Source organism: Frateuria sp. sgz306004 (genome assembly GCF_057750885.1).
The window spans coordinates 680,007-737,410 of the sequence record NZ_JBYLFE010000001.1 but is presented as its reverse complement, the minus strand read 5'-3'; the positions used below and the strand labels follow the sequence as shown (position 1 = coordinate 737,410).

General features: G+C 64.2%; 48 protein-coding genes (1 of these 48 only partly in view). 24 read left to right on the top strand and 24 right to left on the bottom strand.

What is annotated here, in order from left to right:
• Window positions 1-450: 450 nt before the first annotated feature.
• Window positions 451-2,088 carry a DUF6119 family protein gene (locus AC3G2C_RS03455; RefSeq protein ID WP_488383196.1) on the bottom strand — a complete coding sequence of 546 codons (1,638 nt, stop codon included), beginning with the start codon at window positions 2,086-2,088 and terminating at the stop codon, window positions 451-453.
• Window positions 2,089-2,124: 36 nt separating this feature from the next.
• Window positions 2,125-2,271: a hypothetical protein gene (locus AC3G2C_RS03450; protein WP_488383195.1), complete on the bottom strand. Its 147-nt coding sequence runs from the start codon at window positions 2,269-2,271 to the stop codon at window positions 2,125-2,127.
• Between the two features lie 518 nt (window positions 2,272-2,789).
• Between AC3G2C_RS03450 and AC3G2C_RS03445 the strand changes: the two genes are divergently transcribed.
• On the top strand, window positions 2,790-3,122 hold the full coding sequence (locus AC3G2C_RS03445) for a hypothetical protein (protein WP_488383194.1): 333 nt from the start codon (window positions 2,790-2,792) through the stop codon (window positions 3,120-3,122).
• Between the two features lie 154 nt (window positions 3,123-3,276).
• The gene (locus AC3G2C_RS03440) at window positions 3,277-3,555 is read left to right on the top strand and encodes a helix-turn-helix transcriptional regulator (protein WP_488383193.1); all 279 of its coding nucleotides are present in this window, start codon (window positions 3,277-3,279) and stop codon (window positions 3,553-3,555) included.
• A 580-nt stretch (window positions 3,556-4,135) separates the two neighbouring features.
• On the opposite strand, the gene AC3G2C_RS03435 is transcribed toward AC3G2C_RS03440, so the two are convergent.
• Window positions 4,136-4,846 (bottom strand): rRNA pseudouridine synthase, encoded by a 711-nt coding sequence (locus AC3G2C_RS03435; protein WP_488383192.1) that lies wholly within the window; start codon window positions 4,844-4,846, stop codon window positions 4,136-4,138.
• A gap of 228 nt (window positions 4,847-5,074) precedes the next feature.
• Between AC3G2C_RS03435 and AC3G2C_RS03430 the strand changes: the two genes are divergently transcribed.
• Window positions 5,075-5,482: a hypothetical protein gene (locus AC3G2C_RS03430; RefSeq protein ID WP_488383191.1), complete on the top strand. Its 408-nt coding sequence runs from the start codon at window positions 5,075-5,077 to the stop codon at window positions 5,480-5,482.
• A gap of 238 nt (window positions 5,483-5,720) precedes the next feature.
• On the opposite strand, the gene AC3G2C_RS03425 is transcribed toward AC3G2C_RS03430, so the two are convergent.
• Window positions 5,721-6,419: a hypothetical protein gene (locus AC3G2C_RS03425; protein WP_488383190.1), complete on the bottom strand. Its 699-nt coding sequence runs from the start codon at window positions 6,417-6,419 to the stop codon at window positions 5,721-5,723.
• 217 nt (window positions 6,420-6,636) lie between these two features.
• Here AC3G2C_RS03425 and AC3G2C_RS03420 point away from each other — a divergent pair, with 217 nt between their 5' ends.
• A complete protein-coding gene (locus AC3G2C_RS03420) occupies window positions 6,637-6,825 on the top strand; it encodes a DUF1737 domain-containing protein (protein ID WP_488383189.1) in 189 nt (62 codons plus the stop codon).
• Window positions 6,826-7,041: 216 nt separating this feature from the next.
• Here AC3G2C_RS03420 and AC3G2C_RS03415 read toward each other — a convergent pair whose 3' ends face one another.
• The 10 genes from AC3G2C_RS03415 to AC3G2C_RS03370 form a co-directional block, all read right to left on the bottom strand.
• A complete protein-coding gene (locus AC3G2C_RS03415; protein ID WP_488383188.1) occupies window positions 7,042-7,224 on the bottom strand; it encodes a cellulose biosynthesis BcsR family protein in 183 nt (60 codons plus the stop codon).
• Window positions 7,224-8,801: a cellulose biosynthesis protein BcsG gene (gene bcsG, locus AC3G2C_RS03410; protein ID WP_488383187.1), complete on the bottom strand. Its 1,578-nt coding sequence runs from the start codon at window positions 8,799-8,801 to the stop codon at window positions 7,224-7,226. Before bcsG ends, AC3G2C_RS03415 begins: the two co-directional genes overlap by 1 nt.
• An 11-nt stretch (window positions 8,802-8,812) precedes the next feature.
• On the bottom strand, window positions 8,813-11,374 hold the full coding sequence (bcsA, locus tag AC3G2C_RS03405) for a UDP-forming cellulose synthase catalytic subunit (RefSeq protein WP_488383186.1): 2,562 nt from the start codon (window positions 11,372-11,374) through the stop codon (window positions 8,813-8,815).
• Window positions 11,371-12,174, bottom strand: coding sequence for a cellulose biosynthesis protein BcsQ (gene bcsQ, locus AC3G2C_RS03400; RefSeq protein ID WP_488383185.1), 804 nt, complete (start codon window positions 12,172-12,174; stop codon window positions 11,371-11,373). Before bcsQ ends, bcsA begins: the two co-directional genes overlap by 4 nt.
• Window positions 12,171-12,374: a hypothetical protein gene (locus AC3G2C_RS03395; RefSeq protein ID WP_488383184.1), complete on the bottom strand. Its 204-nt coding sequence runs from the start codon at window positions 12,372-12,374 to the stop codon at window positions 12,171-12,173. Before AC3G2C_RS03395 ends, bcsQ begins: the two co-directional genes overlap by 4 nt.
• Before the next feature lie 5 nt (window positions 12,375-12,379).
• The gene (gene bcsE / locus AC3G2C_RS03390) at window positions 12,380-14,149 is read right to left on the bottom strand and encodes a cellulose biosynthesis protein BcsE (RefSeq protein ID WP_488383183.1); all 1,770 of its coding nucleotides are present in this window, start codon (window positions 14,147-14,149) and stop codon (window positions 12,380-12,382) included.
• A gap of 30 nt (window positions 14,150-14,179) precedes the next feature.
• The gene (locus AC3G2C_RS03385; RefSeq protein WP_488383182.1) at window positions 14,180-17,986 is read right to left on the bottom strand and encodes a cellulose biosynthesis protein BcsC; all 3,807 of its coding nucleotides are present in this window, start codon (window positions 17,984-17,986) and stop codon (window positions 14,180-14,182) included.
• The gene (gene bcsZ / locus AC3G2C_RS03380) at window positions 17,968-19,131 is read right to left on the bottom strand and encodes a cellulose synthase complex periplasmic endoglucanase BcsZ (RefSeq protein WP_488383181.1); all 1,164 of its coding nucleotides are present in this window, start codon (window positions 19,129-19,131) and stop codon (window positions 17,968-17,970) included. The genes AC3G2C_RS03385 and bcsZ overlap by 19 nt, the downstream gene beginning before the upstream one ends.
• 18 nt (window positions 19,132-19,149) lie before the next feature.
• Window positions 19,150-21,438: a cellulose biosynthesis cyclic di-GMP-binding regulatory protein BcsB gene (gene bcsB, locus AC3G2C_RS03375; RefSeq protein ID WP_488383180.1), complete on the bottom strand. Its 2,289-nt coding sequence runs from the start codon at window positions 21,436-21,438 to the stop codon at window positions 19,150-19,152.
• A 517-nt stretch (window positions 21,439-21,955) separates the two neighbouring features.
• Window positions 21,956-22,741, bottom strand: a complete 786-nt coding sequence (locus AC3G2C_RS03370) for an SDR family NAD(P)-dependent oxidoreductase (RefSeq protein WP_488383179.1) — start codon at window positions 22,739-22,741, stop codon at window positions 21,956-21,958.
• Window positions 22,742-23,168: 427 nt separating this feature from the next.
• Between AC3G2C_RS03370 and AC3G2C_RS03365 the strand changes: the two genes are divergently transcribed.
• The 5 genes from AC3G2C_RS03365 (at window position 23,169) to AC3G2C_RS03345 (ending at window position 26,370) form a co-directional block, all read left to right on the top strand.
• A complete protein-coding gene (locus AC3G2C_RS03365) occupies window positions 23,169-23,492 on the top strand; it encodes a hypothetical protein (protein ID WP_488383178.1) in 324 nt (107 codons plus the stop codon).
• A gap of 4 nt (window positions 23,493-23,496) precedes the next feature.
• The gene (locus AC3G2C_RS03360) at window positions 23,497-23,883 is read left to right on the top strand and encodes a GntR family transcriptional regulator (protein ID WP_488383177.1); all 387 of its coding nucleotides are present in this window, start codon (window positions 23,497-23,499) and stop codon (window positions 23,881-23,883) included.
• Complete coding sequence (locus AC3G2C_RS03355) at window positions 23,880-24,737, top strand: ABC transporter ATP-binding protein (RefSeq protein ID WP_488383176.1); 858 nt, start codon at window positions 23,880-23,882, stop codon at window positions 24,735-24,737. The genes AC3G2C_RS03360 and AC3G2C_RS03355 overlap by 4 nt, the downstream gene beginning before the upstream one ends.
• Complete coding sequence (locus AC3G2C_RS03350) at window positions 24,734-25,702, top strand: hypothetical protein (RefSeq protein WP_488383175.1); 969 nt, start codon at window positions 24,734-24,736, stop codon at window positions 25,700-25,702. The genes AC3G2C_RS03355 and AC3G2C_RS03350 overlap by 4 nt, the downstream gene beginning before the upstream one ends.
• Window positions 25,703-25,806: 104 nt before the next feature.
• The gene (locus tag AC3G2C_RS03345) at window positions 25,807-26,370 is read left to right on the top strand and encodes a DUF2884 family protein (protein WP_488383174.1); all 564 of its coding nucleotides are present in this window, start codon (window positions 25,807-25,809) and stop codon (window positions 26,368-26,370) included.
• Window positions 26,371-26,393: 23 nt separating this feature from the next.
• Here the strand turns inward: AC3G2C_RS03345 and AC3G2C_RS03340 are convergent, their stop codons facing one another.
• A complete protein-coding gene (locus AC3G2C_RS03340) occupies window positions 26,394-27,791 on the bottom strand; it encodes a class II fumarate hydratase (RefSeq protein ID WP_488383173.1) in 1,398 nt (465 codons plus the stop codon).
• Between the two features lie 592 nt (window positions 27,792-28,383).
• On the opposite strand from AC3G2C_RS03340, the gene purB reads away from it, so the two are divergent.
• Both purB and AC3G2C_RS03330 read left to right on the top strand, forming a co-directional pair.
• Window positions 28,384-29,751, top strand: coding sequence for an adenylosuccinate lyase (gene purB, locus AC3G2C_RS03335; protein WP_488383172.1), 1,368 nt, complete (start codon window positions 28,384-28,386; stop codon window positions 29,749-29,751).
• A gap of 75 nt (window positions 29,752-29,826) precedes the next feature.
• On the top strand, window positions 29,827-30,177 hold the full coding sequence (locus AC3G2C_RS03330) for a gamma-glutamylcyclotransferase family protein (protein ID WP_488383171.1): 351 nt from the start codon (window positions 29,827-29,829) through the stop codon (window positions 30,175-30,177).
• 76 nt (window positions 30,178-30,253) lie between these two features.
• Here the strand turns inward: AC3G2C_RS03330 and gstA are convergent, their stop codons facing one another.
• Window positions 30,254-30,871, bottom strand: coding sequence for a glutathione transferase GstA (gene gstA / locus AC3G2C_RS03325; protein WP_488383170.1), 618 nt, complete (start codon window positions 30,869-30,871; stop codon window positions 30,254-30,256).
• A gap of 147 nt (window positions 30,872-31,018) precedes the next feature.
• Here gstA and AC3G2C_RS03320 point away from each other — a divergent pair, with 147 nt between their 5' ends.
• The gene (locus AC3G2C_RS03320) at window positions 31,019-31,393 is read left to right on the top strand and encodes a winged helix-turn-helix transcriptional regulator (RefSeq protein WP_488383169.1); all 375 of its coding nucleotides are present in this window, start codon (window positions 31,019-31,021) and stop codon (window positions 31,391-31,393) included.
• A 105-nt stretch (window positions 31,394-31,498) separates the two neighbouring features.
• On the opposite strand, the gene cysK is transcribed toward AC3G2C_RS03320, so the two are convergent.
• Together cysK and cysG are read right to left on the bottom strand one after the other, a co-directional pair.
• Window positions 31,499-32,440, bottom strand: coding sequence for a cysteine synthase A (cysK, locus tag AC3G2C_RS03315; protein WP_488383168.1), 942 nt, complete (start codon window positions 32,438-32,440; stop codon window positions 31,499-31,501).
• Window positions 32,441-32,513: 73 nt separating this feature from the next.
• On the bottom strand, window positions 32,514-33,947 hold the full coding sequence (gene cysG / locus AC3G2C_RS03310) for a siroheme synthase CysG (protein WP_488383167.1): 1,434 nt from the start codon (window positions 33,945-33,947) through the stop codon (window positions 32,514-32,516).
• Between the two features lie 343 nt (window positions 33,948-34,290).
• Here cysG and AC3G2C_RS03305 point away from each other — a divergent pair, with 343 nt between their 5' ends.
• On the top strand, window positions 34,291-35,310 hold the full coding sequence (locus AC3G2C_RS03305) for a LysR substrate-binding domain-containing protein (protein ID WP_488383166.1): 1,020 nt from the start codon (window positions 34,291-34,293) through the stop codon (window positions 35,308-35,310).
• 40 nt (window positions 35,311-35,350) lie between these two features.
• Here the strand turns inward: AC3G2C_RS03305 and AC3G2C_RS03300 are convergent, their stop codons facing one another.
• The 4 genes from AC3G2C_RS03300 to AC3G2C_RS03285 form a co-directional block, all read right to left on the bottom strand.
• Complete coding sequence (locus AC3G2C_RS03300) at window positions 35,351-37,114, bottom strand: bifunctional sulfate adenylyltransferase/adenylylsulfate kinase (protein WP_488383165.1); 1,764 nt, start codon at window positions 37,112-37,114, stop codon at window positions 35,351-35,353.
• A 70-nt stretch (window positions 37,115-37,184) separates the two neighbouring features.
• Window positions 37,185-37,907, bottom strand: coding sequence for a phosphoadenylyl-sulfate reductase (locus tag AC3G2C_RS03295; protein ID WP_488383164.1), 723 nt, complete (start codon window positions 37,905-37,907; stop codon window positions 37,185-37,187).
• A 20-nt stretch (window positions 37,908-37,927) separates the two neighbouring features.
• Window positions 37,928-39,598: an assimilatory sulfite reductase (NADPH) hemoprotein subunit gene (gene cysI, locus AC3G2C_RS03290; RefSeq protein WP_488383163.1), complete on the bottom strand. Its 1,671-nt coding sequence runs from the start codon at window positions 39,596-39,598 to the stop codon at window positions 37,928-37,930.
• Between the two features lies 1 nt (window position 39,599).
• On the bottom strand, window positions 39,600-41,393 hold the full coding sequence (locus AC3G2C_RS03285; protein WP_488383162.1) for an assimilatory sulfite reductase (NADPH) flavoprotein subunit: 1,794 nt from the start codon (window positions 41,391-41,393) through the stop codon (window positions 39,600-39,602).
• Window positions 41,394-41,551: 158 nt separating this feature from the next.
• Between AC3G2C_RS03285 and AC3G2C_RS03280 the strand changes: the two genes are divergently transcribed.
• The 9 genes from AC3G2C_RS03280 (at window position 41,552) to pilH (ending at window position 52,673) form a co-directional block, all read left to right on the top strand.
• On the top strand, window positions 41,552-42,301 hold the full coding sequence (locus AC3G2C_RS03280; RefSeq protein ID WP_488383161.1) for a sulfite exporter TauE/SafE family protein: 750 nt from the start codon (window positions 41,552-41,554) through the stop codon (window positions 42,299-42,301).
• A gap of 45 nt (window positions 42,302-42,346) precedes the next feature.
• Window positions 42,347-43,543, top strand: a complete 1,197-nt coding sequence (locus tag AC3G2C_RS03275) for a JmjC domain-containing protein (RefSeq protein WP_488383160.1) — start codon at window positions 42,347-42,349, stop codon at window positions 43,541-43,543.
• Complete coding sequence (locus AC3G2C_RS03270; protein WP_488383159.1) at window positions 43,540-44,487, top strand: GNAT family N-acetyltransferase; 948 nt, start codon at window positions 43,540-43,542, stop codon at window positions 44,485-44,487. Before AC3G2C_RS03275 ends, AC3G2C_RS03270 begins: the two co-directional genes overlap by 4 nt.
• A gap of 259 nt (window positions 44,488-44,746) precedes the next feature.
• Window positions 44,747-47,587, top strand: coding sequence for a 2-oxoglutarate dehydrogenase E1 component (locus tag AC3G2C_RS03265; protein ID WP_488383158.1), 2,841 nt, complete (start codon window positions 44,747-44,749; stop codon window positions 47,585-47,587).
• Between the two features lie 82 nt (window positions 47,588-47,669).
• Window positions 47,670-48,872, top strand: a complete 1,203-nt coding sequence (odhB, locus tag AC3G2C_RS03260) for a 2-oxoglutarate dehydrogenase complex dihydrolipoyllysine-residue succinyltransferase (RefSeq protein WP_488383157.1) — start codon at window positions 47,670-47,672, stop codon at window positions 48,870-48,872.
• A 147-nt stretch (window positions 48,873-49,019) separates the two neighbouring features.
• Window positions 49,020-50,444: a dihydrolipoyl dehydrogenase gene (lpdA, locus tag AC3G2C_RS03255; RefSeq protein ID WP_488383156.1), complete on the top strand. Its 1,425-nt coding sequence runs from the start codon at window positions 49,020-49,022 to the stop codon at window positions 50,442-50,444.
• Between the two features lie 155 nt (window positions 50,445-50,599).
• On the top strand, window positions 50,600-51,196 hold the full coding sequence (locus tag AC3G2C_RS03250) for an LOG family protein (protein ID WP_488383155.1): 597 nt from the start codon (window positions 50,600-50,602) through the stop codon (window positions 51,194-51,196).
• 35 nt (window positions 51,197-51,231) lie between these two features.
• Window positions 51,232-52,239 (top strand): YhdH/YhfP family quinone oxidoreductase, encoded by a 1,008-nt coding sequence (locus AC3G2C_RS03245; RefSeq protein ID WP_488383154.1) that lies wholly within the window; start codon window positions 51,232-51,234, stop codon window positions 52,237-52,239.
• A 68-nt stretch (window positions 52,240-52,307) separates the two neighbouring features.
• Complete coding sequence (gene pilH / locus AC3G2C_RS03240; protein ID WP_488383153.1) at window positions 52,308-52,673, top strand: twitching motility response regulator PilH; 366 nt, start codon at window positions 52,308-52,310, stop codon at window positions 52,671-52,673.
• 94 nt (window positions 52,674-52,767) lie between these two features.
• Here pilH and AC3G2C_RS03235 read toward each other — a convergent pair whose 3' ends face one another.
• On the bottom strand, window positions 52,768-53,676 hold the full coding sequence (locus tag AC3G2C_RS03235) for a DnaJ C-terminal domain-containing protein (RefSeq protein WP_488383152.1): 909 nt from the start codon (window positions 53,674-53,676) through the stop codon (window positions 52,768-52,770).
• A 311-nt stretch (window positions 53,677-53,987) separates the two neighbouring features.
• Between AC3G2C_RS03235 and AC3G2C_RS03230 the strand changes: the two genes are divergently transcribed.
• Together AC3G2C_RS03230 and AC3G2C_RS03225 are read left to right on the top strand one after the other, a co-directional pair.
• Entirely contained in the window at window positions 53,988-54,467 is a 480-nt protein-coding gene (locus tag AC3G2C_RS03230; RefSeq protein ID WP_488383151.1) for a redoxin family protein, read from the top strand.
• Window positions 54,467-54,937, top strand: a complete 471-nt coding sequence (locus AC3G2C_RS03225) for an NUDIX hydrolase (RefSeq protein WP_488383150.1) — start codon at window positions 54,467-54,469, stop codon at window positions 54,935-54,937. The genes AC3G2C_RS03230 and AC3G2C_RS03225 overlap by 1 nt, the downstream gene beginning before the upstream one ends.
• Window positions 54,938-55,006: 69 nt before the next feature.
• Here the strand turns inward: AC3G2C_RS03225 and gyrA are convergent, their stop codons facing one another.
• Window positions 55,007-57,404, bottom strand: partial view of a DNA gyrase subunit A gene (gyrA, locus tag AC3G2C_RS03220; protein ID WP_488383149.1) — the 3' portion only. It continues 200 nt past the right edge of the window; only the last 2,398 of its 2,598 coding nucleotides appear in the window; the start codon falls outside the window, past its right edge — the gene reads right to left on this strand; it ends in the stop codon at window positions 55,007-55,009.

Here is a 57,404-nt window from a genome sequence, read left to right as displayed (position 1 = left end):
CACCATGCGTACGGCGCGCTCGCGGACCTCAGGTGAGAACTTGTTCGACTTGTTCATGGCTCCATCTTCTCAAGAGTTGGAGCCTCCTCAAAACCCGGGGCGATTCATTCACCCGGCAACGCGTTAGTTGCAGCGCAAGCACTCGGGTGCGCAGACGGCGCGTAGAAGAATGGCAGCTCATCGCTAGAGGAACCAAGAAGTACACCAGAGCAGGGTAGATACCCCAAATAGGGAACTTGGTTCTTTCGATAGCATTCGGCGGCAAACAACTGAGTAAGCAGTATCTCACCAGGGACAAGATTAAGGCCTGCAGGTTGCACTTGAGCAAAGGCGTCTTTCCGGAGGATAAGTACCGCCCTGCTCGCGGAGACAGAACTACCTTCAGGAGTCCGCACCTTCAATTACAGGCAACTAACACCCTCTTTGGAATTAAAGGTTATCACGCCAGCTTTAGACATCTCCTCGCCTTCGAACACCTCTCTCGGGAAGCTTTGTCTTCATCTTGAACACTGGGTCAACGGAAATTTTGGCTATGCAAATATTCTTGTAGCCGATGGATTCCAATCGTCGGTATACGTTCTTCAACGCCACACGAGCAAAGAAAGGAATATGCAGCTTAGGCTCATCTGTCGGGCTGATGATGCCGAACACTATGGTGTAGGCGCCCACATCTCTCGGGAGTTCTCCAGAGTCATCTAGTTCAAACTTCTTCGGCAGATGCTTATTGACTAGGCTGACGTAGTCGACGTGCTCTTTGAGCAGCTCTCCCGACACGAGCCCCTGATTGAACAGATGGCCAAGCAGATTTGAGCCACCATAGTGCTTGATGTGCAGCATCTCCATTCCTGCTCCATAGGCGTCGCAGAATTCAACCTTGTCATGAACTCCTCCAACCTTAATCTGTATAAGGTCCATCAGCGCCCAGTAATCCTGATGATTCCCACAGAGCTCAGCGTTATATTCAGCTTCCTTCGCATGCAGGTAACTCGGCAGAGGCAGACTGAAGACAGGCATATTGTCAAAGAACTCGTTGACGTTCTCAACAAAGTCCTTCTTGATCTCGAACCACTGCCCACTTGAGAGAAGGTAGGTCTTACCTTCATGCTCGACCTCACAATGAATACACTTGTAGACCGTCCAATGCTTGACCTCCATATGCTCGGAATTCACAGCGTAGATGTGGCGCCTTTTCAACAGCTCGATTGATAAAACAACATCCTCAACCGTGTTGAAAAAGCCAAGCAAGTGCATATCGGTTTGGTACCCACTTGCCTTGCCCTGGCTGTACCGGAAACCTTCGACCACGTCCCAATCAAGAACGTCGGGGGCCGCCAGCCAACAATCACTACCCCTTCCATTCTGCCTCCTGACGACGGTGAGCTTTTCAAGCAGTAGCTCGTCGAGCGCACTGGCAACGCGGCCCTTCTTCCTAACTTGATGGATCTGATCGATCCATGAGAAGTGATTCTTGTAAGCATCCGATTCATAAGCCCGAAGATAAGCCGCCAGGGCCTTGCGAATGGTCCCAAGATTAATATCACGGCTAACGGTTAGTGCATCAGAACCGGACATTCGGCGCCCTAACAGACCAGTGTTCTTAGGGTACCCGACGATGCCTTTAATGAGGTCGCGCTCGATATCGACCCCAAAGTCAGAGGCACCACTTGTTAGACCGACTTGAACGCGACTGTTTTGATCGACCGCATCAAAAGTACGTTTGTCGATGCTTCGCAACGCATTGGCTTCAAGTGAATTAAGTGTCGCCAACAGTCCAAAGCGCTCTTCAATCACGTCTTGATTTAGAATGAATCGACCTTGCCCAAATGTAATCGCGAAATAACGGCCTTTTGCCTTAACGATGAGGACAGCTCCGGTCGACTTCACTGACCCCAAACTTCTTATGTCATCGACATAGTCTTTGAAGATGGCAGCCCAGGGCGGGGATCTTTCGGGTTTGGGCGCTACGTATAGGTCACCGATATGGCGAACCCCATCATCAATGGATAAATGCCTGGCTCCACCAAGTCCGATCGCTTCGTAGTGGCTCCTCACATCAGCTCGAAGCAGGTGAATAGTCAAATTCGGCACGTATCTCTCCCTGAGATTTTCGCGTGAACGCACTTGCTAGTTTCGCTTCATCACACTCAAATACGATTCATCGACATCAATCATTGCATTGATCGAAGCAAGCGCACCCATTCCGAAGTGATGCACTTCTTCCTGCAAAGCATCCATCAAGATTGCGACATCATCATCTTCTATAAACGACATGAATGGGAGTGATCGAATCGTAGTCGTGAGGATCTTGTCGTAACACGGCCTTATTGGTCATCTTTGACGAATGTTCGCCAGAAATCTCATATGGTGATCACCAGAAGCGATCAGATCATCCATGATCAAACTCGCCCTCCACCTTGGTCCAATAGCCTTGGCCCGGCGCTCCCACTGCTGGACATTTCTCAGATGGAGGCGAGCGTCGCCTCGAATGTTCCAAATTGGCTGCCTAAGTTCATTCGCCTCCCTGGCATTGATCAATAGGCAATGCCTAGTAATTCAACGGGGCGCTGACAGCGCATGCCGCCGCGCTTGCGCGCCGGGGCCGCATGACTAAACGCGCTATCGCCTGACAAGGTTGGCGGCGGGGCTCTGCTACTTTTTGTCTCGTTGCGCGCGAGGTGTCTGAATCCGTCTTTCGCGCAACGCATGACCCTTGGGTCATGAAGCGCGGGCCGTGAGTGCTGAGAACACCCACGACCCGCTAACCATCAACAACTAAGAGAGAGTTGATCATGGCTATCCACGATCATACGGCACGCGCACGCCCGTCTTTCCCACCAGAGGATACGCACGCGACCTCCGCCGACACGCTGGCTCCCCCAGCTGAGGCAGCGGACGCAGAGCAGCGGTTGTTAACGCTGATCGGTATTGCCCGCTCCGCAGACGCCTTGTTGGGTCTGCTGATGGATAGCGAGGAGGCTTTCCTCGCCCCGCCGCGCCGAGGTTACCGCCCGTTACGCAAGCTAGCCCTAACCCCGTTGGAATCCGCAGGGTTATCGACAGCCGTGCATTACCTGCACACCTACGCGCGCTTGTTGGGCCAAAAACCCGCCGCCAGCACCTGACCCGTCCGTTGATCGCCCCCGCGGCGCACCGGGCGTGTTACCGGTGTGCCGCACCTTGGCGATCACTTACGACAAAACCGGGCAGTTGCCTACATCTATCGCTGCGCTCGCGCCGGCGTGTTTGAGCGTGCACGCACATCAACCAAGGACAGTGATGAGTCGGATTCCCCTCTCACCGCGCATGTACGTCAGCCGTGTGCTGGCCGTGCGCTCACCCGCGCAGGTGCTGCTGCACGATTACATGCTGCCGGATGACCTCACCTTTGCGCAGACAGCGCGGCGCATCGGCATCACCAGCGCACAGCTAAAGGATTGGATGATGAATGGCAAGCCGATGACGGTGGACTTGGCGAAGATGTTTGCGCGCGCGTTCGACACCACGGCGTTGTATTGGATGGTGCTGGAAGCGCGGTGCGTGTTGGAGGAGGGGTGACGGCTTAGGTGGCGCGCTCATATCGCCATGATCGCCGCTATTCGCTTCGGTCGGCGCGCTGAAGGCAAAGGCGCTGGATTCCTGCCTTCGCAGGAATGACGAGCAAGTTGCCACTTGATCAGACGGTCCCTAGATCCAAGCCCCCGCTAGGGGACGATCAGAACCAGGGGATCATCCAAGCCGACATTCCTGCGAACCCCAAAAGGGGGCAAGTGCAAGAAGCGCCTCTCAACAGCCGAGGCGCTCGTCATCCCGTGCCTTTACGTTCAAGTATCGACAGGCGATGGATCACCGGCCCTTTGTCTGTTGAAAAGTGCCTCCTGCTCTCGCCCCCTTTTGGGGTTCGCAGGAATGACCAGCAACATGTCGTTTTATCAGACCTTCCCCAAGTGCGATGGCGCTGGATGATCAGCCCTTCGGCGGTTGAAAAGCGCCTCCTGCCCTCGCCGGCATGACGGTGCGGGGTTACAGGCGCTTTCTCATTCGGGAGGCGGCGCAGCGCCGACTTTGTTTGTCTAGCTCAGCGGGGTGGCGAATGGCCGGTGCGGCACAACGTTAGGCGCAGCCTATGCCTGCGGCGTCAGAATCGATCGTTGGTGGAGAGGTAGCGCCATTGGCCGGGTTGCAGGCGGGACATGGGGATGCGGCCGATGCGTAGGCGTTTGATGGCGAGCACGCTGAGGCCTACGGCGTTGCACATGCGTTCGACGCGGTCGGGTGCAATGCGTTTGAGGGCGAAGCGCAGGTGGTTTTCGTTTTGCCAGCTCACTTTGATGGGCGGCAGCGCGTAGTTGTCAAAGCTAAGCCCGTGGTTGAGCAAGGCGAGGCCGTTGGGGGCGAGTTTGCCGGTTACTTCCACCACCACTTCTTGTTCGATGCGGTCGAAGTCGTCTTCCAGGCGGCGCTTTACGCGCCAATCCTGGGTGAACACCATGAGGCCGCTGGCTTTGTCGGGCAGCGGCAGCGGTGATTCCAGGCGGGCGAAGTGGCGCTTGAGCAGGCGCACGCCAGAGGCGTCATCGTCGGCGTGGCTTTCGGGGCGAATCAGTGCGCGGGCCTGCTCTACGGTAAGGCCCGCGGGCTTGTGCAGCACGATGGTGGCGGGCTCGGCGGGTTCCAGCTTGGCGTTGGGGTCGATCTCAATGTGCTGTTGCAGCACTTTGAATTGCGGCTCTTCAACCACCTGCCCGTCTACGCGTACCCAGCCGCCTTCGATATACATGTCGGCCTCGCGTCGCGAGCACTGGACCAGGGCGGCGACACGTTTGGCAAGGCGTTCGGGTTCGGTCATGAGTATTGCCAGGGAGTCAGGCGCAACATTATAGGCGCTACCATGGCGGCCAGCGCGTATGGGCTGCGGCTGCAGGTGGCGCCGTGCCGGCGGTGGGTAATACGGGTTGGCCGGCTTTACGGCCCTACCCTGACGGCTTTCGCTACCACGCGCCGCTTGAAGGGCTGCGCTCAAACACCCACCTTGGGCCTGCCGCAACCCCGGCTGCACCGTGCGAGAGAGAAGCGAATGGAACTGAAGTCGGATGTCTGGGAGCGCGTTATCGAGCTCGCCAACCTGCTCGTCAACGAGGACCAGACCGACAAGTTCTGGGCCAACTACAACCTGCTCAAGGATTATGCCGAGGCGCAGAGCCAGGGCGGTTACAACCACCCGATTCTGTGGGAGACCCTGGCGGACTTTACCCCGGACGATGCCGCGTCCATTCCGCTGTACCTGAAAGCGCTGGATGCCGCGTCACCGGCGGATGCGGGGGAATATCGCGCCACGATCCAGTTTGCCCTGGCGGAGCGCTACAAGCTCACAGGCCAGGCGGAGCTGGCACGTGATTGTGCGATTGCCGCCGATGATGAGGCGCGCGCGTTGAAGGATCACGAATTGAGGCGGCGCATTAACGCGTTTTTGCGTGAGGAGTAGCGGGTCATTGCTTGGGCGGAGTCCTGCGTTAGGGAAACGCTGATTTTGATCGTCATCCCAGCGAATGCTGGACAAGAAGTCGATTAATCAGACCTTCCTTAGCAGGAATGACGAGCAAGGTGTCGTCAGATCAGCCTGTGCCTAGAAGACGTGCAGCGGAGCCGCCCAAGCCGGGGTTGTCAAAATGCCACTCCCGCATTGGCGCAAGTGGCGATGACCTTCGGGGATACACCCCGCCTTACGCCACCGCCCCCAACACTGGCTGGCCACTGACCTCCGCTTGCGGCTCCCCCTCGGGCGCGGGTTCCGCCGATGCGGTTTCGGCCTTTTCGCGCCACAACAGAATCTGGCTCCATAGGCGATCGCCGCCCACCACGCCATCCGCGCGACGCGGGTCGGCGCCGAGCAGGCGGGCGGTGCGGCCTATTTCGGTTTCCATGGGGTATTTGGCGTCTTTGCCGGTAATGGAGCGCAGGATGGCGTATTCGGAGTGCTCCAACTCGCTCACGGTGTGCTGGGTGGTGGCGTAGCGCGTGAGGATGGCGGCGGCTTCGCCCATGGCGACATAGGCGCTTGCCAGGGCTTCTTCGATATCTCGGCCACGGCGTAGGTCCACTTTGCGCCCGCCGGGCAAGCTGGCAACGCCATGGACAATGGGCACTACGCAGGTCATTTCCGCCAGGTGACGCAGCACCGATTCGTCGCTGGGGTTGGCGGCGGCCAGCGGAATGTCGGCGCTGGTGTCGCTGCGACGGGCGTTGAGTATGTACACGCGCAGGTGTTGCCGGCATAGCTCGATGAATTCCGCGGCCTCGGCGCTGGCCGGGCTGAACAGCGGATCGCGCATGAGTTTGCGGCGCCAACTTTGGTCGGCCATGGTGGCGCCGATGGACAGGCCACCGAGCATGGCCAGGACAAACATGAGGGCCATCAACACGTGTTCACTCCTGTCTGTCCCCGGTGCGTGGCAAAACGCGGGCCTGATAAGGGGCACGCCCTTACGTTGTCGGCCTGCACACGCAGAACCTGAGCCCTGTGAGACTGTTCACGCTCTCCGCGTGGCCCGCGCGGGCGCGGAGGGTTGCGGCAGCCCCGCGTTCGCGCCCATGCTGCCAAGCCCGCCTTGGCCGCAAGGCGACACGCCCGGAGCACCCATGAGCGACTCACCCCCGAACGACCTGCCCCGCTATCGCCTGCTTACCGGCAAGGACGACGCCACGTTCTGCCACCGTGTTTCGGAGGCGCTGGCGCTGGGCTACGCGCTTTACGGCTCGCCGGCCGCCACGTTCAATGGCGAGCATGTGGTGGTGGCCCAGGCCGTGCTCTGGCCGCAGCGCAAGTAGCGAGTTCTAAGGAAGGTTTGATTAATCGACTTTTTGTTCGTCATTCCTGCGGACCCCAAAAAGGGGGCAAGAGCAGGAGGTGCTTTCTAACAGCCGAAGGGCTGGTCATCCAGCGCCTTTACGTTCAAAGATTTACAGACTCTGGATGACCAGCCCTTCGGCTGTTGAAAGGCGCTTCCAGCATTCGCTGGGATGACGATCAAAATCAGAGCATCCCTAGGTTTTTGTTTCGCCGATGTCTTGCAGGTTGAGCACGGCCACCAGCAATGGCCAGCGCGCCATGGCGTTGAGCAGTTGCTCCTTGGCCTGACTGTCGTAGTAGCGGCTGGGGTCGATGCCTTCCACGTATTGGGCGTAGGTATCGATGTCGCTGGGCATGAGCTTGGAGGGGCCGGCCATTATTTGCTCTCCATCCAGACGCCATCGGGCGTGCGAATAACGTAGCCATCGGGCGTGCTCATGGTGATGGTGCTTTCGTTCTCGCCCACCATGCGGGTTTGCGGCAGGTCGGTGGCGTATTGCTCCAACGGCTGCGCCTGTGCGCTGAACGGGCTGTGCACCACCATGCCCGAGAGCAATTGGGCCAGTGCGAGGTAGCTCGTGGGCGCGTTCACTACCACGCTGTGCCCTGCCCGGTCTTTGCCGGCCGGCAGGCCGATCAGCTTGACGCCCACCGGCACGTGGATGATGCGCGGCGTGGGTATCTCGCGCAGGCCGGCGATTTGCCCGGCGTCGCCGCGCAAGGCGGCGCCATGCTCGGGCACGAACACCAGCACGGCTTTGCGGCCGGAGTGCTGCACCAGCTCGATGAGGCGGTCGATATCGTCCAACAACGTTTTCAGGCGCGTCGGGTACGACTGCAGGCTGGAAAGGTTGCTGCCCGGCAAGCGGTTGCCGTCATGCAGGGAAACGGAGTTGTAGTACAGCGCCACCGGGCCGCCTCCATTGGCGGTGCGCGCCTGGTACCACTTGGCGAGTGCGTCGTAGTCGCTGACCAGCGGCGAGCCATCGAAAGCACGCAAGGCGGTGGGCAGGCCGTCGATGGATTGCGGCTGCACACCGGGCACGCCGATCTCACGCTGTACCACGCCACGGAAATCATCGAAGTGGCCGTCGTGATTCATCAGGAACTGCACGTTGTAGCCGGCGGCGGCCAGGTCGGCGAACACATGGCATTCGGCGGGGTCGCTGCTGTAGAGCGCTTCGTGCGCCTCTTGCCCGCAGGACGCGCGCAACAGGCGAATGGCGGCCGGTCCACTGTAGCTCGCGGCGCTGCTGAAATTCTTGAAGATGTAGTCGAAGCGGCTGAGCAACGGGCTGTCGGTGGCGTTGGCGACCTCCAGGTCGTCCCAGGACAGCGAGCAGATATGCACCACGATAATGTCGAACTGCGCGGCGGGGTCGGCATCCATCGGAAAGAACGGCACGCGGCGTTCCTTCTCGCTGTTGTGAAAGGCCGCCAGTTGCTGGTCGTAGCTGCCGGTGGTGCTGTCTGCACCGGCGTTGGCCACGCTGGCGCCGCGCTGTGCGCCATAGCCCGATGGCGCCGCCGATTTGGCGATAAGGGTACCCACGCCCTGCCACAACGGCAGCACGATCAAGGCCAGCAACACAAAGCTGGTTACGCGCACCCAGCGATTCACCACCGCGTATATGGCGATGGCGATCAGTGGCACGTACACCATGGCGGGCGTGAATACACGCCGTGCCAGTTCCATCATGTAGCTGGGACTAAAGGCCGCCAGGCCGGGCAACTGACGCATGAGGTAGGCAAACGGCGGCAACTTGGATTCGTGATAAAGCAGCGCCACGCCTGCCACCGCAGCCACCACCTGGCGCAGCACGCGCAGCCAGCGTGGCTTGAGCGGCACGATGAGGCCCAGCGCGAAGAGCAGGTTGAGCCACCACGACCACTGAATCTCGCCCTGCCAGGCCAGAAAGAGCTTGGCGATGAAGTAAAGGTTCCAGAGTCCCATGAAGTATCCCGTCAACCCGATTGGCGCGGCCGGCGCAGGGCCACGGCCTCCACCGCGTCAAGGCAGGCGTCGAACAGACGCAGCACGCCTTGGCAGCCCATCTCCACCACCTCGACAAAGCTTTGCAATGGCTTGTCTGGCACCAGTTGCTCCTCCCAGCGCAACCATGCATCGGCGCGACCGAAGGTGCAGCGGATCAGTTGTTCCTCTTTTTCGTATGACCATTCCTCGAACTTCAAGCCCAGGCGCACGCCGCTGAAGCGCGCCACCACGGCCGGGAAATAGAACTCCGCAGCACCGCGCGACAGGCTCACGCCCAGCGCCTCGCCCGGCTTGAACGCGAGCCCTTCGGGCAACACGATGCCCAAGCCGCCGGTGGAGTAGTTTTCGGTGTAGCAGGCAATGGTTTTGCCGTTGGGCAGGATCAACGTGGCCGGCACGCTCAGCGGCACGTGGTGCGAAACGCGCACTTGCTTGGCCTCTTTCGCTACACCCACGGCCGCCCCCAGCATGGCGACGTTGAACAAGCCCCACACCATGTTCATGAGCACGGTGGTCGGCTCGTCGCGCTGCGTGGTGAACAGCCGCACGATGCCGGCCAGCAGCCCCAGCAGGTTGATGCCCAGCAACCACACATAGGGTTTGGAGGTGGACCAGTCGAGGTATTCGTGCTCGATCAGGCCGCCTTTGACGGTGACGTTGAACTTGCCCTTCTTGGGGTTGATAAAGGCCACGGTGGTGGGCAGCACGGTGTACCAGGCGAGCACCGACTCGTAGACCTCGGCCCAGAACGAGTGGCGGTATTGGCCCTGGATGCGCGAATTGGCCAGGCCCGACACGAACAGGTACGGCAGCACATAAGCCATCACCGCGATGGCGTCCGCCGCGAATACGTGCAGACCGAAGAACAGGTAGGCGCACGGCATGAGGATGAAGATCAGCCGTGGAAAACCATAGAAAAAGTGCAGCATGGCGTTGCTGTAGCAAATGCGCTGAAAGAAGCTCAGCCCCTTGCCCAGCCATGGGTTGTCGGTGCGAAAGATCTGCGCCATGCCGCGTGCCCAACGGATGCGCTGGCCGATGTGGCCGGACAGGCTTTCCGTCGCCAAGCCCGCCGCCTGCACGATGCGCAGGTAAGCAGAGCGGTAGCCGCGACGATGCATCTTGAGCGAGGTGTGCGCGTCTTCGGTGACGGTTTCCACGGCGATGCCGCCCACTTCCAGCAGTGGCGCGCGTTTGATGACGGCGCACGAGCCGCAGAAGAAGGTGGCGTTCCAAAAATCGTTGCCGTCCTGCACGAGGCCGTAAAACAGGCTGCCCTCGTTGGGTATGCGCAGGAAGGTGTCGAAGTTGCGTTCGAAGGGGTCGGGCGAAAAAAAATGGTGTGGCGTTTGCACCAGCGCGCACTTGGGGTCAGCGAGAAACTCGCCCATGGTGGTTTGCAAGAACGAGCGCGTGGGAATGTGGTCGCAATCGAAAATGGCGATGTAGTCGCCACTGGTCAGTGTGAGCGCGTGGTTGATGTTGCCCGCCTTGGCAAAGCGGTGTTCTTCGCGCGTGAGGTAACCCACGCCCACCTCGGCGGCGAACTGGTTGAACTCCTCGCGGCTGCCGTCGTCAAGAATGTAGACGCGGAGTTTGTCGCGCGGCCAATCCATGCTCTTCGCCGCCAACACGGCGGGGCTCACTACGGACAATGGCTCGTTATAGGTGGGAATGTAGATATCCACCGTGGGCCACTCGTCGGGGTTGTCCGGTAGCGGCTTGGGGTGGCGATTAAGCGGCCAGGCGGTTTGTATGTAGCCGAAGAACAACACGATCCAGGTGTAGATTTCGGCCGAGAACAGCAGGTAACCGAACACCGCCTCGATGGAGGTGGCGAAATGCAGTGTCTGCGTGGTGCGCCACCAGATGTAGCGCCCGGTCATGAGGATGGATAGCGACACCATCAACATGGTGGGCCAACGTCCGGGGATGCGCCGCGCAATGAACATCACCACGCACACCAGAATGAACAACTGGAACTGGCTGGCCAGCGGCAGCGGCGTGGTCCAGAACGCCAGCGCGACAACCGCCGCGAGCAACAGCACCACCGTCTTTAGGTGCGGGACGCGATCCACCTTGGCCGACCAGCCATCCACGCGCTGGCTCAAGCGCGTCCAAGGCACGTTGGGCAACCACGCGCTTAGGACCTGGCTGGTGCGTCCAGCCACGCCATACACCGGTTTGAACCAGCGACTGAGGCGCCCCACCAGGATGGAGCGGCGCTGTCGCCCGCGTTGATGGCGCACGTGGCGCAGATCAGCCGCCAGCCGCGCACGACGACGCGGCGGGCGAAAGAACACCCGGCTCAGCCACGTGCCCCACCCGGCTTTTTCGGTAACGCCCAGCTCCGCCCGCATGTAGCGCGCGACGGCGTTGTAACTCTGCACCGACCAATCGCGCTGTCCCGGGCGCGGCTGACGGAAGGCGAGCCGCAATGCCCACAGGCTGCCACCGGCGTTTTCATCTACACCGATGTGGTGCGCAGTGACGCGCTTCAGCGTGGCCCAGGCGCGGCCGAACACACTCATGGCGCGCCCCCGGTCGCGGCGGTGGCTGGGCGCGTGGCCTGCCGGGTCCAATGCGACAACCACGTTGCCAGGCCCTGCAGATCATGTGCGGCCTGCGAATGGGGTGCGGCCACCGAAAAACTCTCGTTGCGCGCCAGTGCCTCGGGAATGCCGCTGTCGGCATGGATGCGGTAGCTGGACAACTCCGCACCCAGCACTTGCCGCAGCAGGGAGAGGATGTCGGTGTGCAACTGCATGGCCGGCGATACGGCATTGGCCACATACAGGCTCGGCTTGCGCTGTGCCATTAGCCCAGCGCGCAGGCGCGGCAGCGTGGCGCAGGCTGCCGGCGTGGGTGGCAGCACCACCAGGGCAAGATCGGCGGCGGCGATGGCTTGCTCGGCATGCACCGAGGGCCAGGTGGCGCTGTCGATCAAGGCCATGCCGTGGGCCGGCAGCTCCACTTGTGCGATAAGGTCGCGCAGGCGTTGAGGCTGCTGGTGCAGGGTGTCGTCGATCTTCGCCTGATCGCCGGCCGAAAGCGTACCCAGGTCATGGGTGCCACCCCAGGGCAACCACAGCGTGCCGTCGTCGCTTTGCAGGGCGGCATCGTCGCGTGCTGCGGCGCCGTCCAGCAGATACGACGCCAAGCCGGCGCGCGCGGGTTCGCGCAGGCCGCAATACAGGGCGAGCACGTTGCGCGGATCGCACTCCAGGGCCAGCACCGGGTGCTTGCGCGCGGTGAGCAACCCGGCCAGGGCCGCTGTTAATGTGGTGCGCCCTGCGCCGCCCACGGGCGAAATGATGGCGATGGTTTTCATGCGCCGCTCCCGCCGCCTCCCTGTTGCCGTTTGCCGAGTATCACGAGCGGCTGCAGTTGCGGTGGCAGCTTGACCGTGCGACGACGCCACAACGAACGCAGGCGCGGTAACCAACTGGCCATGTTCAGGCGCCAGGCCAGCCACCACAGCGGCGCCGCCAGCATCAGCCCCCACACGAAGTAACCGAAGAACGGATGCATGGCGCCTACCCCCCGACCTTGAGCGGAAGCGCGGTGCGGCGCGGTGGCGGCCGCACGGCCACGTTATCGACGGCGCCAGCGCGCATATCGGCGAGATCCAGCTGAGGCAGCAGCTCGGCCTGAGCCGACTCGGCAAGCACCGATTCGGGCTCGCTCTCGACGAGCTTGGCGGCAGGCACAACGGCCTGGGCGGGCTGCACCAGGCTGGAATAATCCGCCGGCGGCATTTCGGAGATTTCCTCCTCCAGCGTTTCCAGCATGCCGAGGATGGATTCGCGATCACCGCAACGCAGCTCGCCGCGGAACAGCTCCGACAATGGGCGCTCGAACACTTTGCCGATGGCGATGCTTGCGTCGTCTACATGGCAGGCGAAGAAGAACAGGTACAGGCTATCCCCGCTGGCGGTGCATACGTCACCGGCGCGACGCATGTGGCAGGCCTTGACGGCATCCAACCCGGCCACATCCGGCTCCAGCATCAGCCGCAACAACACGTTGGGCAGGCGAATCGGCCGGCTGCGTTCCATGGCGTCTCGCACCAGCGAGATAAAGCGCTGCGCCGGCAGATAGCCACTGGTGGTGTCGCTCATGGCGGCGGAAAGCGCGGCGCGGTAGTCGTCCGGCACGGGGCGCGAGAACAACTGACCCTGCACGCCATCCACCATGATCTCAACCTGCGCGAGTGAGGTGTTGCGCGGAATGATGGCGTTGGCGCCCAGGCTGAGCAGCATCAGTTCGTAGCGAATGGAAATGTTGTCCTCGCGTATGAGGATTTTCAGCGCCTTGCCGCAGGTGCGCCGCAGGTAGTTCACCTGCTTGGCCAGCTTGGCCAGGTTGACGGTGATGCCGTAATGCAGCATCACCGTGGCTGCGACGGCGTGGCTGGCGGTGGCCACGAGGGAGTCGTTGTCCTGCACGATCTGCCAGTGTTTGGGCACGGAGCGTTCGTGCTGCACGGCGTCGCGCGCTACCAATACAGTGGTTTCGTCGGGTGCCAGCAGGCCCATCCCTTCGGGGCGATCTTTCAGCGTGTCGAGCACGGCGACCAGGCGATGGTCTTCCGGCGAGAAGCGCAACGGAATCGATTCGCTCGCGGCCATGGCGTTATGGCTGTCGCGCCAAAAAGCGACCTCCCAGCGGTATTCGCCTTGCACTTGCACCAACTGCGCAGCGCCGCCAAAGCGCATCTGGAAATCGGTGAGCGGTAGAAAGCCGCCGCCCTCTTCCACCAGCGGGGGAAGCATGACCAGCAAGATGCTGTGGCGGGTTTGTTCGCACCACCCTGCCAAGGCCGCGCCCTGGCGAATGAGCGCTTGGCGATCGTTCCACGCAAAACAGGCCGCCGCGCCTTCGATGAGAAACTGCGACGCAGGCGCCGCGCACTGATCGGACATGGCCTGCATGGCCTCGATGAGCACATCGCACCCGTCGCGCTTGGGCGGCATGCGCAATGCGCAGACGTTGGCACGCGGGTGCATGGCGCTGGACTCGTCGATGTCCAGGCCGTGTTGCTTGAGGGCGGCGGCGATATCTTCCGCCGGCCGGGTGGAAAGCACGTTCACGGGCGTGAGCAAGGCGTTGACCGCGGTTTTCCAGAACAGCGCATCGCGCGCGGCGGAGCGGCTGGCGTACACCGCATACACCTTGCCCGTGGCCAGTGCGGTCAACGAGGGCGGCAGGCCTTCGATAGCCAGCGACTGATTGAGGCGCAAGCGCGCGGGCACCAGTCGTCGCGGTGATGCCTCGTTGAATGGGGGGTTGATGGGTGGTGTCACGGTGGGCGTCCCAGGTATCGGTGCGGCCGATCAATAGGCGGAGTACGGTTTGACCGGATCGGGCGGGTACGGCACCGGCAGGCGTTGCCGATCGAAGAAGTAGCGCAGATAGATCGTGCCAAGGTTGGGGGCGTAATCGCGTGAACGGTCCAGCTTGAAGCGCGAGCCGATGACCCAGTGCGACGTGAGCCGGTATTCCAGCGCCGCCGCCACGGTGTAGCTGAAGCCGCCGCCGGAGCCACCGCCGAAATACGGCGAGCCCAGATCCGCCGCGGCCATGCGCGCCACGGCGGCGCGTTGCAGGTCGGGGCGCGTGGGAAAGTAGGGTGAGGTGTCTTCGCTGGTGTTGGAGTTGCCCACGGAGGCCTCCAACTCCCACGCCCAGCGCTTGTAGCGGCCGGTCCAGTCCAGCGGAATGGACACGGAGAAATACTTTTGCGGGCTGTAATAACCGCCGTTGCCGAAGGTGTAGAAGTGCTGGTTGTTGTCGTAGCGCCAGTAGTTGATGACCAGCCCACTGCTGAAGCGCTGGTCGGTGCCCACATACACCGGCCAATCCACGCCGGTACGCACTTTGAACTCGTGGTTGTCCTCCACGTTGCGACCGCTCAGCAGGCCGTAGCCGACCGAGGCGAATAGCGTGAGGCGACCCCAATCCTGCGCGCCGCGCACGGTCGCACCGGTGCGCACCACGCCGCCCCAGGTTTCGCCGGAAGCGGGATCGCGCGCGCCCGCGTAGGAGACCAGGCTGGCCGTGACCGGGCGGCGGGAAACATCCACCGTGACGGAGGAGCTGTAGAAATCGTGGCGATAGAGAAAGCCACCCAGCAGTTGGTGCACGGTAAAGCCGATGGGCGTGGTACCAATGTCGGCACGCCAGTTGTTCTCAGCGCCGCGAAAATCGTAGCCCGCCGCCAGCGCCACACCCTTGTCGTTCTGCTGCACGGCGTTCAAGCCCTGGTTGCCCAGCGCGGCGATCTGGCCGTATTTGTAGGCGGGGTCGAACTGGTCGGCGGGTAGTCGCCCCGCGTCCAGCAGGACACTATCGGCGTGGAAGAAATAGTGGCCGGCGTACCCATCGGGAATGCGCACGTAGAGCGGCATTTCGGTGGCATCCAGGCGCGACATGCCACTGCTGCCCGACTCGTTGGATTGAATCACCGCCGTAGCTACCTGCCCTTGCCGACGATCCTCCAAGCCTTGCAGCGCTCGCCCCGCCGAGGTGAGCCCGTCTTCGGCGCTGGGCAGTTCGCCCTCGCCCTGCTCTTGCGTCTGCGCGGTGCGATAGAGCTGCGCGGCGCTATTGAATTCGCCACGCGCCTGCGCGATGCGCCCGCTCTGCAAGGTGACGTCGGAGCGATCAGGGTATTGCTGGCGCAGCGGATCAACCACCGCGTTGGCGTCGGCATGCCGACCGAGCGCCGTGAAGCGGCGCGCCACCGCCAGCCGCGCATCCACATCGTCGGCGGAGGTGTCGGCCAAAACCTGGCGCACGATGGCCTCCGAGCCTTGGCGGTCGCCCTGGCGTTCGCGCATGCGTGCGAGCGTGAGGCGTGCATCGACATCGTTGGGGTGATCGGCGAGCACAGCGCGCGCAGATGACTCGGCGCCACTGTAGTCGCGCCGGGCTTCGCGCAGGTCGGCTTGCACGAGCAGCCAGCGGCGATCCTTCTTGCCGGCCTCGGGCACGGCATCCAGCGTGCGCTCGGCACCGGCCAGATCGCCGGTGTCGATCTGTCGGCCCGATGTGCGTAAGGCCAGGCGCAGCAACTGATCGTCCGCGTAGGCTTGTTGTTCGGGCGTAGCGCCTGGACGCGCGCGTGCGTCGGCCAGCCACGCGGGCAGTTCGCTGTCGCGATTGGCGGAAGCGAGCAGTTCGCCGTAGCGCAGACGCACGGCGATGGCGGGGTCATCGGGGTGGGCATCCAGCCAGTCGCGCACGAGCTTGAGGCCCTTGTCGGGCTGGCCCAGCGCGATCCATTCGCGCCCTACGCTGGCGAGCGTCTGGGGATCATCGCGCGAGGCCAAGGCGATGCGATCGAGCAACGCGGCCGCCTGCTCGCGCTGCCCTTGCGCCACCAGTTTGCGTACCTCACGCAGGTCACGCTGGGCTTGCAGGTTACCCGCTAGTTCGCGCATGCCATCGGAGCGTTCGGCAGCGGGTACCTGGTCGAGCAAGGTGCTGGCGGTGTCGATGTCGTCGAGGGAGTTCAGGTAAAGCGCGCTGGCATAGCGCATATCGGGCGACGGCGCGTTACGCAGACCATCCTCCATGACGGAGCGGCCGAGCGAAGGCAGGCCAAGGTCGCGATATTGCCGCGCGAGGGTGTAGCGCAGCCACGCGTCTTGCGGGGTGAGCGCTACGGCGTCTTCCAGTTTGAGCACCGCCGCGCCGCGCTTGTGCTCGGCGATGAGCTGATCGGCCTCGATGGAGAGCAACTGCGCGCGAAGCTTGACCATGGCGGCATCCGCGCCGTGGGTGCGCTGTTCGACCTGCGCGAGCAAGGGCGTGAGTTCGGCGGTGCGATGGGTGTCGATCAGCAACGTGGCGAGCAACGCCAGCGCATCCACGTCGGGCTTGGCGCCCTCCACCATCGGGCGCAGTATGGCTTCGGCATCGGCCCAACGCTGCTGGGCGATCAGCGATTGCGCTAGCACTTTCTTGGCGTCGACCTGTTGAGGCTGCAGGCGCAGGGCATCACGCGCCAGCGCTTCGCCTTGCGTCGGCCGGCCTTGTGCGTTGGCTTCGCGCGCTTTCGCCAGGGTGCCCCAGAACGTGGAGGTAGCCATCAGGCTGCGCCATTTGGAGGCGTTGTCCGGATCGAGCCGCAGCGCGCGCGCGAACAGTGCGCGTGCCTCGTCGTGCTTGCCCTCGCGCATGCGAGCCATGCCTTGCGCGCCGAGCGCGGCGCCTTGGCGCGCACTGGCCGATGCCGCTGCCGATGCGCGCGATGGCGCCGCCTGACCCGTGGTTGGAGCCGTCGCTGCGGGGCGCGCGGGCGGCACATCGTTGGCGCCGCCTTTTTTGTCCAAGGTGGCCAGTGCCTGCTTGGCCTGGGTATCGTCCGGGGCCTCTTTGACGTAGCGCTGGTACCACACGTAATACGCCGGATCGTCGTTGCCAGCGGCCATGAGTGCGCGCCGCCACAACTCCAGCGCGCGTTGGCGGTCACCATCGGGGCGCTGGTACACGCGATAGATGATCTGCAGACCCTCCTGGCGTGTGCCCGCGCGATCAGTCAGGAGATCGGCCAGCGTGAGCGCCAGGCGCAAATCATTGGGGTGTTGCGCAACGTCGCGTCGCAGGGCCGCCAGTGCGGGATCGCGGCCACCCTCGGATGATGCCCATATGCGGTAATAGTCCTGCGCCAACGCGCTTTGAGGCGCGCCGTGCGGAAACAGCGCCTGCATGCGCGCCCAGGCCTCGTCCGCCTTGCCGGTGCGCGACATCAAGCGCACTTGCGCCAGCGCGGTTTTGTCAGTGGTGGCGAGACGGTAGGCATCGGCCAGTGTTTGCGTGGCCGGATGTTGGGGATAACGCTGCTGTAGTTGCTTGAGCAGCTTGCCCGCCTCGCCGGGGCGATTGGAGTCGAGCTCGATCTGCCCCAGCAAGGCGACGGCGTCGGGCTGGCCCGGTTCGATCAGCAGCGCTTTTTCCACGATGCCCCGCGCCATATCGGGCCGGTTCTTGGCTTGCCACATGCGCGCCGAATCGAGCAGTGGCTTGATCTGGCTATCGCTGGGCGATGCCTGCGCCATCACCAGTGCGGGCACGCCCGCGAGCAAGAGCGCGGCGGCCGTTGGCGCGAGCCACCCCGTTAGCGCGTGGCGGGGCATGTGGTTGTCCAGGCCGGGATCACGGCGCCATCGGCGTTGAAGCGATAGTGCCCATCGAGAAAACCAAGGCCGAACAGCGCCAGCACCTGGCTGTAGTAGCCGAGCGGCTCCTGTTGGGCGAGGCTGTGCACGCGTTGCACCTGCGCTTGCGCAAGATCCGCACGCCCCAGCGCCGCCAGGTAGGGCGCTACCGCAGCGGAGAAGCCCGCGTTGCCATCGTGACTGCCAGGCATGCCGGTTTGGGTGTCTACACGCTCCGGCGGGGCGCCGTGCGCGGCAACGTAATCAGCGAGTGAGCGAAATGTATCCAGCACGCTCTGGCGCTTGGCGGCATCGGGCGCCAGCATGCCGGCCCACAAGTACACGCGAATGGCGTTGTACGCGCTCTCGGCCTTGCTGCTGTCGTCGGGCAGAAAGCCTTTGCTGCGTTGATAGAGCACCCAATCGGGCGAGAAGCCGTGCGGTGCGGTTTCGGTGACGACACGCCGCGAGCTTTCATATACCGCCTGCCACTCGGCCTGCTTGGGCAGCGCGACGACCAGCTGCCGCATCACCTGCAACGGCACGTAGCTGGGGTTGAGCCGCCACACGTCATCCTTGGGATGAAAGCCCACCGGCGCGGGCAACACGGTGCGCCCCAGCCCGGGCAATACGGCGGTTTCCTCGCTGAGCACACGTTGCGCCAACAAGGTGCCCAGCGCGGTATAGCTGCGCGCCTTCCATAGACGCCCGGCTTCGAGCAGGGTGTAGGCGATCCACAGATCGGCGTCGGAGGCGGGGTTGCTGTCGATCACGCCCCAGGTGGGCGCGGCGTGTTCGCTGGCCTCGTTCTTGTCCGGCTCGTGCCGACCCCAGATCCACGCGGGCAGATGCGCGGTGAGATCGCCTTGCGCGAGGTTGTTCTGCGTCCAGCCGAGCACCCGATCAAAAGTGACGCGGTCCTTGGCGACCAGGGCGAAGAACAAGGCATAGGCTTGCCCCTCGGACACGGTGACCTGTTGCGGCGTGCTGTGGTCGATCACGCGGCCATCGTCGCTGAGCGTGCTCTGCTTGAACTGCTCCCACGCCGGCCACGCGCAGGGGGTGGCCGGCGCCATGCACGGCGCGACCAAGGCCGCGCCGATCAACAGGGTTCGCAGCAGCATCGACACGCCTCGCATGCGTCACCTGTCGAGACGGCGCGCCGCCAGGCGCCCAAGGGCCCAGAACACACTGAGCGCCACGAACAGACCCGCCAGGATACCGGCCATGGCCATGAGCACGGGATAGCGCGAAATGCGCACCCACACCCAGGCGTACCACGGCAGATGCCCCACGTTGTAACTGTTGCCGACGGTGAGCGCGGTGACTTGTTTGCCGCGCACCACGGTGAGGTCGCCACTCACCTGCCCTACGCGTGCGTCGTCGGCGAGTACGTCGAGCAGGCCGACGAGCTGATCCGACGAACTCGCCGCTAGCGCCACCACGCTCTTGCGTTTGGTGTATGGCGACTCGAACCCGACAAAGGCGGAACTGGGGCCGTTTACGCTCATGGCGGCGCGCCCCGCATCGCCCTTGACCTCACGTCGGCCGGCACCCGGCGCTTCGCGCAGGCTGAGCTGGTTCTCGCTGCGTTGGATCAGCATGGGCAGGCCCTGACCCCACTTGGCCAACAGGTCGGCACCAGAGCCCGTGCCGATCACCAATAGATCGCGATGGCGCACCGACTCCACCGCGCTGGTGGGCACCACGGTAACGCGCAGCGATGGCAAGCCGCTCCAGCGTCCCATCTGCCCGAGCAGGGTGAGTACGGCTTCGGCCTCCTTGGCGTCGGGCGCATCGGGAATCACTACGGCCGTGTCGGCCAAATCGGCCATGCGCGTAAAGGGAAAGCCGCTGCCTGCGAAGAACGCCAGGTTGGGTAACGTGGTGTAGTGCACGAACTGGCTGAAGTCGATGCTGGAATCGGGATCGATCGCGGCGCGCGCGCTGTCGGTGGCGGTAGATGCGCACAAACCGGTTTTCTGCGAATCCATGTGGAACTGGAACTGGAACTGGTTGGTGCTGCCGATACGCAGGGCCGGTACGCGGATTTCTTCCTCGCCACGCGCTTCGGAGCCGGACAGCAGCGGCACGTTGAATTGGCGATCCACGCCAGTGGTGTCGGCAGGACGCAGACGCACCGAGCGCAGCAGTTGGTCGTTGATGCTCACGTTGAGCACCGAGTCGTTGTAGCTGGAGGGCGCGGTGTAGCGATAACTCACGTTGAGCGGCACGCTGTGCCGCGCCCAGGCAAACAGGTCGGGCGGAAGGCGCATGTCCACGCGGATGGCCGGCGGGTTGAAGCCGGTGACCTGCAATTGACCGGGGTCGTTGACGAGATCCTTGAAGTGCACGGGGCGATCCACTGGCGCCCAATTCGGTGCGTCGTACGGGCGACGCTCGGGGCCAATGTCCACCGATTTGATGATGGCCTGGTCGCCGGACATGCCGGCCTGCCCCAACACCAACGCCTGGGCGGCTTGCTCCAGTTCCTTGGCGTCGCGACCGGCCAGCACCAGCAGTTTGCGACCCGACTCCGGCGGGCTCGCGGGGTTGGCCATCACCCGCACGGTCGGCCCCTTGATCTCGCCCAAGTCCACGCCTGGCGGCATGGCATTGGGCAAGGCCAGGGCAATGGCGTTCGCATCGGCCGGCGGTGCCGCGCTGACCGGGAAGCGCGCACCGCGCCATGCCGCCAACGCCCCCAGCCAGGAGGACACGACACCGGCCGCACGTAAGGTCGATGCATCGGTATGCGCGGGCAGCACGAAAGGCACGGTGAGGCGACGGTTGTCGCGTCGGTCGAAAAAGGGCGCCGGCAACAACGCCAGGCTGTTTGGCAGACCGATGCGCGTCGTGGTGAGCGTAAGCGCCGTGTCGGGGCTGATGTCCGACCACAGCGATGAGTGGTAAGGGTCTTCGCAATGATCGAGCGTGTAGTGCGCGATCATCTGCACGTTGAGGCGGTTGAAGTCGGTGAACAGGCGCGGATCGAGGTCGACGACATGCGTGACGGTTTGCCCGGCGTGTTCCTTGTCCAGCGGCAGCGTCGCCACGACTTCGCCGTTGAGGTACACCTTCAGGTGTGACAGCTCATAGATCAACGACGGCGAGTAGGTGTAGACCAGCTTGAGCCGCGCACTGGTCACCACTTCATCATTGCGCACGGCCACATTGAGGTAACCCGTGGGGTCCAGGCCGTGCAGTTTGAGCGCACCATAGCTGCCCATCTGCTGCAGGCTGAGGTCACGCGGTTCTCCGGCCGGTGCTTGGCTTGCCGTTTCCACGGTGGCGGCGGCCGGGCTGCTCGCCGCGCTGGCGGGCATGGGCGATGCCGGTGTGGCTGGGTTCTTTTGCGCCGTACTTTGCGGTGAGAACGCGGCGCCGCTTATCGCGAGCAAGCCACCCACCAACATTGAGCTCAAACGCATCTGGGGAGAGAGCCGCATGGAATGTCGCCCTGAGTCAGGAGTGGAACGTCGCCGCCAACGAAGGCCACTGCGATGGATGGCTCGTCCGCGCAAGGCGCCCGTCGACGCTCCAACCGGTGGTACATCGGTGTGCGTTGCCGCGCCGCCGAGGACGCGCCATGCCGATCAAACCGAATGCTTTCGCGTGACTGGCGCGAGCCCCCGATGGCTGGGTGCCCATGCGGGCCGCGTCGGGGTGAAGATTGCGTGCCGATCCATCGCGAAATCCCACTTGAAACGTGCTCCTTTATGCACGGAGATGGTCGTGCGCCATGACATGGCGCGGCGTATCAGCCACACCGCGACATCGGCGCTAGACGATCAAAGAAGCGGGATAAAAGAAACGTGAATTGCGCGCGTTCCACTACGTGCTAAAGCACGTATTCGCGTAGGCAAAAACGCGATGTAGGGCGAGGAGGCATGGCGATCTATATGCAGAGCCCACGCACCCGCCGGCACGCATGGCACCACGGGATGATCAGATGGTGGAGGTCTTGCCGCCGTCCATGGGAATGACAGCGCCCGTCACATAACTGGCCAAGGGCGAGGCGAGAAACAGCGCCACGTTGGCGACCTCTTCTGGCTCGGCCATGCGGCCCATGGGGATCTCGGCCAGTTGCTCGGCGAGCAATTCGTCGGCAGGACGTCCGCTGGCGCGCGAGGCTGCGCCAAGGCCCTCTTGCACGCGCCCAGTGCGCGTCATGCCCGGGTTGATCACGTTGACCCGCACGCCCTGCGCCGCATAGGCATGGGCAAAGCCCACCGAGGCGAGCATCAACGCTGCGTTGGCGGCACCACCGCCGATGTGCAACGGATTGGCCTGGCGCCCACCCTGCCCGACCACGTTGACGATGCTGCCGTGACCGCGCGTCGCCATGCGACGGATCACCGGGTCGATCATGTGCATATAGGTGAAGTATTTGGACTGCATGGCGGCCTGCATGGCATCGGCATGCAGTTCGGCCGGCGGCGTGCGGCGGGCCGCACCGGCGCAATTGACCAGGACATCGATGGGGCCAAAGTCGTTCTCGATGACCTCCACCACCATCTGGGCGGCCACGCTATCGCGCAGGTCCGCGGCGGCGACTTCCATGTGCAGACCTTGGCGATGCAGGTCGTGCTGGGCAGCGTGCAGATGGGCGAGGTCGCGCGAAATTCCCACCACCTTGGCCCCTTCACGCGCAAACGCCATGGCGCATGCCAGCCCAATGCCTTTGCTGGCCCCGGTAATGACCACCACACGCCCTTGCAACGCTGCATCCATGAACCACGCTCCGGTCTGTTCCGTACGCTATTGAAGCACGCGGCCCCACACGCCGCTGTCGGTGTCTGGTCGCGATCTCACGGCGGCCCGGGTTGCGTGACTGTGCACATGAAAGAACGGGCGTGACGCGCAACTGGCCGCCCGGCCCTGCCTGGGTACGGCGCTACCCCGCGGGCATGGCGCCCCACCGGGTGATACCTGTCACAGGCGATGGCTGATCAACGCCGCTGCCGCCAGGCCTCGCCAGCCAGGAGGATGGCGCCCGCCCCACCTCGCGTCAGCCCGGCTCAACAGGGCCGGATCGGGCGCCAAGCCATATAGGCCATCAGTCATGTTGCGAATGTTGGCCTGAGCCATTGACGGTTTCGATTATGGTGTTATAGTTCACTACAACACCGGTCCACGAGGTCACTAAAGGAGACCCGCCATGAAAGCGAATAACTTGCTATCACTGACCGCCGCCGCCCTGTTCACCACGGTCGGCCTCGCCGCCATCCACTCCAACACCCCGGTTGTCCCCGTCAGCGAGATCAACGGCGTCAAGGTGATCAACCTGGCCCCGGTCGATGTTCACCCGACCGCCGAAGACCGCCGCGCCGCCGCCCTGCTGGCCGATGCCACTGTCGCCAGCCTCTCCGTCTCGCCGCTGCTGCGCGCCGACGAAGCCACCAAGGGCAGCGTGCTCGGGTCTCAGCTGGCTATGCCCTACTATTCGTTTGGCAATCAGTTCGGCCGTATCAGCAAGGAATAACCGTATGACCATCACCTGGAACGACAGCGTCCCGATTTATCGCCAGCTCCGCGAGCGTGTGGTGGCGATGATCCTGGACGGCGCCTTGAACGAGGGCGACCCGCTGCCGTCAGTGCGCCAGGTGGCGGCGGATTTCCAAATCAATCCGCTGACCGTATCGAAGGCGTACCAGGAACTGGTCGACGATCAACTGGTGGAAAAAAGGAGGGGATTGGGCATGTTCGTCATCGATGGAGCCAGGGAAGCGCTGCTGAAGTCCGAGCGCGAACGCTTCCTCCGCGAGGAGTGGCCCGCGCTCTATGCCCGGCTGCAGCGACTCGGCCTGGATTTGAAGACCCTGCTCCGGACCGCTCCGGACAGCACGCCGGCCGATGGGGAGAACCAGCCATGAACGCGGTCATTACCGCCAATGGTCTGACCAAGCGCTACAAGAACACGCTGGCGCTGGACGATGTGAGCTTCCGCATCGAATCCGGCCGCATCGTGGGCCTGATCGGCCCCAACGGCGCCGGCAAAACCACCGCCCTGAAGGCCATTCTCGGCCTCACCGATTTCAAGGGCGAGCTGAATGTACTGGGGCTGGACCCGCGCACCCAGCGCGATGCCCTGATGGAACAGGTGTGCTTCATCGCCGACGTGGCGGTGCTGCCGCGCTGGATACGGGTCCGCGAAGCGGTGGAGTTCGTGGCCAACGTGCACCCGCGCTTCAACCGTGCCAAGTGCGAGGCGTTTCTGGCTCGCACCAAGCTCACGCCGGATCAGAAAGTGAAGCAGATGTCCAAGGGCATGATCGTGCAGTTGCACCTTGCCCTGGTGATGGCCATCGACGCCCGCCTGCTGGTGCTGGACGAGCCGACGCTGGGCCTGGACATTCTCTATCGCAAGCAGTTCTACCAGAGCCTGCTGGAGGATTACTTCGACGAGAACAAGACCATCATCGTCACCACCCACCAGGTGGAAGAGATCGAGCACATCCTTACCGACCTGATGTTCATCCGTGACGGCAAGATCGTGCTCGACACGGACATGGAGGCCGTGGCCGAGCGCTTCGCCGAAGTGATGGTGAGTTCGGACAAGGCGGAGGCGGCCCGCCGGCTCAAGCCGCTGGACGAACGACAGGTGTTCGGCAAGAGCATCTTCCTGTTCGACGGTGCCGACCGCGCCACCCTGGAAGACATGGGTGAGGTGCGCCGCCCGTCGGTCTCGGACCTGTTCGTTGCCACCATGAAGGGAACCTACGCATGAAAACCTTCTTTTGGCTGCTCAAGCGCGAATTCTGGGAGCACCGCGGCGGCTTCTTCTGGGCCCCGATCATCACCGGCTCGGTGTTCCTCGTTCTCAACATCATGGCCATCATCACGGCCGAAGTGCTGGGCGCCCGCCATGGCTGGCAGGTGGGCGGCGACAACTTGCAGATGATGATCGCCAAGGCCGGCGAAGGCGACCTCAAGCAGATCGGCGCGGGGCTGGATATCGCGATGATGTCCTCTGTCGGCCTGATCGGCATCGTGATGGGCATTGTGGTGTTGTTCTACTGCCTGGGTGCGCTGTACGACGATCGCCGCGACCGCAGCATCCTGTTCTGGAAATCCCTGCCCGTCTCCAACACCAGCACGGTGCTCTCCAAGGTGGTGAGCGCGGTTGTGGTGGCCCCCGCCATCGCGGTGGTGGTGAGTATTGTGGTGGGCCTGGTGCACCTGGTGATCCTGGCGCTGGTGTTGTCCATGCACGGCGTCAACGCCTGGCAGCTGATCGGCCTGGCGCATCCATTCCAGGCGGTGGTGAACCTGCTCAGCGCAGTTCCCCTGTATGCCTTGTGGGCGATCCCGTCGGTGGGCTGGCTGATGTTTTGCTCGGCCTGGGCACGCACCAAGCCCTTCCTGTGGGCGGTGGCGGCACCGGCGGTGCTTGGCTTGCTGGTGAGCTGGTTCGGCATCATGGGCCTGTTCGACCTGCCCACGGCGTGGTTCTGGAAGAACGTGGTGGCCCGCGCCCTGTTCAGCGTGCTCCCCGGCTCGAACATCGCCTACCACGGCAGCGAACTGGAAGCCTCGGCCGACCTGGGCGACGCCCACAACCCGCTGAGCCTGCTGTCGCCAATGCATACGTACAACTTGCTCGCCTCGGCGGACCTTTGGATCGGTGTGCTGGCAGGCGCCGCACTACTGGCTGGCGCGATCTGGTACCGCCGAGTGCGCGACGACAGCTGATCGCCCCTTACCGTCGGTGGTCTCCGCAGGGATGCGGGCCACCGGCGGGCTCACGCTCCGATAGACATTCACCTTCCGCCTGGTCGCTTCAAGGAACACACGCCATGTCGCGTCGATACCTCCCCTGCGTGCTCGCCCTCGCCGTACTCGCCACGGCCTGCAGTCACTCCGATGGCGATGTGCTGGTGGTCGGTGGCGACAGCGATGTCATCAACAAGCGCATCACGCTGCACGACGGCCTGGTCACGATCAAGGCGCCGGGCGTGCCCGATGCCACCGTCGATACCAGCGGCCAGTTGCGCGTTGACGGGCACGATGTTGCGGTGAACGACGCCCAGCGCGCCTTGCTGCAACGCTACAACGGTGGTGCGCGCCAAATCCGCGAGGACGCCATCGCCACCGGCAAGGCCGGCATGGCGACGGCCCAAAAGGCCATCGGCGCCGCCGCCGGCAAGCTCACCGGCGCGAATAGCGCGGAGGAGACCAAGCAGAAGGTGGAGGACGCCAAGCAAGACGTGCGCGCCGCCGCCATCCACATCTGCGACGACCTCGGCACCATGAAGTCTGCGCAGGACGAACTGGCCGCCCAGCTCGATGCCTTCAAGCCCTATGCCAAGGCGCTCGACGATACCGACGTGGCCAAGTGCCGCGAAGGTGTGTCGCACTAACAGCGCCCGGTGATGGCGGCGCCTTAACCGCCGCCACCACCGCCGCCGTGGATGCCCCCGCGAGTCAATGCCATGGGATCGAGCAGGCGCTGCAACTCGGCCTTGCTCAAACCGGTGGTCTCCAGCGCCACATCGAGGATGGGGCGCTTTTCCTTGTAGGCCTGCTTGGCCGTCGCCGCGCCCTTTTCGTAGCCGATCACGGGATTGAGCGCAGTCACCAGGATCGGGTTCTTGTCCAGCGCTTCCTTCACGCGCGCCGTATTCACCTTGAAACCGGCGATGGCCTTGTCGGCCAGCAGCACGCTGACGTTGGCGAGGATGCCAATCGATTGCAGCAGGTTGTGCGCCACCAGCGGCAGCATCACGTTGAGCTGGAAATTGCCCGACTGGCCGGCAATGGTGATGGCCGCATCGTTGCCGATGACCTGCGCCGCCACCATCGCAGTGGCTTCCGGAATCACCGGATTGACCTTGCCCGGCATGATCGACGAACCCGGCTGCAGTGCCGGCAGTTCGATCTCGCCCAGGCCGGCTAGCGGGCCTGAGTTCATCCAGCGCAAATCGTTGGCGATCTTCATCAGGGCCACGGCGAGGGCCTTGAGCTGACCGGAAAGCTCGACGGCCGCGTCCTGCGCGGCCATGCCTTCGAAATAGTTCTCCGCAGATTCGAAGCGCTGGCCGGTGAGCTTTTTCAGCTCGCGCGCCACGCCCGCACCAAACTTGGGATCGGCATTGATGCCGGTGCCCACCGCCGTGCCTCCCAGCGGCAAGCGACGCATGCGCTTCAAGCTGTCGTCGATGCGCTCGATGGCCGAGCCGATCTGCGCCGCCCAGCCGGACAGCTCCTGCCCGAAGGTGACGGGCATAGCATCCATCAAGTGGGTGCGCCCCGTTTTGGGGACATTGCGCAGTTCGCGCGCGCGCCGCTCGATGGTGCGCTTAAGGTGCTTGAGCGCGGGCAGCAGTTGCTCGCTGGTGGTGAGCGTGGCGCTGACATGGATGGTGGTGGGGATCACGTCGTTGGAGCTTTGCCCGTAATTGACGTGATCGTTGGGGTGCACCTTGCCGCCGCCGCGATTGGCGAGGTGGGCAATCACCTCGTTGGCATTCATGTTGGTGCTGGTGCCCGAGCCGGTCTGGAACACATCGATCGGGAACTGGTCGTCGTAGTCACCCGCCGCCACCGCCAAGGCGGCCTTGCGAATGGCATGCGCCTGGGATTTCTTCAGGTGTCCCAACAGAAAGTTGGCATCGGCCGCCGCGGCCTTGATGAGCCCGAGTGCGCGGATGAAGCTGCGCGGCATGTGCAGACCAGAGATGGGGAAGTTGTCCACGGCGCGCTGGGTTTGGGCGCCGTACAGCGCCTTCGAAGGCACCTTCAGCTCACCCATGCTGTCGTGTTCGATGCGGAACTGGCTCATGTCCTTGCGATTCCACTAGGAGGGATTTGGGGAATATAGGTCGGGGCGCGTTAGTGCGCCGCCAAGGGGGTGAGGTTGGTTTCACCCTTTTGGGGAGGGTGGGGTTGCGGCGGGTGCCATGGTCGGCGGTTTGCTTTGCTACTGCGGGTGGGCTGTTTTCTCTGCGGAGGTACGGGCGCTGCAGTGACGAGCAGAATGTCTGCTCAATCAGATCCGTTCTAACGATGCCCAGATCTTAGTCGTCATTCCTGCGAAAGCAGGAATCTAGTGCCTTTATGCTCAACGATTGACAGGCGCTGGATCCCTGCTTTCGCAGGGATGACGAGCGAAAATGTCACTCCATCAGATCCGCGCTAAGGATGCTCAAATTTTAATCGTCATTCCTGCGAAAGCAGGAATCTAGTGCCTTTATGCTCAACGATTTACTGGCGCTGGATCCCTGCCTTCGCAGGGATGACGATCCAAGCGCCTTCGCGAGGAAAGCACCTCAAGTAGCCCTCTCACATCCCCAAAGGCCGCCAAAAGCCCAACCCGGCACCCACCCCCGCCCCCTGTTGTAAAATCTCCCCTTTCCCGCCTTGGAACACCCCCGATGTCCTCCCATGCCCTGACCGCCCTGTCGCCGCTGGACGGCCGCTACGCCAGCAAGGTCGAATCGCTGCGCCCCATCTTCAGCGAGTTCGGCCTGATGCACCGCCGCGTACACGTGGAGATCGAGTGGCTGCTGGCGCTGGCGGCCGATCCGGGCATCGTGGAGCTGCCGACGTTTTCGGCCGAGCAGATTGCCAAGCTCAAGAGCATTGCCGCCGACTTCAGAGTAGACGACGGCGCGCGCATCAAGACGATCGAAGCCACCACCAATCACGACGTGAAAGCGGTGGAGTACTTCATCAAGGAGCGCATCGGCAACGATGCTTCGCTTGCCCAGGCCAAGGAGTTCGTGCACTTCGCCTGCACCAGCGAAGACATCAACAACCTCTCGTACGCACTGATGCTGCGTGACGCGCGCGATCAGGTGCTGCTGCCGCAGTTGGACGGCATCATCGCCCAGCTGCGCCAGCTCGCTCACGAGCACGCCGGCCTGCCGATGCTGTCGCGCACGCATGGCCAGACCGCTTCGCCCAGCACGCTGGGCAAGGAAATCGCCAATGTGGTGGCGCGCCTGGAGCGCCAGCGCAAGCAGTTCGTGGCGCTGGAGGTTCCCGGCAAGATCAACGGCGCCGTGGGCAACTACAACGCCCATGCCATCACCTACCCCGAGCTGGACTGGCGCGGTTTCTCGCAGCGCTTCGTGGAAAGCCTGGGCCTGGACTACAACCCCTACACCACGCAGATCGAGCCGCACGACGGTGTGGCCGAGTACTGCGACGTGATCCGTCGCGCCAACATCATCCTGATCGACCTGGCGCGCGACGTGTGGGGCTATATCTCGCTGGGCTACTTCAAGCAGGCGCTGAAGGCTGGCGAAGTGGGCTCGTCCACGATGCCGCACAAGGTCAACCCGATCGACTTCGAAAACGCCGAAGGCAACTTCGGCCTGGCCAATGCCTTGCTCGGCCACTTTGCTGAGAAGCTTCCGATCAGTCGCTGGCAGCGCGACCTCACGGACTCCACCGTACTGCGCGCCCTGGGCACCGCCTTCGGCCACACGCTGGTGGCGCTGGAGTCGCTCAAGAAGGGCCTGGGCAAGCTGACCGTGAACGCCGACCGCCTCGCCGCCGACCTCGATGCGAGCTGGGAAGTGCTGGCCGAAGCCGTGCAGACGGTGATGCGCCGCTACGGCCTGCCTGAGCCCTACGAGCAGCTCAAGGCGCTGACGCGTGGCCAGGGCATCACCAAGGATTCGATGCGCGCTTTCATTACTGGCCTGGATCTGCCGGCCGATGCCAAGCAGCGCCTGCTCGACCTTACGCCGGGCGGTTACATCGGCCTGGCCCTGCCGCTGGCCAAGGACATCTGATGGCGTGCCCCGCAGGTTCCGTTACTGGCGCTGGCCAGTAACGGGCTTGCACCTACGGATAGACAGGAGCCCGCCATGCCACTGCTCTTTTCCTACGGCACGCTGCAACAAGAGAACGTGCAACTGAGCACGTTCAAACGGCGGCTTGCCGGTCACCCGGATGCGTTAGTGGGTTATGAGCAGTCGATGGTCGCCATCGACGATCCAGCCGTGGTCGAAACCAGCGGCAAGACCCATCACCCCATCGTGCGCCCTGCCCTCACGACGGACGCACGAGTGCACGGCACGGCATTCGTCGTAACCCAACAGGAACTGGAACAGGCCGACGCCTATGAAGTGGCGGCCTATGTGCGGGTGCTCGCGCCGCTGGCCTCGGGCGCACAGGCGTGGGTCTATGTGGATCGGCGCTATCTGCCCGCCGCTTGAGCGCGCGTTGTCACGCGCGTGCGCATGAACATGCGCGCCCTTTGAAAGGGGCGCGCATTTTTCGCAAAGCAAGGCGTTATGCGGCGGCCTTGATCAAGCCTTCGGCCACCATCGCGGCCTGCACCTTGGGCCGCTCGGCCACGCGCTTCTGGAACGCAAGCAGCGCCGGGAAGTCGGAAAGGTCGAGCTGCACGGCTTTGGCCCAGTTGGTGACGGTGAAGAGGTAGGCGTCCGCTACGCTGAAGTGCTCGCCCACCAGCCACGGATGCGCGGCCAGATGCTTGTCGAGCAAGGCGTAGCGCTTGCGCAGGTATTCCTTGCGCTCCTGGCGTACCGAATCGGGCGTATCGGGCTTGAACAGGGGCGAATAGGTCTTGTGCAGCTCAGAGTTGATGTAGCCGAGCATTTCCTGCAAGTGATAGCGCGCGATGGTGCCCTGGGCAGGCGCCAACTGGCTCTCGGGCTTGAGATCGGCCAGATACTGCACGATAGCCGGGCCTTCAGTGAGCAGCTCGCCATTGTCCAGCACCAGCGCCGGCACATAGCCCTTGGGATTGATCTGCCAGTAGTCCGCACCGCTCGCCGTGCGCTTTTCCTTGTTGTCCACCTTCTCGATGTCCAGCGCGATGCCGGCCTCCGCGGCGACGATATGCGGCGAGAGCGAACATGCGCCCGGGGCGTAGTAGAGCTTCATGGCAAGTCTCCTGTGTGGGGGGAATCCTTGTCGCGACTTCCCGTCGCGAGGGAGAGGTCATGCTAGCCACTCGTGGTTACTGTTGGATACCACCTAACCGATGATTACCCCTAAAATGCGGTAACCAACCAGTTACCGGTACGCGCCATGGGGCTCCCTGTCCGCAAAAGCAAAGTTCAGCCGCCACCGACCTGCCCGCTCAGCGAGGTGCTGCGCTTGCTGCGGGGCGCTTGGGCGCCCAACGTGGTGTGGTCACTCAGTGGCGAGCCGCGCCGTTTCGGCGAGCTGCGTCACGATCTGCCCAAGATCTCCGCGCGCGTACTCAGCGCGCGCTTGCGCGAACTGGAAACGCGCGGTTTGGTGACGCGACGCGTGCTGGAGACATCGCCACCCTCGGTGGAATACGCGCTGACCCCGCTTGGGCGCGAGCTGCTGCCGGCGATCAATGCGCTGGCCTCGGTGGGTCGCACGCTGATCGCGGAGTGGGCAACGCATCAGCCGCAGAGATCAGCAACGGGGTGATGGTGCGCATCGATCCCGGCGCTTGCCGGGATGCCTCCGCGCGAACGCGAGGTGGCTGCGAACAGCCCCTCGCGCACCCGTTTTCCATGGCGAAGGCGCCGCGACTTACTCGACCTCGTCGGAACCTTCGTTGACGCCCTCGAACAGGAAGGTCGACAGATAACGCTCGCCCGTATCGGGCAGCATCGCCAACAGCACCGAACCTTCTGGCGCATCCTTGGCTACCTGCAACGCGGCCGCCAAGGTGGCGCCCGCCGAGATGCCCACGAAGATGCCTTCCTGCTGAGCCAGCGCGCGTGAAGTGTCGCGCGCCACCACGTCGTCGATCGGCAGGATCTGGTGTGCCACGTCGCGGTTGAGCACGGCCGGCACAAAATCGGGCGTCCAGCCCTGGATCTTGTGCGGCTGCCACTCCTTGCCCGAGAGCAGCGCAGCGCCAGCAGGCTCGCTGGCGATGACCTTGACCTCCGGACGCGCCACTTTGAGCACTTCGCCCACGCCGGTGAGCGTGCCACCGGTGCCCCAACCCGTAACGAAGTAATCCAGCCGCTTGCCGGCGAAGTCCTTGAGGATTTCCGGTGCGGTGGTGTTGCGGTGATAGGCAGGGTTGGCCGGGTTTTCGAACTGGCGGGCCAGGAACCAGCCGTGCTTGTCGGCCAGCTCTTTGGCCTTGCGCACCATGCCGCTGCCGCGCTCGGCGCCAGGCGTGAGGATGACCTTGGCGCCGTAAGCGCGCATCAGTTTGCGGCGCTCGACAGAAAAGGTCTCCGACATCACGGCCACAAAGGGATAACCGCGCGCTGCGCACACGGCCGCCAGCGCCACGCCCGTATTACCCGAGGTTGCCTCCACCACGGTCTGGCCCGGCTTGAGTAATCCCTTCTGCTCGGCATCGATGATGATGGCGTAGGCCAGGCGATCCTTGACCGAACCGGCAGGATTGAACGCCTCCACCTTGGCATACAGGGTCACATGCTTGGGCGGCAATCGGTTGAGGCGCACGACGGGCGTATTGCCGATGGTGTCGAGAATGCTGTCGTAGATCATGGATCGCTCCGGGGTACGGTAAAGGGGATACGGCGACGCACGCGATGGTGCGCCAGCCTGAGGCAAGTTTGTGTCAAGCCGTCAACGCCAGGGAGGGCGCCATGGCCGGAGGGGCCAACGGCGGACGTCCAAACCAGGCCAGGGACGACGCCAGCCCGGCCACCTCCCCCAGGATCAGCAGCGCCGGCGAGCGCACGGCGTACCGCTCGGCCTGCTCCACCAGGACGTCCAGCGTGCCGACCACAACGCGCTGCTCGGCCCGCGAGCCGTTCTCCACCAGCGCGAACGGCGTGTCAGGGGCACGACCATGCGCCAATAGTTGATGCCGCAACGTAGCCAGTTCGCTGGTGCCCATGTAGACGGCAAGGGTCTGGCGCTCCTGCGCCAGCGCCGCCCAATCGAGCGTGTCGAGCGACCCCTGACAGTGCGCCGTGACCAAGCGCACCGACTGGGCGTGATCGCGATGCGTCAGCGGCACGCCGGCATAGGCCGCGCACGCCAGCGCCGCCGTAATGCCGGGAACCACTTCATAAGGAATGCCATGCGCCCTGAGGAACTCCAGTTCCTCCCCGCCGCGCCCAAAGACGAACGGATCGCCGCCCTTCAGACGCACTACCCGACGCCCGGCCTGTGCATGCGCGAGCATGAGGGCATGGATCTGCTCTTGGGTGGCGTGGTGGTTGCCCGCCTGCTTGGCGACCTCGATGCGCTCCGCATCGCGACGCGCCAACGCGAGCACGTCCTGGCTCACGAGGCGGTCGTGCAGGATCACATCCGCCTCGTTCAATGCGCGCAAGCCACGCAAGGTCAATAAGCCGGCATCGCCAGGGCCTGCGCCCACCAGCACCACCAAGCCCTGCGGTCGTGGATCGAACGACTCCAGCAGGCGCTCGGCCGCCGCCTCTGCCAACGCCCCCTGCCCGCGACGCAGCAGGTTTTGTACCGGCCCCTGCAGCACGCGATCATAGAAGCGGCGACGGGATGCCTGGTCAGGCAAATGATGCCGAATGCGTGCACGCATATCGCCCAACAGGCTGGCGAGCGGACCTATCGAAGCATCGAGCAGGAGCTCCAGCCGTTCGCGCAGCAGCCGCGCCAACATCGGCGCGTGACCGCCACTGGAGATGGCCACCGTGACCGGCGCACGATCGATCACTGCGGGCACATGGAACGTGGAGCGCTGTGCATCATCCACCACGTTCACCCACACGCGGCGCGCGGCGGCCAACGCCCCGATGCGTGTATGCAAATGGGCATCCGAGGTGGCGGCGATCACCAGCCAGGGCTCGTCGAGCCAGGCGTCCTCAAATCGACCCTGACGCCAGTGGATGCGCCCGGCCTGCGCCCATTGGCGCAACGTGGGGGTCAGTTCGGGCGCACCGACCGTGACCACCGCACTGGCTTCCAGTAGACCCGCCGCCTTGCGTTCGGCCACCACGCCCCCGCCCACCACCAGTACCGGGCGGCCGGCAAGGTCGGCAAACAAGGGATATAGCCTGGTGGACACGCGCGCTCCTCGGTTCAAGCGGCGGCGCCGCGTCACTGCACGCTAGGCAAGCCGCCCGGGCGGCACAAATGATTTGTGCGGCGTGCGATATACCCGCCTGTCAATAAGCGCTGGACTCCAGTGATTGTGCGAATCATCGTTGACGCGGCGCAACAAGCGATGTATAGACGTCTAATTCACTCCGCTTTCGCGATTCCGCCCATGGATAGCCGTCGTCAACCACTGCTCAACCACGCTTACGCCTGCCGGCGCAACGAGGCGCGCGTGCGTACCTGGCGATGTATCCGGCCCGCAACTACGAGCACGCCATTGTTCGCCGTCGCACGCTTGCGGAATCCTTTATATGACGCTTACTCAACTTCGCTATCTCGTCGCCATCGCTGACGCGGGGCTAAACATCACTCTGGCCGCCGAACGCGTGCACGCCACGCAACCCGGCCTGAGCAAACTGCTGCGCCAACTGGAAGACGAGCTGGGCTTTCAGCTGTTCCACCGCAAGGGCCGCAGCCTGCATGCGATCACGCACGCCGGCACGCACGTGCTGGAGCGGGCGCGCATCATCCTGGCCGAGGCGGCCAACATCCGCTCCATCGCCGCCAACCTGCGCAACGAGTCGCGCGGCACGTTGCGCATCGCCACCACGCACACGCAGGCACGCTTTGCGCTGCCGGCGGCGATCGCCGCGCTTAGCCGCAGCTATCCGCAAGTGAGCGTGCACCTGCAGCCGGTAAGCGACGCGGATGTGATCTCGCTGCTGGACGGCGGACAGGTGGACCTGGCCATTGTCAGCACGGCCTCGGGCGCCCCGCCACCGAGCGGCATAGCGCTGCCGGCCTATCGCTGGAATCGCATCGTGCTGGCGCCACGGGATCATCCCCTGGCACGCCAGAAGCAGCCGCCCACGCTGGAGCAACTCGCCGCGCATCCGTTGATCAGCTATGACTCCTCGCTCAAGCCCGAATCGTCGCTGGCGCGCGCGTTCCATACGGCTAACCTGCACCCGCAGATCGCGATGACGGCCAGCGATGCCGATCTCATCAAGACCTATGTGCGCGAAGGACTGGGCATCGGCGTGCTGGCGGAGATGGCCTTTCAGCCAGAGCAAGACACCGACCTGCGCGAACTCAGCGCCGATCACCTGTTCTCCCTCTGCACCACCTGGATCGTGCTGCGCCGGGAAAGCGTGCTTCGCGAGTACGCGCTGGACTTCATCAGCGTGTTCGCGCCGCATCTGGAGCGTCGCGCCGTGAGTCGGGCACTGACCAACGGTGGCGCCGGCACATCGCAATGGCCAGGGGTGCCGCACTGGCGCGATCGGCAAGTGCCGACCACGGTGGAAGAACCACTGCTCGAGGTGCAGTAAACGACGAGCCCGGCCTGCGCCGGGCTCGTCCCATCCCTACTCAGTGGCGCAAGAGCCCCCGCTGTTCGAGTAGCGACACCACGTGACCCGCCAACGCGGCGGGTTCGGCGGCATGACCATCCACGCGCAGCTCCGGCTGCACTGGGGTCTCGTAGGGGTCGCTGATGCCAGTGAAGTGCGTAATGGCACCCGCCCGCGCCTGGGCATACAAGCCTTTGCGGTCGCGCGCCTCGCATACCTCCAGCGGAGTGGCCACGTGAATCTCGATAAAGTCTCCATGCGCCTCCACCAGGGCGCGCGCTTCGGCACGCGCTTCAGCATAGGGCGCGATGGGTGCACACACGGCAATGCCACCATGGCGCACGATCTCGCTGGCGACATAGCCGATGCGGGTGACATTGGCATCGCGATCCTCACGCGAGAAACCGAGCCCGCGTGACAGGTGCTTGCGTACCTCGTCGCCATCGAGCATGGTCACCGAGCGACTGCTGCGCTCGAGCAACCGAGCCACCACGGCCTGGGCAATGGTGGATTTTCCCGCGCCGGAAAGCCCGGTGAAGAACAAGGCAAAGCCCTTGCTTCCTCGCGCAGGGTGACGTTCTCGCAGAATCCGCACCACCTCGGGAAAACTGAACCAGTCGGGGATCTCGCTGCCCTCCTGCAGGTGTCGCCGCAGTTGCGTACCCGAAATGTCGCGCACGTCATCTTCTGGCGTGACTTCGGTCGATGGCACATAGGTATCGCGATTGGCGACGTACACCATGGCTGGGAACGGCACGATGCGAATGCCCAGCTCCTCCTGATAGCGCTCGAGCAAGTGCTGCGCGTCGAAAGGGCCGTAGAACGGCTTGCCGTTTGCATCCGTGCCCGGGCCGGCATGATCGCGCCCTACGATAAAATGGCTGGCCCCGTAGTTCTTGCGGATGATGGCATGCCACAGCGCCTCGCGCGGACCACCCATGCGCATCGCCAACGGCAGCAGGGAGAGCTTGGCGCTATTGGCCGGGTATTGCGGCAGCAGTGCCTGATAGCAACGCACCCGCGTGTAGTGATCGATATCGCCGGGCTTGGTACGCCCCACCGATGGCTGAACCAGTAACTTGGCGCCCACCTGCTGGGCGGCGCGCAACGTGAGTTCGCGATGGGCGCGATGCATGGGGTTGCGCGTTTGGAATGCCACAATACGGGTCCAACCCTGCTCCGCGAACCAGTTGCGCAGCGCGCGCGGGGTCTCGCGCAACTCAGCGAAATCGTAATGGGCCGGCGGCTGGATGCCGCGCACGCGACCGCCCAGGTTGACCGGGTGTTGACGCTCCAGCAGATCGGCAACGCCCGGATGCGTGCGATCGGTGGTACCGAACACCTTGAGTGCTTCCTGCTCGCGGTCGGGGCGATAGATATCCTCCACCGTCAGCACGGCGATGGGCACGCCCTGCCCGTCACGCAAGGCCACGTCGCTGCCGAGCGCCAACCGTTCGGCGAAGGCTTCCGGCACGTCGAGCGTGATAGGAATGGGCCACAACGTGCCGTCCGCCAAGCGCAGCTCATCGACCACGCTCGCGTAGTCGCGTTTGCTCAGGAAACCCTCCAAGGGAGAGAACGCACCATTCAGCAGCAACTCCAGGTCACAGAGCTGTCGCGTGGAAAGATCCACGCCCGGCAAGCCCGCGCTTTGTTGCTTGAGTTGCTCGGCCGCCGCGTGTGGCACGTATAGATCCTTGAGTACGCCGCCATGCGGGGCGATCAATGCATCGGCTGGATCAAACGACGGAGCTTGTGCATTCCTGAGGGCTGTATGGCTCATGGTGGCTGCTTTTTTTGTCGGGGCGGTGGGTAGCGCCAGGCGCTGGATAGGTACATGTCATGTGCGCGCATCAGCCCAACCCATGCAGGCCGCATTCGCGTTTTAGGCCGAAGAAGCGCGTGGATTCGACGTCCATGCCGGGCTCCCAAGGACGCGTGGAATGCACATCGCCGATGGAGAGAAACCCTTTGTCCCAAAGGGGGTGGTAAGGCAGTTCGTAGCGACGCAGGTACTGGCCCACGTCCCAATCGGACCAGTCGGCAATCGGGTGGAACTTCCAGCGACCATCGCGCTGCTCGGCGAAGCCGATGTCCGTCCGTGTACTTGCCTGGCCGCGACGCAAGCCGGCGAACCAGGTGCCCGCGCCCAGCTCAGCCAAGGCCCGTCGCATGGGCTCGACCTTGCGGATGCGGTTGTAGCGCTCGATGCCATCGATACCCTGCTCCCACAGCCGTCCTTCCATGGCCTCTTGCCACGCTGGGCTCTGGTTCGCGGTGAACACTTTGAGGTTGAGTTCTAGCCGCTCGCGTAGTTCATCGATGAATCGATAGGTCTCTGGAAACAAATAACCGGTATCGATCAACACCACCGGCATGTTCGGCGCCTGGCGCGTAAGCAAATGCAAGCACACGGCTGCTTGCGCGCCAAAGCTCGAAGAAAGCACGTGGACGCCCGGCGAATGATCCAATGCCCAGGCCACCCGCTTCTCCGCACTCAGGGATGCCAGGCCCACGTTCAGCGCGTGCAGCGCTCTTGGATTCTCCTTTGCCTCTTCAACGAGCAAATGCTTCATGCCACTGCCTCCATCGGGATCTATCGTGATGACGTGTCGATCACGTGGATGCGCAGCAAGAAATCTCCAAAGTGCTCGTCGCGGTCACGCTCGGCCGCATAACGAGCGAACAACGGGGCCAATGCCTGGAGAATGCCCGCTTCATCCACGTTCTCCCGATAGAGACGGTTGAGACGTTGACCGCGGAAGTCCGCTCCGAGGCGAAGGTCGTAACGTCCTGGGCCACGGCCCACCAGGGCGATCTCGCCGAGGTACGGGCGCGAACAACCATTGGGGCAGCCCGACAAGCGCAACAGGATCGGCGCATCGCGCAAGCCGTAGGCTTCGAGCAAGTCTTCCAGCTTGGTAACGAACGTTGGCAAGTAACGTTCGCTCTCGGCCATGGCCAGTCCGCAGGTCGGCAGCGCCACGCAAGCCACCGCATGTCGACGGATGGCACTGCCTGCGCGGTAACCGTCCAGGCCATGTGCGGCCACCACTGCGTCGATACGCGCGCGCTCGGCGGCGGCCACGTTTGCCACGATCACGTTCTGGTTGCAGGTAAGCCTGAAATCCCCCTGATGAATATGCGCCAGCTCGCGCAACCCGGTGAGCCAGCGGCGATCTCCCTGATCGGCCAATCGGCCCGACTCGATGTGCAAGGTAAGGTGCCAGCGTCCATCCCGGCCTTCGATCCAGCCATGACGGTCACCGTTATGGTCGAAGCGATACTCGCGTTGGGTTTCGAGTGCAAAACCAAGTCGCTGTTCCAGTTCGTGTTTGAACGTCGACAGCCCACGATGATCGATGGTGTACTTCAGTCGTGCGTATTTGCGCTCGCTGCGATTACCCCAATCACGTTGCAGGGCTACGATAGCCTCGGCGGCGGCAAGCAGGCGCTCGGGCGACACGAAGCCGATCACGCTGGCAAGCCGCGGATAGGTGGTGGGATCGCCCTGCGTCGCGCCCATACCGCCACCCACGGCGATGTTGAAGCCCTGCAACACGCCCTCCTCGATGATGGCGATCAGGCCCAGATCCTGGGCGAACACATCCACGTCGTTCAGCGGCGGAACCGCCAAGCCAATTTTGAATTTGCGCGGCAGGTAGGTGGCGCCGTAGAGCGGCTCCTCGTCCTTGGGCTCACCCACCAGGGGTTCGCCGTCCAGCCAGATCTCGTGGTAGGCGCGCGTTCGCGGGGAGAGTTCTTCCGAAAGCCGCGTCGCCCATGCATACGCCAGCGCGTGCGCCTCCGATTCCACGGGGTTGGCCGTGCTTACCACGTTGCGTACCACGTCGCCACAGGCGGCGATGGTGCTGGCCAGCGTCTCATGGATAGCGGCGATGGTGGGCTTGAGCTTGCGCTTGATGATGCCGTGCCACTGGAAGGTCTGGCGGGTAGTGATGCGCAACGTACCGTTGGCGTGTTCGCGCGCCAAACGGTCGAATACCAGCCACTGTGCCGGCGTTACCACGCCCGATGGCAGGCGTGCGCGCAGCATGAACGAATAGGCCGGTTCCAGCTTCTGACGGCGACGCTCATCGCGCAGGTCGCGATCGTCCTGCTGGTAGCTGCCGTGAAACTTGAGCAGTTTGTTGTCGTCGTCGCTGATGGCGTTGGTCACGGGGTCGGCCAAACCCTCCGCTATGCCACCGCGCAGGTTTCGACTAGCGGCCTTGATGCGTTCGAGCTCGGAGATGGCTGCCGTCATATCAATACACGTCGCGGGCGTAACGCCCTTGCTGGAGAAGGTCCGAAAGCCACGCGCGCGCGGACTCATCGTTGTGGCCGCCGTGTGCCACGGCAATGTCGATGAGAGCCGCGTGCACGTCCTTGGCCATGCGGCTGGCGTCGCCGCATACGTAAAGATGTGCTCCCTCGGCAAGCCAGGCATACAACTCACGCCCCTGCTCGCGCAGGCGATGCTGCACGTAGACCTTGGCGTCGCCATCCCGTGAGAAGGCCAGGTCGAGCCGGTGCAGTGCGCCCTCTCGCAAGGCCTGCTGCCACTCCACCTGATAGAGAAACTCGCTCTGGAAATGCCGATTGCCGAAGAACAGCCAGTGGCGACCGCTGGCGCCACACTCGCGACGTTCTTGCACGAAGGCGCGAAACGGCGCCACGCCCGTGCCGGGGCCGATCATGATGATGTCGCGGCTGTTATCGCGCGGCAGGCGAAAACGCTCATTGGCTTCCACGAACACGGGCACGCGCTGCGCATCACCCGCGGCGGCCAGAAAGCCCGAGGCGGCTCCGCCATGCCGCTCGCCATGTGTTTCGTAATCCACCACCGCGACGGTGAGATGCACTTCCTCGCCCACCACCTTGGCGCTGGAGGCAATCGAGTACAGGCGCGGCGTGAGTGGACGCAGCGCGCCCACCAGCTCCTCGGCCGACCACGCCACCGGATGGCGCCGCCACAGGTCGATGGGCTGCTCGTTGGCGAGTAGCGCGGCAAGCCGCGGCGACTGGTCGGGACGCAGCAGTTGCGCCAATGCCTGTTCGCCGCTCGCGTCTGCCAAGGCGGCGATCAAGGGGCGGCTGAGGCGCGTGAGCTCGCGCTCATGGCTCAGCCAGTGCTTCAAAGCATGCTCCTTACCGTCATGACGCACCGGCTGATCGCCATCCAGTTTCAGCAGATCCAGCCAGGCATCGACGAGCGCAGGCCGGTTCTGGGGCCATACGCCGAGGGCATCGCCAGGTTCGTAGGTGAGACCCGACCCTTCCAGCGACAGCTCGACATGCCGCACGTCGCGTGCCGCGTCTCGGGCGACGATGCGCTGGTTGTCCAACACAGCCGCCGAGTAGGGATGCTCGCGCGAGTAGATCGGACGACTGGGCACGGGCTGCAAGGTGGGCTGGCGCGAAGGCGCGGCATGGCCCAGGGCTTTTCGAGTCAGCTCCAGCGCCTGCTCACTCCATGGCGCCGCCACGGCATCCACATCCACGTCGGCTTCGCCCAACGGCGCGAGACGCGTGGCGCCCAGCGCGACAAGGCGTTCATCGAGTTGGCGCCCGATGGCGCAGAACTGGGGATAGCTGGAATCCCCCAGGCCCAGCACCGCATAACGCAACCCGGGCAACCGTGGGGCACGCTTGCCAAGGATGAACTCCACCAGGCCGCGTGCATCGTCAGGCGGCTCGGCGTCGCCCTGGGTGCTGATCACGATCAGCAGGTGGCTCTCCTTGGCGAGCTCGCGTTGCGGATAGCTGTCGGCACGCACCAGGCGTGCCGACAGCCCCGCTGCCTCGGCGCGGGCGCTCAATTGGCTGGCAATGCGCTTGGCCTGACCCGTCTGGCTGCCATACAGAATGGTCAGGCGCTCGGCGCTCACGTTCGAGGCCGGCACCGGCTCGCGCAGCAATTGCTCCGCGCGGGCGGCGCTCCAGGCAGCAATGCCGTACAGCTCGGCGGGCCCCAAGCCCTCCACCAGCCGTTCCAGATTCGCCAGGGTTGCCCCTGCCATGCCTGCCAACCCCGTTGTCGTTGCGGCTACCGCGTTCACGCCGTTTCCTTTGGACGTCTATACCGCCAATCACTCAAAGGTAGTCATGCCCCGTTACGAAGTGAAAGGACGAGTCGCCATATCCATATGTCCAGCCAGTCATTTCCCCGCGGTGGCCGCGAGCGCTTACACTGACCCCAACTACCGGTGAACGCTCCATGCCCACGGACTTCCTCACATCCGCCCTGATCGGCGCGCTGGCCCAGCTCGTCGACGGCGCGCTGGGCATGGCCTATGGGGTGACGTCGGCGGCCCTGCTGCTTGCCTTGGGTGCGCCGCCGGCGCTGGCGAGCGCCAGCGTGCATTACGCGGAAACCTTTACCTGCGGTGCCTCCGGACTCAGCCACCTGGCCGCCGGCAATGTGCTGCGGCGGCTGTTCTGGGCCCTGGTGGTGCCCGGTGCGATTGGCGCCACCGTGGGCGCCTACGTGGTCAGCCATGTACCGGCGGCCTGGATGAAGCTGGCCCTGGCACCGTATTTGATCGGCATGGGCCTGTTCCTGTTGTTCAAGCCGATCCGTCGCCAGCGTCTGCACGAGGAAACACCCCGGCGCACACGCTGGCTGGGCCTGGGCGCAGGCTTTGCCGATGCCGTCGCCGGCGGCGGCTGGAGTGCCCTGACCGTCACCACGCTGGTGGCCCGCGGCGTGCGTCCGCGCATGGTGATCGGCACCGTGCACCTGGCCAAATGCGTGGTCAGCGCGGTCGCCAGCGTCACCTTCTTGGTGCAAGTCGGCCTGCCGCACGGAGCCTCGGTGCTGGGCCTTATCGCTGGCGGTGTGGTGGCCGCGCCGCTCAGCGCCATACTGGCCAAGCGCATGCCGCCCCGCGTGGCGACGGTGCTGGCAGCACTGGCGGTGCTGGCCATCGGCCTCAACAACGTGGCCCACGCCTTCGCCTCGCCCTGATCACGATCAAGCGGAGTCGTCATCGCATTCGCTTAGAATGCGCCAATGACCAAAGCTCACTCTCTCCCGATCGAAGTCCGCGGCAGCGCCAAGCAGCCGCTGGGCATGAGCCCCGCCCAGTTCCTGCGCGACTACTGGCAGAAGCGGCCGTTGTTGATCCGCCAGGCGTTTCCCGATTTCGAGCCGCCGATCCAGCCGGACGACCTGGCCGGCCTGGCGCTGGAAGAGACCGCCCTCGCGCGCCTGATCGTCCATGACGAAAAGCGCGACCGCTGGAAGGTGAAGAGCGGCCCGCTTACCGAGAAGGATTTCGCCACCACCCCGGACAGCAACTGGACCTTGCTGGTGCAGGACGTGGACAAGTGGGACGCCGACGTCGCCGACCTGCTGGAGCAGTTCCGCTTTCTACCGAGCTGGCGCGTGGACGACATCATGATTTCCTACGCGGAACCGGGCGGCGGCGTGGGCGCGCACGTGGACCAGTACGACGTGTTCCTGCTGCAAGGCATCGGCCAGCGTCACTGGGCCATCAGCGACGATCCGAACGCCCCCAAGGATTTCCGCCTCGATGTAGAGCTCAAGCAGCTCAGCGTGTTCGAGCCCACCCACGAGTGGATGCTGGAGCCAGGCGACATGCTCTATCTGCCGCCTGGCGTGCCACACGACGGCGTCGCATTCGGCGGCCCCTGCATGACCATTTCGGTGGGCATGCGCGCACCTTCGCAGGCCGAACTCACTGGCGACCTGGCCGACTATCTCGCCGAGCGCCTGCCCGACGAACTGCGCTACAGCGACCCCGACCTTGCCCCGGCCAAGGCGGCCGGCGAGATCGACCGTTCTGCGCTTGGCCGCCTCAAGCAGGCACTGCCCTTCGCCGCCGGCCTGGACGATGCCACGCTCACCGACTGGTTCGGCCGCTTCATCAGCCGCTACCGCAACGCCCAGGCACCCGTGCCGCCCGAGAAAGTGCTGGGAGAGGCTGCGCTGGTCAAACAACTGGAAGCCGGTGCGCACCTGATGCGGCACCCCTGGGCACGCATGGCCTGGGCCAAGACCCGTGGCGGCGCGACCCTGTTCGTCAACGGCCACACTTACCCGGCCACGGCCACCCTGGCCGAGCAACTGTGCGGGCAGCGGGAGCTGGTGCCCGGCAAGCCGGGCTCGGCTACCGAACTGGCGTTGCTGCTCGCACTGGTGAACGACGGCCACCTGGTGATGCGCAAACCGCGTCGACGCGGATGAAGCTGGAGGACTTCCACCTCGAACCCGCCGACTGGGCGCGCGCCAGCGAGCGCGAAGCCCTGCAGGCGATTCGCCTGGAAGTCTTCGTGCACGAACAACAAGTACCCGAAAGCCTGGAGTGGGACGAACTGGACGCGCCCTCCCTGCACTTGCTGGCACGCGCACCCACGGGCGAAGCCATCGGCTGCGCCCGCCTCACCCCGCGCGGCAAGATCGGCCGTGTCGCGGTTCGCCTGCCCTGGCGAGGTCGAGGGGTCGGCGCGGCATTGGTGCGTGCATTGACCGAGCGCGCCCGCAGTCAGGGCCTCGCCGAAGTAACGCTGGATGCACAGGTCAACGCCATCGCCTTCTACGAGCGGGAGGGCTTTACCGCCCACGGCGACCTTTTCGAGGACGCCGGCATCCTTCATCGCTCCATGCGCCGCTCGCTCTCCACCCCGGCCGCCGACGACACGCCCACCGGCGATCGCCGTTTTCCAGCCGGGAGCCGGCTCGAGGTCGCGGCCACCCGACTGCGCCTGTTGGCCGACGCCCGCCATCGCCTGTCGATCTATCAGCCCCTGCTCGGCCCCGATGTCTACGCCAGCCAAGCCGAACTGGCCGAACTGCGGCGGCTCGCCACTTCCGGGCGGGGCGCTCAGATTCGTCTGCTTTTGCATGACCCGGCCGCCGCCCTGCGTGACAGCCATCGACTGATTGCCCTGGCTCAACGCCTGCCCAGCACCATCCACGTACGCACGCCGGATGACGACATCGACCTCGCCTACCCGTCCAGCTATGTGCTCAATGACCAGGGCGGCTATCTGTTCCTGCCCGATGCGCAGCGCATGACGGGGCGCGCCGCCGCAAAAGACCGCGCCGCGCAGGCGCCGCTGATCCAGCACTTCGATGAAGTGTGGGAGCGTTCGCTGCCGGCCACCGCCCTGCAGTCGCTCCATCTCTAGCCGCCACCTGAACGAGGCGACGGCCGCCATCGACTTCCCCCGGCCCGCCAAATCGACCGCCTTACGCGCGAAAACCGCCACGTACGACGATGGTCGGTACCCCCTTGGGTCGAAAAAACCTCCCTCAACCCCATTTTGGTTGGACCTTTTGGGTTGCCGCGTCGCAGCACCTCGCGGCTATAATTAACGGGATTTTTCCCAGCCACCGGCCAACCCCGGCCGGACCGGCTGTAAGCCTCCCTTCCTCACCGGTGGTGACGTGAGCACTAATCTGATCCGCGAGTTCTTCGAATCGTCCCAACTCGCCGGCGGCAACGCCGATTATGTCGAACAGCTCTATGAATCGTGGTTGGCGGACCCTTCTTCGGTCCCTGCCGACTGGAGCAAATATTTTGAATCGTTCAAAGGCCGCGAGTCGGGGGATGTGCCCCACTCTGCGGCCATTGCGCGTATAGAGGCCGCACAAAAGCAGCGCCGCACCGCGGCCGTCGCCGGCCCCGTCGACGATGCGCACGCCCGCAAGCAAGCCGGCGTGCTGCGCATCCTCACCGCCTACCGCTCGCGCGGCCACCTGGCGTCCAACCTGGACCCGCTGGGCCTCGCCGAAAAGCTGCCGGCCCCGGATCTGGAGCCCTCCTTCCACGGCCTGTCCGACGCCGACCTCGACACCGAGTTCGATTGTGGCAACTTCGCCGGTGGCGGCCACCGCATGAAGCTGCGTGAGCTGATCGCTCGCCTCAAGAAGGTGTACACCAACACCCTCGGCGTCGAGTTCATGCACATCAGCAACCATGAACAGCGCAACTGGATCTACACCCGCCTGGAGCAGGCCAACGGCAACGCCGGCCTGGATGCCCTGGGCAAGAAGCGCGTGCTGGCCGAGCTCACCGCGGCCGAAGGCCTGGAGCGCTACCTGCACACCAAGTACGTGGGCCAGAAGCGCTTCTCGCTGGAAGGCGGCGACAGCCTGATCCCGATGGTGGACGACGTGGTCCGCGCCGCTGGCGACAACGGCATCAAGGAAGTCGTGATCGGCATGGCCCACCGCGGCCGCCTCAACATGCTGGTCAACATCCTGGGCAAGCCGCCGCGCACCCTGTTCAACGAGTTCGAAGGCAAGTTCGATCATCCGGACGACCCGGCGCACTCGGGCGACGTGAAGTACCACATGGGCTTCTCCGCCGACGTCAAGACGCCCAACGGCGGCACCCACGTGGCGCTGGCGTTCAACCCGTCGCACCTTGAGATCGTCAACCCGGTGGTCGCCGGCTCGGTGCACTCGCGCCAGATCCGCCGCCGCGACACCGAGCGCAAGCAGTCGATGGCCGTGATCGTGCATGGCGACTCGGCGCTGGCCGGCCAGGGCGTAAACATGGAACTGTTCAACATGTCCCAGGCCCGCGGCTTCAAGATCGGCGGCAGCCTGCACATCGTGGTGAACAACCAGGTGGGCTTCACTACGTCGAACCCGCAGGACACCCGCTCCACGCTGTACTGCACCGACATCGCCAAGATGGTGAACGCACCGGTGTTCCACGTGAACGGCGACGACCCGGAAGCCGTGATCCAGGCCACCCGCCTGGCCTATGACTTCCGCAAGCAGTTCCGCAAGGACGTGGTGATCGACCTGGTGTGCTACCGCCGCCACGGCCACAACGAGGCCGATGAGCCGTCGGCCACCCAGCCGGTGATGTACCAGATCATCCGCAAGCGCCCGACCACCCGCGACCTGTACGCACAGCAGCTGGTGAAGGAAGGCGTGATCGCCGATGGCGATGCGCAGAAGATGTTCGAGGACTACCGCAGCCGCCTCGAGGCGGGCGAGCCGATGACCGAGCTGACCACCGCGCTGGTCAAGGACATCGAAGTCGACTGGGACACCTTCATCGGTGGCAAGCTCTCCACCCCGGCCAACACCGGCTACGCCAAGCAGCGCCTGGTGGAGCTGGCCAACCAGATCCTCAAGCTGCCGCAGGACCTCACCCTGCAGTCGCGCGTGGCCAAGATCTACGACGACCGCGCCAAGATGGCCGCCGGCGAGGTGCCGGGCGACTGGGGCTTCGCCGAAAACCTGGCCTATGCCACGCTGATCGACGAGAACTACAACCTGCGCCTGGTCGGCCAGGACGTGGGCCGCGGTACGTTCTTCCACCGCCATGCCGTGCTGCATGACCAGCAGACCGGTTACACCTTCATGCCGCTGGCCAACGTGCGCGACGGCGCCGACGTCGAGGTGATCGACTCGCTGTTGAGCGAAGAGGCGGTCATGGCCTTCGAATACGGCCACGCCACCACCGATCCCTACACCCTGCATATCTGGGAAGGCCAGTTCGGCGACTTCGCCAACGGCGCCCAGGTGGTGATCGACCAGTTCATCAGCTCGGGCGAATCCAAGTGGAACCGCCTGTGCGGCCTGGCGCTGTTCCTGCCGCACGGCTACGAAGGCCAGGGCCCGGAACACTCCTCGGCCCGCCTGGAGCGCTTCCTGCAGCTGTGCGCCCTGGACAACATGCAGGTATGCGTGCCCACCACCCCGGCGCAGGCATTCCACATGATCCGCCGCCAGATGGTGCGCCCGACGCGCAAGCCGTTGGTGGTGATGACGCCCAAGTCGCTGCTGCGCCACAAGCTGGCTGTGTCGACCCTGGACGAACTGGCCACCGGCAGCTTCCAGCTGGTGATCCCGGAGCATCGCGAACTGGCCGCCAAGAAGGTCAAGCGCGTGGTGCTGTGCTCGGGCAAGGTCTATTACGACCTGCTCGAGGACGCCGAAAAGCGCAACCTCACCGACGTGGCCATCGTGCGCGTGGAACAGCTCTATCCGTTCCCCCGTCCGGAAGTCACCGCCGAGCTGGAAAAGTACGCTTCCGCCAAGGAAGTCGTGTGGTGCCAGGAAGAGCCGATGAACCAGGGTGCGTGGTTCCAGATCCGCCACCACCTGCAGGCCTGCGTGGGCAGCAAGCAGAGTCTCTCGTACGCGGGACGCGCTCGCTCGCCGGCCCCGGCCGCCGGCCACCTCAACACCCACGTCGCCGAACAGGCGGCACTCGTCGAGCAGGCGCTGGTCTCACCGATCGGCACCGATCACTCCGCGGAATAACGACACTGAAGAGTGCGGCCATGGATGGCCGCTTTTCGACCTAAGCGTTCACGGATGCACGCACTAATCAAAGGAATTCCTAATGTCCATCGAAGTCAAAGTTCCCGTCCTGCCCGAGTCCGTCTCCGACGCCACCATCGCCACCTGGCACAAGAAGGCCGGCGAAGCGGTGAAGCGCGATGAAAACCTGGTCGACCTGGAAACCGACAAGGTCGTGCTCGAAGTGCCGGCGCCGGTCGACGGCGTGCTGAAGGAAATCAAGTTCCAGTCCGGTGACACCGTGACCAGCCAGCAGGTCATCGCGGTGATCGAGGAAGGCGCCGTGGCCGCAGCGCCGGCTGCCGCCCCCGCCGCTGCCGCCCCGGCTCCGGCCGCTGCTGCCCCGGCCGCTCCGGCTGCCGCCAAGGGTGCCAATGCCGACCTGTCGCCGGCCGGCCTGCGCGTGGCCACCGAGCAGAACATCGACGCCTCCAAGGTCGCCGGCACCGGCCGCGACGGCCGCGTCACCAAGGAAGACCTGGTCAACTACGGCAAGGGCGGCGCCCCGGCGGCTGCGGCCCCGGCCGTCAAGCCGACCCCGGGTTCGCGTCCGGAAGAGCGCGTGCCGATGACCCGCATGCGCGCCCGCATCGCCGAGCGCCTGATGCAGTCCAAGAACTCCATCGCCATGCTCACCTCGTTCAACGAAGTGAACCTGGCCGAAGTGGTCAAGATGCGCAAGGCGCTGGGCGAGTCGTTCGAAAAGGCCAACGGCGTGAAGCTGGGCTTCATGAGCTTCTTCGTGAAGGCCGCCGCCGAAGCGCTGAAGCGCCATCCGGTCATCAACGCCTCAGTCGATGGCAACGACATCGTCTATCACGGCTACCAGGACATCTCCATCGCCGTGTCCACCGAGAAGGGCCTGGTGACCCCGGTGCTGCGCGACGTGCAGGACCAGAGCTTCGCCGACGTCGAGCGCGGCATCGTCGAGTACGCCAAGAAGGCGCGTGACGGCAAGCTGGGCCTGGACGACCTGCAGGGCGGCACCTTCACCATCACCAACGGCGGCACCTTCGGCTCGCTGCTGTCCACCCCGATCGTGAACCCGCCGCAGAGCGCCATCCTGGGCATGCACGCCATCAAGGAGCGCCCGATCGTCGAGAACGGCCAGGTGATCGCCGCCCCGATGATGTACCTGGCCCTGTCCTACGACCATCGCATCATCGACGGCAAGGACGCGGTGCTGTTCCTGGTCGACATCAAGAACCAGCTGGAAAACCCGCAGCGCATGCTGCTGGGTATCTGAGCGCGCATGTGAGCGCCCTCGCTCACATGCAAACAGGTAACGAAGCTCTGGCGGCGAGTATTGGCATTGCATCCCATGCTCGCCGCACATATATCCCGCTTCATACGTGACGCGCCTCCCTAGCGCGCCGCACAGCAAGGAAAAACCATGAGCGAAAAATTCGACGTCATCGTCATCGGCGCCGGTCCGGCCGGCTATGTGGCCGCGATCCGCGCTGCGCAGCTGGGCCTGAAGACCGCCTGTGTCGACGCCTTTGTCGGCAAGGATGGCAAGCAGGCGCTTGGCGGCACCTGCCTCAACGTGGGCTGCATCCCGTCCAAGGCGCTGCTGGACTCGTCCAAGCAGTTCTACAACATCGCCCACAACCTGCCGGTGCACGGCATCACCGTGGACGGCGCCAAGGTGGACCTCGCGACCTTCATCGGCCGCAAGGACAAGATCGTCAAGCAGTTCACCGGCGGTATCGGCCAGCTGTTCAAGGCCAACAAAGTCACCCCGTTCTTCGGCAAGGGCAAGCTGCTGAAGAACAACGACGTGGAAATCACCGGCAATGACGGCGCCAAGCAGGTCATCAGCGCCACCAACGTGATCCTCGCTTCGGGCTCCGTGCCGATCGAGCTGCCGTTCGCCAAGTTCGACAACAAGCTCATTGTCGACAACGCCGGCGCCCTGGACTTCACCGAAGTGCCCAAGCGCCTTGGCGTAATCGGCGCTGGCGTGATCGGCCTGGAGCTGGGCAGCGTGTGGAAGCGCCTGGGCTCGGAAGTGACCGTGCTCGAGGCCCTGCCGGATTTCCTCGGCGCGGCCGACGCGGACATCGCCAAGATCGCGCTGAAGGAATTCACCAAGCTGGGTCTGGACATCAAGCTGGGCGCCAAGCTGTCCAAGGCCGAGATCAAGGGCAACGAAGTCCACCTCACCTACAACGACAAGGACGGCGACCATAACATCGTGGTCGACAAGCTGCTCGTCGCCGTGGGCCGCCGCGCGTACTCCGATGGCCTGCTGGCCGACGACACCGGCGTGAAGCTGGACGAGCGCGGCCGCATCGTGGTCGACGAACACAACCACACCGGCGTGAACGGCGTGTGGGCCATCGGCGACGCCGTGCGCGGCCCGATGCTGGCGCACAAGGGTTCGGAGGAAGGCGTGGCCGTGGCCGAGTGGATCGCCGGCAAGGCGGGTCACATCAACCTCGACACCGTGCCGTGGGTGATCTACACCGAGCCGGAAATTGCCTGGGCCGGCAAGACCGAGAAGCAGCTCAAGGAAGAAGGCGTACCGTACAAGGTGGGCACCTTCCCGTTCGCCGCCATCGGCCGCGCCGTGGCCATGAACGAGGCCATCGGCCAGGTGAAGATGCTCGCCCACGCGGAAACCGACCGCATCCTGGGCGTGCACATGGTGGGCCCGGGCGTGTCCGAGCTGATCGCCGAGTGCGTGGTCGCGATGGAGTTCAAGGGCTCCGCCGAAGACCTGGCCCGCATCGTCCACGCGCATCCGACGCTGTCGGAAGCCGTGCACGAGGCCGCCCTGTCGGTCGACAAGCGCGCCATCCACAAGGGCAACTAAGCCCGACGGTAAGGCCATACACGGCCCGCTCGTGGCGACATGAGCGGGCCGTTGCTTTTATGACCCCACGCGACGCACCCTAACCCTTCGCGCCCGCCGGCCCCGTGCCGGTCGCTGGCGGCGACGACCCCGCTCCCCACAAGCACAACGAGTCCATGACCCAACCCACCGCCCTTTGCGTCTACTGCGGCTCCAGCAGCGGCAAGTATCCCGAATACGTTGAACAGGCCCGCGCCTTTGGCACCGAGATGGCCCGTCGTGGCATTGCCCTGGTCTATGGCGGCGGCAAGGTCGGCCTGATGGGCACCGTGGCCGACGCCGTACTGGCAGCCGGCGGTCGGGTCATCGGCGTGATCCCTCGCCAGCTGGTGGAGCGCGAGGTCGCACATACCGGCCTTACCGAGTTGGTGGTGGTGGACACCATGCACCAACGCAAGACGCGCATGTTCGAGCTGTCCGACGCCTTCGTCGCCTTGCCCGGCGGCTTTGGCACCATGGACGAGATGTTCGAGATGCTGACCTGGGCGCAATTGGGCCTGCACCACTATCCGTGCGCCTTTCTGAATGTGCGCGGGTACTACGACCGCCTGCGCGGCATGGTGGACCATATGGCCGATGAAGGTTTCATTACGTCCGGGCAGCACGAAAGTGTATGGTTCGGTGACGACATGACCGCTCTGTTCGATTGGATGCCCACTTACAAGGGCGAACGCGCCTCGCGCCTCATCGACAAACGCATCGTCGACGCCTGACCCCGCAGCACCCGGCACGCCGCAAAGGAATCCCCATGAGTTCCCCCTCCGCCTTTCGCGCCTTCCGCATTCACCATGACGACGCCGGCTATCGCGGCGGCATCGAGACCATCGGCGCCGACGCCCTAAGCCCAGGCGAGGTGCTGGTGAAGGTCGCCTATTCCTCGGTCAACTACAAAGATGCCCTTGCCGGAACCGGCAAGGGCAAGATCCTTCGCCAGTATCCGCTCAACGGCGGCATCGATGTGGCTGGCCACGTGGTGGCCTCCACCGATCCCGCTTATAAGGAAGGCGATGCCGTGCTGTGCACCGGCAGCGGCCTGTCTGAGGTTCGCGATGGCGGCTACGGCGAATACGTGCGCCTGCCCTCGGCCTGGACGATTCGCCTGCCGCAAGGTTTGAGCCTGCGCGAAAGCATGATCATCGGCACCGCCGGCTTTACCGCCGCGCTGGCGCTGCTGCGCATGCAGGACAACCGCCAGACTCCAGACCAAGGGCCCCTGGCCGTGACCGGCGCCACCGGTGGCGTGGGCATGCTCGCCATCGACATCTTCACGCGCGCCGGCTATGCCGTGCACGCCATCAGCGGCAAGGCCTCGCACTTCGATTTCCTGCTCGACCTGGGCGCCGCCGAATGCATCGACCGCCACCAGCTCGTCTTCAGCGGCAAGCCGATGGATTCGGTGCGCTTTGGGGGTGCATTGGACAACGTGGGCGGCGCCACCCTGGCCGGCTTGCTGCCACTGATCGCCCCCTACGGTAATGTTGCTTTGTGCGGCAATGCCGGCGGCATCGGTTTCGACAGCACGGTCATGCCGTTCATCATCCGCGGCGTGAGCCTGCTGGGCGTTGCCTCGGCCGGCACCGCCCGCGACATCCGCGATCGCGTCTGGGAGCAACTGGCGGGCGACTGGAAGCCCCGCCACCTCGAACGCATCGCCACCCGCGAAGTCACCCTGGAGCAGTTGCCCGAGGTGTTTTCACGCATGCTGGCCGGCGAGTCCTTTGGGCGTACGCTGGTGCGCATCGGCGCGGCCGGCTAAGCGGTGCGCTTGGAAGCACCGCTGCCGCGCCTTAGAATCCAACGAAACAACAAGGGGAATTCCACCTTATGGCACGCATCCTGATCGTCGACGATTCGCCGTCGCAGTTGTTGGGCATCAAGCGCATCGTCGAAAAGCTCGGGCACGAAGCCCTTACCGCCGAGGATGGCGCGGCGGGTGTGGAAGCCGCCAGGCGTGAACGCCCCGACCTGATCCTGATGGATGTGGTGATGCCCAACCTCAATGGTTTCCAGGCCACCCGCACGATCAGCAAGGATCCGGACACCTCCCATATCCCGGTGGTGCTGGTCACCACCAAGGATCAGGAAACGGACAAGGTGTGGGGTTTGCGCCAGGGTGCCAAGGCTTATGTCACCAAGCCGATCAAAGAAGATGAGCTGGTGACCACGCTGAAGGAACTGCTGCCCGCCTGACCGGCTCGCGCATGGATGAAAAAAAACGGCGCCTGAGGGCGCCGTTTCTCGTTGCAAACCCTCGTTACAAACCTTCGTTGCATACCGCAGCCACTCATTGATGGCGCGGATCGTAACCTTCGAACTGCTCGCGCAGCGCCTCATAGGCCTGGCGTTGCTTATCCGTATCCGCCACTGGCGCGCGGATGGACAGCTCCACCAACTGATCGCCGGGATGGGCACCGGGCAAGCCGCGCCCCTTCAAGCGTAGCTTGCGGCCCGACTGAGACCCGGCCGGAATGCGCAGATCGACCGTGCCGGCAAGCGTGGGCACCGGCACCGTGGCTCCCAGTGCGGCCTCCCACGGAGTAATCGGCAGCACGTGGATCACGTTGCGGCCGTCCAGGCGGAACCGGGCGTCGTCGCGAATACCCACTTCCAACAGCAGGTCGCCGTTGGGCCCACCGCCCATGCCCGGGTGCCCCTGGCCGGCCAGGCGAATCACCTGACCCGGCTGGATACCCGCCGGAATCTTCACCTCCAGCACGCGCTCATCGCCGTGACTGCCTTGCAAGGCCAGTCGCGTACGGCCACCGTCGAAGGCCGTCTGCAGATCGATCTGCACACTGGCGTGCACGTCTCCACCGCGACGTGCGCGCGGCGCACCGCGAGCACCTGCCCCACCGCCAGCGCGACCGAACAGACTCTCGAAAAAGTCGCTGAAATCACCGCCGCCATCGCCGCCAAAATCGAAGCCATGGTTCTGGCCCCAGCCCGGCGGCGGACGGAACTGCTCGCCACTGCGGTAGCCGCCGGCGCGCAGTTCATCGTACGCACGACGCTTTTCGGTATCGCGAAGCACTTCATTGGCTTCGTTGATCGCCTTGAATTTATCCTCGGCGCCGGCGTCCTTGTTCCTGTCTGGATGGTATTTCTTGGCGAGCTTGCGGTAGGCCGCCTTGATCTCGGCCTCCGTCGCCTCGGGCTTCACGCCCAGAATGTCGTAATAGTCTTTGAATTCCACTGCCACTCCCCGACGATACGCCCACCTCGGCCAGCCCTCGGGATCATGAGCCCCCGCAAGCCAGCCAGCAAGGCGGGGCCCGCCCGACTCGATGTGGTGATTGCATGGCGTTGACCGCCACCCTCTATGCTCGTGCAAATGGGTGCGAATGTGACGTGATTCAAGGCGCGCCGGCCCTACCGAGACACCCGAGCCAACGTAACGGTGGACGTCTCGGCGATACGGCGAGCGAGGCCCCGTTATCCTCTGCGCTCGTACACGAGGGTGCCTATACTTGGCGATCCACCTTCCCAACCGTTGCAGGAACCGCCATGAGTATCCAAGTCGGCCAGACCGTACCCGATGTCGACATCCGCCTGATCGGCGGCGAGATTCGACAAGCCACCACGGGTGAGCTGTTCGCGGGCCGCAAGGTGCTGATGTTCGCCGTGCCGGGCGCGTTCACGCCAACCTGCTCCAACCGTCATCTGCCCGGCTATGTGCAGCACTTCCAGGCCTTCAAGGAGCGCGGTGTCGAGGTGATGTGCCTGGCCGTCAACGATGCCTACGTCATGCAGGCTTGGGCCCAGGCCCAGAAAGTACCGGATGATCTTTTGATGCTGGCCGATGGCAATGGCGCATTCACGCGTGCCCTTGGACTGGAGTTGGATGGCAGCACCTACGGCATGGGCCTTCGCTCCAAGCGCTTCGCCCTTTACGCCGAGAATGGCGTCGTAAAGCAGCTACGCGTGGAAGCGCCGGGCGAGTTCCGCGTATCCACTGCCGAGGCCGCGCTGGAAGCCCTGGTCTAATGCCGCAGGCCGTGGCTGCGGCATCACGCAATCCACCGCTCAATGTGGGCGTCAGCGCATTTGTGATCGTGCAGAAGGCGCAGCGGATACTCCTGTTGCGGCGCGCCGGCACCGGATGGATGGACGGCCATTTCAGCCTGCCCGCCGGCCGTCTCGATAGCGGAGAAACGCTTGCACAGGCAGCCGCGCGCGAGTTGCAGGAAGAAACCGGCCTGGTAACGCACGCCACGGATTTGCGCCTGATCCACATGCTGCATGCCCGTGCGGGCGATCACGGCGGTGCATGGATGGGTGCATTTTTCCTTGCCTCGCAGTGGCAGGGTGAGGCCTGTATTGCCGAACCGCACAAGCACGACCAGCTCATCTGGGCGTCAGCGGAGGCATGGCCGGATACCTTGATCCCCTACGTCAGGCAGGCCCTGGTATTGGGCTTGGCAGGCATACCCTATTCCGACGTTGGCTGGGCATAACGCGTCCGTCAGGCTCGCTCCAAAAAAAACCCGGCGTTGAGCCGGGTTTTTTCATTCACGAGCTAACGATCACTCGCCGTCGGCAGGCGCGTCCGGCGTCTCGGGTGCGTTCTCGACGACACCTTCCTCGCCTTCGCCGTTCTCCTGCTCCGCATCCAGACGCACCACGCTCACCAGCTTTTCATCGGCCGGCAGACGAATCAGCGTGACGCCCTGGGTGTTGCGACTGAGCTGGGAGACTTCTGCCACGCGCGTGCGCACCAGGGTGCCCTGGTCGGAGATCAGCATCATCTCGTGCGCCTCGGTGACCTGGGTGGCAGCGACCAGCGCACCATTACGCTCGGAGCACTGGATGCCGATCACGCCCTGCGTGCCACGACCCTTCTTGGGGAACTCGTCCAGCACGGTGCGCTTGCCATAGCCACGCTCGGTCGCGGTGAGGATGTCGCCCTCGGCCGCCACGATCAGCGAGACCACTTCGGCGTCTTCCGCCAGCTTCATGCCGCGCACGCCGGTGGCAGTACGCCCCATGGAACGTACTTCCGACTCGTCGAAACGCACCGTCTTGCCGTTGGAGGCGAACAGCAGCACGTCGCTGTTGCCGTCGGTCAGCGCAACGTTGACCAGCGCATCGCCCTCGTCGAGGTTGATGGCGATCTTGCCCTTTTGCAGCTGGAAGGCGAACTCGGTGAGCGGCGTCTTCTTCACCGTGCCCTGCTTGGTGGCGAAGAATACGAAGCGATCTTCGGTGTACTCACGCACCGGCAACACGGCCTGCACCTTCTCGCCCTCGCCCAGCGGCAGCAGGTTCACCATCGGCTTGCCGCGCGCGTTGGGGCCCGACTCCGGCATCTGGTACACGTTGAGCCAGTACACGCGGCCGGTGCTGGTGAAGGTGAGCAGCGTGTCGTGGGTGTTCACCACCCACAGCTGCTCGACGAAATCCTCGTCCTTCAACGCGGAAGCCGAACGGCCCTTGCCACCGCGACGCTGTGCCCGGTACGTGCTGGCCGGCTGGCGCTTGACGTAACCGGTATGCGACAGCGTGACGACCACGTCTTCCGGCGCGATCAGGTCGAGCACGTTGAGATCTTCCTGCGAGTGCTGGATCTCGGTGCGGCGCTCGTCGCCGAACTCGTCCTTCACTGCCTCCAGCTCCTCGCGGATCACCGAGAGCAGGCGCACGGGATCTTCCAGGATCTCGATCAGGCCACGAATGACTTCGAGCATCTGACGGTATTCCTCGGAGAGCTTCTCCTGCTCCAAGCCGGTGAGGCGATGCAGTCGCATGGCCAGGATTTCCTGGGCCTGCACTTCGGACAACTGGTAACCCTCGGCCTTGAGGCCGTCGCGCGGGTCCATGTCTTCAGGACGCGATGCTTCGGCGCCGGCGGCTGCGAGCAAGGTGGCCACCATGCCCGGCTGCCACTTGCGCTGCACCATGCGTTCGCGCGCTTCCTGCGGCGAGGCGGAGCTGCGGATCAGCTCGATCATCTCGTCGATGTTGGCCAGCGCGACGGTGAGGCCTTCCAGGATGTGGGCGCGTGCACGGGCCTTGCGCAGATCGAAGATCGTGCGGCGCGTAACCACTTCGCGGCGGTGGCGAATGAATGCCTCGAGGATGTCCTTGAGGTTGAGCAGGCGCGGCTGACCGTCCAAAAGGGCGACCATGTTGATGCCGAAGGTGACCTGCAACTGCGTCTGCTGGAACAGGTTGTTGAGCACCACGTCTGCCATCGAATCGCGACGGATTTCGATGACCATGCGCATGCCGTCCTTATCGGACTCATCGCGCAATTCGCTGATGCCTTCGAGCTTCTTTTCCTTGACCAGCTCGGCGATCTTTTCGATCAGGCGGGCCTTGTTCACCTGGTACGGCAGCTCGTGGACGATGATCGTCTCGCGGCCGTTCGACTCGGTTTCGATTTCGGTCTTGGCGCGCACCAGGATGCGGCCGCGGCCCGTGCGATACGCCTCGACGATACCGGACGAACCGTTGATGATGCCGGCGGTCGGGAAGTCCGGGCCGGGGATGTAGTGCATCAGATCGTCGATCGACAGCGAAGGCTCGTCGATCAATGCGATCGTGGCGGACACGACCTCGTTGAGGTTGTGCGGTGGCACGTTGGTAGCCATGCCCACGGCGATGCCGGCCGAACCATTCACCAACAGGTTCGGCACGCGGGTGGGCAACACCAGCGGCTCGTGTTCGCTTTCGTCGTAGTTGGGGCCGAAGTCGACGGTTTCCTTGTCGATATCGGCAAGCAGTTCGTGCGTGAGGCGCGACATGCGCACCTCGGTGTAACGCATCGCTGCCGCGTTGTCGCCATCGACCGAACCGAAGTTACCTTGGCCGTCAACCAGCATGTAGCGCAGCGAGAACGGCTGTGCCATGCGCACGATGGCGTCATAGACCGACGAATCGCCGTGCGGGTGGTATTTACCGATGACGTCACCGACCACGCGG

Excerpts from the sequence above, each read along its gene's own strand:
- AC3G2C_RS03450 (WP_488383195.1), bottom strand. The coding sequence starts at position 2,271 with ATGTCGTTTATAGAAGATGATGATGTCGCAATCTTGATGGATGCTTTG.
- AC3G2C_RS03445 (WP_488383194.1), top strand. The coding sequence starts at position 2,790 with ATGGCTATCCACGATCATACGGCACGCGCACGCCCGTCTTTCCCACCA.
- AC3G2C_RS03440 (WP_488383193.1), top strand. The coding sequence starts at position 3,277 with ATGAGTCGGATTCCCCTCTCACCGCGCATGTACGTCAGCCGTGTGCTG.
- AC3G2C_RS03435 (WP_488383192.1), bottom strand. The coding sequence starts at position 4,846 with ATGACCGAACCCGAACGCCTTGCCAAACGTGTCGCCGCCCTGGTCCAG.
- AC3G2C_RS03430 (WP_488383191.1), top strand. The coding sequence starts at position 5,075 with ATGGAACTGAAGTCGGATGTCTGGGAGCGCGTTATCGAGCTCGCCAAC.
- AC3G2C_RS03420 (WP_488383189.1), top strand. The coding sequence starts at position 6,637 with ATGAGCGACTCACCCCCGAACGACCTGCCCCGCTATCGCCTGCTTACC.
- AC3G2C_RS03415 (WP_488383188.1), bottom strand. The coding sequence starts at position 7,224 with ATGGCCGGCCCCTCCAAGCTCATGCCCAGCGACATCGATACCTACGCC.
- bcsG (WP_488383187.1), bottom strand. The coding sequence starts at position 8,801 with ATGGGACTCTGGAACCTTTACTTCATCGCCAAGCTCTTTCTGGCCTGG.
- bcsA (WP_488383186.1), bottom strand. The coding sequence starts at position 11,374 with ATGAGTGTGTTCGGCCGCGCCTGGGCCACGCTGAAGCGCGTCACTGCG.
- bcsQ (WP_488383185.1), bottom strand. The coding sequence starts at position 12,174 with ATGAAAACCATCGCCATCATTTCGCCCGTGGGCGGCGCAGGGCGCACC.
- AC3G2C_RS03395 (WP_488383184.1), bottom strand. The coding sequence starts at position 12,374 with ATGCATCCGTTCTTCGGTTACTTCGTGTGGGGGCTGATGCTGGCGGCG.
- AC3G2C_RS03385 (WP_488383182.1), bottom strand. The coding sequence starts at position 17,986 with ATGCCCCGCCACGCGCTAACGGGGTGGCTCGCGCCAACGGCCGCCGCG.
- bcsZ (WP_488383181.1), bottom strand. The coding sequence starts at position 19,131 with ATGCTGCTGCGAACCCTGTTGATCGGCGCGGCCTTGGTCGCGCCGTGC.
- bcsB (WP_488383180.1), bottom strand. The coding sequence starts at position 21,438 with ATGCGTTTGAGCTCAATGTTGGTGGGTGGCTTGCTCGCGATAAGCGGC.
- AC3G2C_RS03370 (WP_488383179.1), bottom strand. The coding sequence starts at position 22,741 with ATGGATGCAGCGTTGCAAGGGCGTGTGGTGGTCATTACCGGGGCCAGC.
- AC3G2C_RS03365 (WP_488383178.1), top strand. The coding sequence starts at position 23,169 with ATGAAAGCGAATAACTTGCTATCACTGACCGCCGCCGCCCTGTTCACC.
- AC3G2C_RS03360 (WP_488383177.1), top strand. The coding sequence starts at position 23,497 with ATGACCATCACCTGGAACGACAGCGTCCCGATTTATCGCCAGCTCCGC.
- AC3G2C_RS03355 (WP_488383176.1), top strand. The coding sequence starts at position 23,880 with ATGAACGCGGTCATTACCGCCAATGGTCTGACCAAGCGCTACAAGAAC.
- AC3G2C_RS03350 (WP_488383175.1), top strand. The coding sequence starts at position 24,734 with ATGAAAACCTTCTTTTGGCTGCTCAAGCGCGAATTCTGGGAGCACCGC.
- AC3G2C_RS03345 (WP_488383174.1), top strand. The coding sequence starts at position 25,807 with ATGTCGCGTCGATACCTCCCCTGCGTGCTCGCCCTCGCCGTACTCGCC.
- AC3G2C_RS03340 (WP_488383173.1), bottom strand. The coding sequence starts at position 27,791 with ATGAGCCAGTTCCGCATCGAACACGACAGCATGGGTGAGCTGAAGGTG.
- purB (WP_488383172.1), top strand. The coding sequence starts at position 28,384 with ATGTCCTCCCATGCCCTGACCGCCCTGTCGCCGCTGGACGGCCGCTAC.
- AC3G2C_RS03330 (WP_488383171.1), top strand. The coding sequence starts at position 29,827 with ATGCCACTGCTCTTTTCCTACGGCACGCTGCAACAAGAGAACGTGCAA.
- gstA (WP_488383170.1), bottom strand. The coding sequence starts at position 30,871 with ATGAAGCTCTACTACGCCCCGGGCGCATGTTCGCTCTCGCCGCATATC.
- AC3G2C_RS03320 (WP_488383169.1), top strand. The coding sequence starts at position 31,019 with ATGGGGCTCCCTGTCCGCAAAAGCAAAGTTCAGCCGCCACCGACCTGC.
- cysK (WP_488383168.1), bottom strand. The coding sequence starts at position 32,440 with ATGATCTACGACAGCATTCTCGACACCATCGGCAATACGCCCGTCGTG.
- AC3G2C_RS03305 (WP_488383166.1), top strand. The coding sequence starts at position 34,291 with ATGACGCTTACTCAACTTCGCTATCTCGTCGCCATCGCTGACGCGGGG.
- AC3G2C_RS03300 (WP_488383165.1), bottom strand. The coding sequence starts at position 37,114 with ATGAGCCATACAGCCCTCAGGAATGCACAAGCTCCGTCGTTTGATCCA.
- AC3G2C_RS03295 (WP_488383164.1), bottom strand. The coding sequence starts at position 37,907 with ATGAAGCATTTGCTCGTTGAAGAGGCAAAGGAGAATCCAAGAGCGCTG.
- cysI (WP_488383163.1), bottom strand. The coding sequence starts at position 39,598 with ATGACGGCAGCCATCTCCGAGCTCGAACGCATCAAGGCCGCTAGTCGA.
- AC3G2C_RS03280 (WP_488383161.1), top strand. The coding sequence starts at position 41,552 with ATGCCCACGGACTTCCTCACATCCGCCCTGATCGGCGCGCTGGCCCAG.
- AC3G2C_RS03275 (WP_488383160.1), top strand. The coding sequence starts at position 42,347 with ATGACCAAAGCTCACTCTCTCCCGATCGAAGTCCGCGGCAGCGCCAAG.
- AC3G2C_RS03270 (WP_488383159.1), top strand. The coding sequence starts at position 43,540 with ATGAAGCTGGAGGACTTCCACCTCGAACCCGCCGACTGGGCGCGCGCC.
- odhB (WP_488383157.1), top strand. The coding sequence starts at position 47,670 with ATGTCCATCGAAGTCAAAGTTCCCGTCCTGCCCGAGTCCGTCTCCGAC.
- lpdA (WP_488383156.1), top strand. The coding sequence starts at position 49,020 with ATGAGCGAAAAATTCGACGTCATCGTCATCGGCGCCGGTCCGGCCGGC.
- AC3G2C_RS03250 (WP_488383155.1), top strand. The coding sequence starts at position 50,600 with ATGACCCAACCCACCGCCCTTTGCGTCTACTGCGGCTCCAGCAGCGGC.
- AC3G2C_RS03245 (WP_488383154.1), top strand. The coding sequence starts at position 51,232 with ATGAGTTCCCCCTCCGCCTTTCGCGCCTTCCGCATTCACCATGACGAC.
- pilH (WP_488383153.1), top strand. The coding sequence starts at position 52,308 with ATGGCACGCATCCTGATCGTCGACGATTCGCCGTCGCAGTTGTTGGGC.
- AC3G2C_RS03230 (WP_488383151.1), top strand. The coding sequence starts at position 53,988 with ATGAGTATCCAAGTCGGCCAGACCGTACCCGATGTCGACATCCGCCTG.
- AC3G2C_RS03225 (WP_488383150.1), top strand. The coding sequence starts at position 54,467 with ATGCCGCAGGCCGTGGCTGCGGCATCACGCAATCCACCGCTCAATGTG.